We start from the raw sequence: 40,646 nt of genomic DNA on the forward strand, positions 1-40,646 counted from the left end.
TACATCGCCAGCCCGATCGCCCACGGCACGATCACCGTCGCCGACGGCGCCGCGACCAACCCCGACGGCAGCTTCCGGTTCGCGCCGCCGGAGGGCAGCTACGACGCGGCCGACGCGCGCGAGCGGGAAGGCGCGGGCGTTCAGCCCCGGCAGCACGCGGGCGGTGTCGAGCACCGAGCCGAAGCCGCCGTCCTCGTGCTGGGCGGCGGTCAGGTAGTCGCGGGGGCTGGCGCCGAAGGTGGTGAAGGTCGACGGCGGGACGCCGGTCGCGCGCAGCGCCTGCATCGCCCAGGCCGTCGCGACCGGGTCGGACCCGCGGCCGCCGTCGCGGTAGCCGCCGTCCTCGCGCGTGGCGCCGCGCAGGAACAGCTGGCCGTTGTAGGCGTCGCCGTCGCTCGGGTCGCCGGCCGCCAGCGCCTGCATCGCCAGCGCGGTCTCCGCCGGGCGCGGGGCGCTGCCGGCGGTCGTGCCCCAGCCGCGACCCTGCCGGGCCTGGTGGGCGGCGGCCCGGAGCCAGGCCGTGGCGCGCTCGCGGGCGTCGGCGGCGGCGGGGTCGTCGGCCAGGGCGAGCAGCGCGAAGGCGGTCGCGTCGACCCGCGGGGCGCCGCCGGCGCGGGCGCCGAAGCCGCCGTCGGCGGCCTGCCGCTCCCGCAGCAGCCGGCGGGCGCGCTCGGCGACCGGCGCGTCGCCGCGGCCGGCGGGAGCGAGCACCAGCAGCAGCCGCGCCAGGTCGCCGCTGTCGTCGAGCCTGCCGCCGGCGGCCAGCAGGTAGTCGAGCGTGGTCCGTCCGCGACGCGGCTGGTCGGCGGGGTGGATCCCGACGGCGGCCAGGGCCAGGCCGACCCAGGCGCTGAGGGCCGGGTCGCTCTTCCCGCCGGGCCGGGCGGCGAAGCCGCCGTCGCGCTGCTGGGCGTCCTGCAGCCGCCGGACGGCGCGGTCGATCGGTCCCGGCCGGGCGGCCTGCGCGGCGCTCGGAGCGAGCGGTAGGCCGCTCGCCGGGCCGACCACGGCGGCCACCGGAACCAGGCCGCAGGCCAGGGCGACGGCGACCGCCAGGCGGCGAGGTTCGGCTGGCCTAATCACGGGCCCGGCGACGGTAGCACAGCATCCCGACCACGGACGTCGGAGATGCGCGCGTGGGCGTCGCGCCGTCGTGGCGCCGGACCCGGTCGGGCCGGGCGCGGGTCAAGCGGCCACGGTCGCGGACGCCTCGTCGTCGGTCGCCGGCGCGTGCTCCTCGGTGACGGCCGAGCGGGGGAGGACGACCAGCGGGCAGTGGGCCTGGCGGACCAGCCGCGAGCTGACGCTGCCGAGCATCACCCGCTGCAGCGGACCGCGGTTGCGCGAGCCGATCACCAGCAGGTCGAGGTGCTCGGCGACGCGGCCCAGCTCGGTCGCGGGATCGCCCTCCAGCAGCAGCGTCTCGACCTCGGCGACGCCCTCGATCGCGGCGGCGGTCCGCTCCAGGTCCTCGCGGACGGCCGCGCGCATCTCCGCCAGCACCGTCGCGCCGCCGTAGCCGGCGTACCAGATGACCTCCTTCGGCAGCACGTGGATCACGCGCAGCCGGGCGCCGGTCCGGTGGGCCAGCGCGACCGCCTGGGCGAGCGCCGCCCGCGACTCGGGTCCGCCGTCGTCGGCGACGCCGATCGTGGACGGCGGCGCGGGGCTGGCCGCGTAGCCGGCGGGGGCGACGACCACCGCACAGGGGGCGCCGTGGAGGGTCTGCTCGGTGACGCTGCCGACCGCGATCCGCCCGAGCGGGCCGAGGTGGTTCTCGCCGACGACGATCGCCCGTGCGTCGAGCTCCTCGGCCAGCTGCTGGAGCCCGTCGGCCGGCGACGTTCCGCGGCTGACGACGAAGGTCGTGTCGGGACGGTCGCCGCAGATCTCGCGGGCGCCGGCGAGCCGGTCGGCGGCGTCGTCGCGGATCAGCTTGTGCCAGGCGTCCGGCGCGTCGTGGCCGGTCGGGCGGTAGGCGTAGGCGGTGGTGACGGCGAGCGCCGTACCGGGGACGGCGTCGGCCAGGACGGTCGCCAGGGCGAGGGCGTCGCGGCCGCCGTCGTTCCCGTCATAGGCGGCGATGATGGTGTCGGTCATTGCGGTTCCTCGGTCGCTTCTGATGATGCATCGATCATCAACCGCGAGCGTCCACGCGCCATCGGCTCGCCGCCACATCGTCGCTCCGTAGTCCTCCGGTCCGGCGGCGGCACTCCACGGACTGCCGGGGTGGGAACCCGCGGGTCGCGACCCGCTCCGTAGAAGCTACGGAGCGCGACGCGCGGTCCGCGCGGATGGTGCGGCGGAGCGGCGGGCGTAGCGTCGCCGGCATGTCCCGTTCCGCTCTCGCCTCGCGCCCGCTGGCGGCCCGCCCGATCGCCGCGCGGACCGACGTGGCCATCGTCGGCGGCGGCACGGCGGCGGTCGAGGTGCTGCTCGCGCTCCGCGCCCGCGCGGCCGACGACCTCCGCGTGACGCTGGTGGCCCCGGACGCGCACTACCGCTACCGCCCGCTGGCCGCCTACGCGGGCCTGGTGCCCGACATGGCCCAGACCGTCGCCCTCGACCAGCTGGTCGTCGAGCAGGGCGCCGGGATGGTCGTCGACCGGCTCGCGTCGGTCGACCCCGAGCGCCACGAGCTGACGACGGCCGAGGGCGGCCGGATCGGCTACCGCGCGCTGGTGCTCGCCACCGGCGCGGTGCCGCACGCGGCCGTGGCCGGCGCGGTGACCCTCGGCGACCGCGGCGACGAGCCGGCGTTCGCGCGGCTGGTCGAGCGGGTGCGGGCGGGCCGGGTCCGGCGGCTGGCGGTCGTCGTGCCCGCCGGCGTCGGCTGGTCGCTGCCCGCCTACGAGTGCGCGCTGCTGCTCGCCCACGAGGCCCCGACCTCGATCGAGATCGTCGTGATCACCGCCGAGCCGTCGCCGCTGGCCGCCTTCGGCGACGCCGTCGGCCGCGCGATCGCGGCGCTGCTGGCGCGCCGCGGCGTCGAGCTGCGGACCGGCAGCCAGCCCGACCGCTTCGCCGACGGGATCGTCTGGATGCCGGACGAGGGCGCCTTCGCGGCCGACGCGGTGATCGCGCTGGCCCAGCCGCGCGGCCCCTTCCTCCCCGGCCTGCCGCACGACCGCCGCGGCTTCCTGCCGGTCGACGCGGCCGGCCGCGTGCTCGGCGTCGCCGACGTCTGGGCGGTCGGCGACGGCGCCGCCCACGACGTCAAGCAGGGCGGCCTGGCGCTCCAGCAGGCGGAGGTGGCGGCGGCCGACCTCGTGCGGGCGCTGGCGATCGACGACCCGCTGCCGCTGCCGTCGCGGATGGAGACGCTGCGCGCCGCGATGCTCGACGGCCGCGGAACGCTCTACCTGCGGGCCGAGCGCGACGGCGACGACGCGCGCTGGCGGACGATCACCTCGCGCGAGCCGCTCTGGTGGCCCCCGGCCAAGATCGCCGGCGGCCACCTGTCCGACTACCTGGCCGAGCACGAGCCGCAGCCGTAGCGGCGGCCCCGGCCGCGCTCAGCCGCCGAGCGGGAGCCGCGCCTCGAGCACGGTGCCGCCGGCCTCGCCGGGCCGCAGCGCCAGGCTGCCGCCGACCAGCTGGACCCGCTCGCGCATGCCGGTGACGCCGAAGCCGCTGCGGCCGTCGAGACGGGCGGGGTCGATCCCGACGCCGTCGTCGCGGACGGCCACGCGCAGCTCGCCGTCGCCGGCCAGGACCTCGATCGCGGCCCGGTCGGCGCCGGCGTGCTTGACGACGTTGGTCAGCGCCTCCTGAACGATCCGGTAGACCGTGGTCTCGAGGTCGGAGGGCAGCCGCTGGCCCGGCTCGACCGCGTCCTCGAGGTCGATCGCGACGTCGATCGAGAGCCCGCTGGTCGCCCCGACGTCGCGGGCCAGGCTCTCGATCGCCGGCGCCAGGCCGAGCTCGTCGAGCGCCGCCGGCCGCAGCTCGGTGATCAGCGTCCGCAGCTTCTGGATCTCGAGCGAGATCTGGTCGACGACGTCGCGGACCGTCTCGCCGAGCGCGCCCTCGTCGCTCCGTCGCAGCGCCGAGGAGAGCTGCAGCTGGAGCCCGCCGAGACCCTGCAGCGTCTCGTCGTGCAGCTCGCGCGCCCAGCGGCGACGCTCGCGCTCGGAGCTCTCCAGCGCCTCGCGCAGCCGCTCCTCGCCGACGGTCTGGGCGGTCGCGATCGCGTAGGCGGCGGTGGCGGCGACGGCGGCCAGCGTCTCCTCGTCCTCGCTGGTGAAGGCGTTGCCGTCGGGATCGGCGAAGCGGTCCAGCGCGACCAGCACGCCGAGCCCGCGGCTGCGGAAGGTCATCGGCACCAGCAGCGCGTTCGACGCGCCGCGGACGCCGAAGCGGTCGGCGGGGATCCGCAGCTCGGAGGCCGGCATCCGCCGAGGCCGACCGGCCGCCAGGACCTCGCCGGCCGTCGTCAGGTCGCGATCGACCCGCGCCTGGCGGATGCTGCGGTCGATCTCGCCGGCGACGGCGGCGGGCACGAACTGGTCGCCCTCGCTCAGCAGGACCACCATCGCGCGGGCGTCGAGCAGCGAGCGGGCGCGCTTGGCCACCAGCTCGAGGACCCGGTCGAGGGCGGTCTCGGTCCCGATCGCGCGGCCGATCGCGACCGCGGTCGAGAGCCGCTGGTGGGTCCGCTGGAGCTCGTCGTGGCGGCGGCGGACGCTCTCGTAGAGATGCGCGTTCTCGACCGCGACCGCCGCCCAGTCGGCGAGGATCACGAGCGTCTCCTCGTCGCCGGCGGTGAACTCGCCGCTCGCCTTCTCGGTCAGGTAGAGGTTGCCCCAGGCCTCGCCGCGGACGACGATCGGCGCGCCGAGGAAGGTCGTCATCGGCGGGTGGCGGTCGGGGAAGCCGTACGAGCGCGGGTGGTGCTGCAGGTTCGGCAGCCGCAGCGGCCGCGGCTCGCGGATCAGCACGCCGAGGATGCCGCGGCCGTGGGGGAGGTTGCCGATCGCCTGGCGGGCCGGTTCGTCGACGCCCTGGGTCAGGAAGCGGGCCAGGTGCTCGCGCTCGCCGTCGAGGATCCCGAGCGCCGCGTAGCGGGCTCCGGTCAGCTCCTGGGCGGCGCTCAGGATCTGGTCGAGCAGCGTCTCGCGATCGAGCTCTTCGACCAGCGAGCGGCCGACCGCGATCAGGCGGCGCAGGCACGCTTCGTCGAGCGGGGTGTCGTCCATCGTTCCTCGTCCGGCGGGGGGTCCGGGGGTCGTGGATTGTGGCGGGTCGCCGGGGGCCGCGCGGTCCGGGCTCGGTCAGCCGTCCAGCGGCGGGACGACCGCGACCGGGCACGGAGCGCGGCGGATCGTGGCCGCGGCGTCGCCCCGCAGCACGGCCGCGGCGACCCCGTCGCGGCGACTCGCGCCGACCACGATCAGGTCGCAGCGGTAGCCGTCCGCGACCCGGTGGAGGCCGTCCGCCACCCGCTCGGCGACCGGCGTCAGGTACTCGACGCCGGCCCGGTCGCCGAGCAGCTCCCGGGCGCGCTCGAGGACGGCGGTGGTGCGCTCGCGCAGCCGCAGCCGCGGCCGGTGGCCGATCGTGGTGGGCCCACCGGCGCGCAGCACGTGGACGACGACGATCGTCGCCTCCGGCGCGGCCAGCCGGGCGGCCAGCCGCAGCGCACCGTCGGACGACGACACGCCGTCGACGCCGACGAGGATCCGGTGGAACATCGTCCACCACCGTACGAACGGCCGATCGCCGTGCCATCGGCGCTCCGCCGCAGGGCTGATCCGTAGCCCGTACGGACGAGGACCCGGGTCCGCTACCGTCACCCCGATGCCCGGTCCGGACGACCACGCCACGCCCGAGTCGCCGCGCGTGCGGATCGCCCTCGCCGACGACCACGCGATCGTCCGCAGCGGCCTGCGGCTGGTGCTCGAGGCGGAGCCGGACTTCGAGGTCGTGGCCGAGGCGGGCGACGTGGCGGGGGCGCTGCGCGCGCTCCTGGCCTACGCGCCGGACGTGCTGGTGCTCGACCTGAACATGCCGGGTGAGTCGAGCCTGTCGGCGATCCCGCGGATGCGGGAGCAGGCGCCGGGGACGGCGATCGTGGTGCTGACGATGCAGCAGGACCCGGCGTTCGCGCGTGAGGCGCTGCGGTCGGGGGCGCTCGGCTACGTGCTGAAGGAGGCGGCCGACGAGGAGCTGGTCCAGGCGGTCCGGATGGCGACCCGCGGCCAGACCTACCTGCATCCGTCGCTGGGCGCCCGGATCGCCGCCGAGCCGCCGCCGAGCGGTCCGCCCGACGACCTCAGCCCGCGCGAGCTGGAGGTGCTGCGGCTGATCGCCCTCGGCCACACCAACGGCGAGATCGGCGAGCAGCTGTTCCTCTCGGTGCGGACGGTGGAGTCGCACCGGGCCCACATCCAGCAGAAGATCCGTCGCTCCTCGCGCGCCGAGCTGGTCCGCTACGCGCTCGACCACGGCCTGCTGGAGGGCGAGGGGGCCTAGCAGCAGTCGTCCTGGCGCCCGAGCGGGGTCAGGTCGAGCAGCTGCGCGAAGGGGACGATCTGCTCGAGGGTGCTGGCGTAGGCCGAGTAGCTGTGGAAGACCTGCTCGCCCTCGCGCAGGAAGACGCTCAGACCGGGCTGCTCGCCGGACGCGAACCACGGCATCCCCGCCTCGCGCAGCTCGTCGGCGCTGCGGTAGTCGTAGACCGCCGGCGCCACCCGCGGGTCGAGCGTGACGTGGAAGTCGTAGTTGAACTCGCTGCCGAACGACGAGTACCACGGCAGCCGCCAGCCGCGCCGGCGGCGGTACGGCTCGAGCTTCCGCTGCGGCGCGCGCGAGACCAGCACCAGCGTCGTCTCGCGGGCGTGCAGGTCGGGCAGGTGGCAGAGGTTGTCGACGAACGCGGTGCAGCCGGTGCAGCCGGCGTCCCAGGTCGGGTCGAACATGAAGTGGTAGACGATCAGCTGCCGCCGGCCCTCGAACAGGTCGAGCAGCCCGGCCGGTCCGTCGAGGCCGTCGAAGCGGTAGGCCTTGTCGATCGCGACCATCGGCAGCTGGCGGCGACGGGCGGCCAGCGCCTCGGCCAGCCGCGCCGCCTCGCGCTCGCGCTCCAGCAGGTCGCGCCGCGCCGCCAGCCAGGTGGCGCGGTCGACCACGGGCGGCAGCGCCATCGTCCGGCGGGCCTGGTCGTCTGCCTCACTGCACATCGCTCGCTCCGGTCTCGGGCTCGGCGGGCGGCGGAGTGCGCCCGTCGGCAACAAGGACCGACGGTGGCCGCGAAACTCATCGCGGCCGGACGACGCGGCGCTACGGCAGCTCGGCGGGCAGGCCGAAGCGGGGGAAGACCTCCGGCGAGACGAAGCCGGTGATCTCGACGATCCGCTCGCCGCGCAGGGTCAGCACCTGGAGCACCGTCGGCCGGTGGCTGCCGTGCTCGGGATCCCAGCTGTAGGTGCCGAAGGCGGGCTGGCCGTTGGCGGTCGTCGGCACCACCTTCACCCGCCGCCGCCCGAGCGCGTCGTAGACGCGGCCGTTGAACGCCCACTCGCGGAGGAAGACCAGCAGCTGCTCGCCGCGGAACCAGGTCGCCATCGGCGGCATCGTGATCGCCGCGTCCTCGACCAGCATCGCGGCGATCGCGTCGACGTCGCCGCGCTCCCAGGCCTCGGCGTAGCGGGCCACGACCGCCGTCACCTGCTCGTCGCCGAGCGCCCGCAGCGTCTGCTGCTGGCTCTGCTCGGGGTGCTTCTCGGCGACCGTCTTGCGGGCTCGCTGGAGCGCGCTGTTGACCGACGCGACGCTGGTGTCGAGCGCCTCGGCGACCTCGCGCGCGGAGTAGCCGAGGACCTCGAAGAGGATCAGCGCCGCCCGCTGCCGGGCGGGCAGGTGCTGGAGCGCGGCGATGAAGGCCAGCTCGACGCCCTCGCGCTGCTCGTAGCGGGCGGCCGGCGCGGCGTAGCCGTCCTCGACCCCCAGCTGCTCGTCGGGGTAGGGGTCGATCCAGACCGACTCGGTCAGCGGCGCGCCCGGTCCGCCGTGGGCGTCGGTCGGCGGGCCGTAGTCCATCGGCAGCACCCGCTTCGGGCGCCGCGCGATCTGGTCGAGGCAGCTGTTGGTGGCGATCTTGTAGAGCCACGAGCGGGTCGAGCTGCGGCCCTCGAACCGGGCCAGGCCCTTCCAGGCCCGCAGCAGCGCGTCCTGGAGCGCGTCCTCGGCGTCGTGCAGCGAGCCGAGCATCCGGTAGCAGTGGGCCTGCAGCTCGCGCCGGTGCGGCTCGACCAGCCGGTCGTAGGCGCCGGGGTCGCCGCGGCGGGCGGCGCTCAGCAGCTCGCGCTGCTCGGTCGGGGTCGGGACGGCCACCATCGCCCGGCCAGCCTAGCCGGGCTCGCCCGGGCGGCGCGCGTCGAGCGCGGCGACGATCGCCAGCGCCGCCTCCAGCTCGCGCGGACGGGCTTCCAGCGGCCGCCCCAGCCGCTCCTCGGCCCGCCGCAGCCGGCGGGCGACGGTGTTGCGGTGGACGCCGAGCGCGCGGGCCGCCCGCGAGCGGTCGTGGCCGGCGGCGTGGAGGGCGGTGAGCGCGGCCCGCAGCCGCGCGCTGGCCGGGTCGTCGCCGGCCAGCGGGCCCAGCTCGTCGCGGGCGAAGGCGCGGGCGGCCGGCTCGTCGGCCAGCAGCAGCGTCAGCAGCGCGACGTCGCGGTGGCGGACGACCGTCGGCCCCGGGTCGCGGCGGGCGTGGGCGGCGGCGCGGTCGGCCTGCTGGCGCGAGCGGACGAAGCCGGCCGGTCCCGGGCGCGGATCGCCGAGCGCCACCCGCAGCCCGGCGGGGGCGAGCGCCGCGGCCAGCGCCGCCGCCTCGCGCGGGTCGGGCTCGTCGGCCCGCGTCACCCAGGCGACGGCCGCCGCCGGTCCGTCGGCGAGCACCAGCGGGCGGCCGGCGGTCAGCGGCCGGACCGCCTCGGTCAGCCGCTCGACCGGCGCCGCCGGCTCGCCCTCCTCGCTCGCCGCGCTCCAGCAGACGAGGGCCAGGTGCGGCCCGTCGAGCCGGTAGCGGAGCGTCCGCTCGGCCCGCTCGCGGGCGACCGGCTCGCCGGCCAGCAGCCGGGCGACGATCGCCGCCCCGCGGGCCTGGTCGCGGCGCAGGACCCGGTCGCGCTCGCCCTGGTAGCTGTGGGTGATGTCGCCGACGACGCCGTCGACGAACCGGAACGAGCGACCGATCAGGTCGCTGAGGGCGGCCCGTGGATCGGGGTCGTCGGCGCGGCCGGCGAGTTCGGTCGCGACCCCGATCACCGCCTCCTGGCCGAGCCGGTAGGAGCGCAGGACGTCGGTCAGCGGGACCCCGGCGGCGGCCAGCCGGATCGCGTAGGCGGTGGTCGCCGGCGGCGCGTGGTGGTCGGCGGCCAGGCCGACCCGCAGCGCCTCGGCGAACTGCCGCAGCAGCGCGATCGTGCCGCTGTGGGCCAGCCGCCGCAGCTCGCCGTCGGCGACGATCGGCGGCAGCTCGCGGGCGATCTGGGCCAGCACCCGCTCGCCGTAGCGGTCGACGTCGCCGGTCAGGTCCTCGGCGACCAGCTCCAGCAGTCCCGGCATCGGGTGCAGTCTGCACCATCGCGGGCGCGGTTTGGGGCGGATCGGCCCTTCCGGTGGAGCGCGGCGCCCGCCAGAGTCGGGCCATGAGGAGGAACGGCATCGCCCTTTCCGCGCCCCCGCGGCGCGCCGGCCCGTCGCTCGTCGCCGCCGCCGGGCTGTCGGCGGCCGGGGTCGCGATCGCGCTCGCCGCCGGGCTGGTGGCGGCGGCGATCACCCAGGCGCTGCTGGCGCTGGCCGGCGCGGCCCAGATCGTCGGCCCGCCGGTCGGGCTGCTGGCCGCGCCGCTGCTGCTGGCGGCGCTGCTGCGGCCCGGGCTGCGGCGGCAGCTGGTCTCGGGACCGGGTCTGCTGCTGGTCGGGGCGGCCTGGACGCTGGCGCCGATCGTCGACCACCACCTGACCGCGATGGTGCTGGTCGACGGCGGCCTGCCCGACGCTGTCCACCACGGCGCCGGCTGGCTGGCGCTCGCCGCCGGCTGGGTCCGGATCGAGCGCGGGAGCGACCGGTGAGCGCGCCGACCGTCGCCCCGCCCGCGGCCGACTATCTGCGGCCGGAGCAGGCGCTGGCGCCGCCGCCGATCGGCGCGCTGCCGGGCCGCGAGCGCCCCGACGGCCCGGTCACCACCGCCCGCCTGCGACGGACCGCGGGCGCCTACGCCGCCACCGTCGCCGCCGGCGGGCTGCTGGCCCGGGCCGCGGGCCGGCGACCGGCGGGCAACGCCGCCGTCGGCCTGATCGCGCCCGGCGCGGGCTACCTGAGCGGCGGCCGGCCGCTGGCCTGGGCGGCGACCCAGGCCGGCTTCGCGACCTCGCTGGTGGCCTGGCTGGGCAGCGGCAACCTGGTCGCGCCGGTCGCGGTCTGGCTCGGCACCGCCGCCGACGCCGGCCGCCGCGAGGTCCGCTGGCCGGGGGCCGGCCGGGCGCTGCCGTTGGCCGCCGGCGCCTCGCTGGCCGGCGCCTGGGCGCTGCGCGAGCGCGGCCACCGGCGGGCGCTGGAGCGCCGCGCGCGCCGCAGCGCGCTGCTCGACCGCCGCCGCGCCGACGAGGCCGCCACCGCCACCGCCACGGCCGCCACCGCCACCGTCACCGTCGGCGCCCGCCGTGGCGCGCCGCCCGCCGCCGAGCCCCGGGTCGGTCCCGAGCTGCGCCCCGACGAGCTGGCCTTCTCGCGGTTCCTGCTCGACCGCGCGCTGCAGCCGCTCGACGAGTTCGCGGGCTTCGACCGGATCGAGCAGTTCCAGACCAGCTCGATCCGCTACCAGCTGACGACGCTCTCGCACGCGCTGTCGGCGATGCAGTACGCCCGCACCCCGGCCTTCCACGGCTACCTGAGCCAGGCCCAGCGGAACCTGATCGACAAGTGGCAGGCCCGGATCAACTGGTCGTACTGGGCCAAGGAGTCGCTCTGGGGCCACCTCCGCCACGCGCCCGACCCGGTCCCGCGCGACAACATCATGCTGACCGGCTGGCTGGCCTACCAGATCGCCAGCTACGTCTCCAACACCGGCGACGACCACTACTCGCGGCCGGGCTCGATCAGCTTCCGGCACCCGAGCGGGCAGGTCTACGCCTACGACTTCCACGGCCTGGTCGACGCGCTGGTGGAGAACTTCTCGCGCTCGGCCTACACGCTCTATCCGTGCGAGCCGAACTGGATCTACGCGCTCTGCAACGGCTACGGGGTGCTGCCGCTGCCGGTCCACGACCGGCTCCACGGCAGCGACCACGCGGCCCGGATCCTGCCGTCGTTCCGGCGCCGGTTCGAGGACGAGTTCCTCTCGGTCGACGGCCGCACGGTCGGGATCCGCTCGTCGCTGACCGGGCTCTCGATCCCGGCGATGACCTCGATCCTCTCCGACGCGGCGGTGATCTGGCAGCTCTCGCCGGTCTTCCCCGACCTCTCGCGGGCGCTCTACGAGATCGTCCGCGAGGAGTGGATCCGGATCCCGCCGGCGACGGCCGACGGTCCGCCGCCGGCGGTCGAGATCGACCTCAAGGGCTGGGACCGGATCGACACCGGCAACTACCGGGCGGTGCCGGCGACGGCGGTGGCCGCGATCGGCTGGGCGGCGCTCGAGATGGGCGACGAGGAGCTGGCCGGGCGGCTGCGGGCCGACGCCGACGCGACCCTCGACCCGGTGCTCGACCGCGGGGTCCGGCACTACGCGCGGGCCAGCACGCTCAGCAACGGCGCGCTCTTCGGGGCCCAGATCGCCGGCGTCGCCACCCACCGCCACCGGATCGCCCACGGCCTGCCGCGGGCGTGGGCGGCCGGCCCGCTGCTGGCGGGGTGCGCCTATCCCGAGGTGCTGGTCGCGCGGGCGGTCAGCGACGGCGAGGACCTGCGGCTGGTGCTGCGGCCGGGCGCCGGGCTGGGCCGCCGGTCGCTCGAGCTGGCGCGGCTGCGGCCCGGCGCCCGCTACCGGGTCACCGGCGCGGTCGAGGAGGCGCTGACGGCGGCGGCCGACGGCCGGGCCACGATCCACGTCGACCTCGACGACCGCCGCGCCGTCCACGTCGTCCCGGAGGACTGAGTCATGTGCCCCGCCTGCTTCGCCGTCGCCGGCCTCGTCGCCGCCTTCCTGCGGCCGTGGCGGCGGTCGCGCCGCGCCGCCCGCGAGGCCTCCGCCGCCGCCTGGCGATCGTCCCCCTGAGCCGCCGGCTTGCCACGAACATCGTTGTTCGTGGATGCTGTGGGCATGAGGGAGCGCTTCGGGCGGGGAGAGCGGTGGCGACGGATCGTCGCGGCCACGGTGGTCGCGGTCGGCCTGGGGGCGGCCGCGCCGGCGATCGCGGCGGCCGCCGACGGCGGCGCGGCGACCGCGGCGACGACGCTCCGCGACGGCCACGGGATCCGCGTCGTCGAGCGGAGCGCCGTCGACGACCGCCAGCTGCGGCTGAAGGTGGCGACCGCCGCGCTGCGGCAGCCGGTCGAGGTGCGGGTGCTGCTGCCCGACGGCTACGCCCGCCACCCCGACCGCCGCTACCCGGTGCTCTACCTGTTCCACGGCACCGGCGGCAGCGCCGCCGACTGGGTGCAGGCGGGCGACGTCGAGAAGACGACCGCCGGCCGCGACCTGATCGTGGTGATGCCGGACGCCGGCTACGGCGACGGCGGCGGCTGGTTCGCCGACTGGATGAACCCCGAGCCGGACGGGACCCCGAAGTGGGAGACGTTCCACGTCGGCCAGCTGGTGCCGTGGATCGACGGCGGCCTGCGGACCCGCGCCCGCCGCGAGGGGCGGGCGATCGCCGGGCTCTCGCAGGGCGGCTTCGGCGCGATGACCTACGCCGCCCGCCACCCGGACATGTTCAGCTCGGTGGCGTCGTTCTCGGGCGCCCCCGAGATCACCCGCGATCCGCTGGTCAGCGTCGGCGCGCTGGCGATCGTCGAGGCGATCACCGTCGGCCTCAACGGCAAGCCCTACGGCTCGGTCTTCGGCGACCGGGTGGCGAACGCGATCAACTGGCAGGGCCACGATCCCGGGATGCTGGTCGAGAACCTGCGCGGGATGTGGATCGGGCTCTGGACGGCGTCCGGCCTGCCCGGCGACCTCGACGCCCCGCTGGCGCTGCTGACCGGCCTGCCCTCGGTCCTGATCGAGCAGCTGACGCACGTCTCGACCCAGGCCTTCAAGCGCCACCTCGACGAGGCCGGGATCCCCAGCTTCTACGACGACTACGTCTTCGGCACCCACGTCTGGCCGTACTGGGCGCGCGACCTGCGGGCCTACGTCGGGCCGCTGATGCGGACCTTCGACTCGCCGCCGCCCGCGCCCGAGCGGGTCTCGTACCACTCGATCGACCGGGTCTGGGCGCAGTGGGGCTGGCGGGTCGAGCTGACCCGCGCCGCCGCTCAGGAGTTCAGCGCCCTGGCCGCGGCCGACCGGCACGGCTTCGCGCTCACCGGCACCGGCACCGCCGTCGTCACGACGCCGCCGGTCTACGCGCCGGGCGCGGTCGCGCGGGTGCGGGTGGGGGACGACCCCGAGCAGCGGCTGCGGGTCGACGACCGCGGCCGGCTGCGGATGACGCTGGCGCTCGGCGGCGCGGGGGCGCCGGCGACGACGCGGGTGACGATCGCCGCGCCGCCGAAGCCGGCCGCCCCGGCCGCGACGGCCCCGGCGGCGGCCGCGGCGGTCTGCCGTCCGGGCCGCCGGCTGACGGTCCGGGTCGGCGCTCGCGGCGTCCGCCTGCGGACCGTGCGGGCGACGGTCGGTGGCCGGCGGGTGCGGGCGCGGCGGGCCGGCGGCAACCGGGTCCGGGTCGACGTCGGCGGCCGCCCCGCGGGCCGGCGGACGGTCCGCGTCACCGCCCGCACCAGCGACGGCCGGACCCTGCGCGCGACCCGCCGGATGCGGACCTGCTGAGGACCCGGCCCGCGCGGCCGGGTACCGGCGGGCCCGTGGGGCGGGTGTCCGTCCCCACCCCACGGGCCCGACCGGAGGTCACCGCCCCGGACGGGTGCGGCGCGTGACGGTCGTCGTCAGCCGCGACGGAGAGCGGCCGGTGACGCGCACGATCAGTTCGGCGCGGCCGGCACCGGCCCGCGCCAGGGCCCGCCGCGCGCGGGCCGAGAGGGGCACCTCCAGCGTCCGCACGCGACCGCCGCGGACGCTGCCGCGAGCGCGGCCGAGCGTCACCTGGGTGGCGCTGGCCGACGGTCGCAGGCCGAGCCGCTGGGCGAGCGCGCGGCCGACGGCCACGGTCACGTCGCAGCGGCCGTCGGCGTCGAGCGCGCAGCGCACCTGCAGCCGGCCGCGGCGGGCGACCTGGACCAGCGACTGCTTCGGGACCCGCGCCGCCAGCGTGACGTTCGACCGCGAGAGGTCGACCGTGCGGGTGGTGGGGGCGAAGGTGGTGCCGGCGCTGGCCGTCACCGCGGTCGCTCCCTGGGCGCTCGGGTCGAGCGTGATCCGGGCCACGCCGCGGTCGTCGGTGCGGGCGCTCTGGCGGCCGACGCGGACGGTCGCGCGGGTCATCGGCCGCTCGTCGCCGAAGCCGCCCTCGGCCCGCTGGGTCGGCGCCGGGTCGGCGCGGACGGTCGCGGTCAGGACCCGCTGGCGGCCCTCGCGGCCGACGGTCGTCTCGAGGTCGAGCGGCCGCCGCCGCGGCAGGGCCTGCGGGCAGGGGCCGAGCGGCTGGACCGGACCGGAGGTGCGGTGGCCGTCGATCTCGCCGCTGACGGTGCCCGAGGCGTTCGGCTGGCCGAGCAGGCGGCCGATCGCGAAGTCGGCCCGGAAGTAGCCGTTGCGCTCGCCGCTGATCCGGATGTCGGCCCGGTTGCGCGCGGGCATCCCGGTGAAGAGCGTCACGTCGACCGACTCGGTGCCGTCGATGAAGCTGCGGCCGTCGTCGGAGTAGCGCTGGTACGTGACCGCGTGGTGGCCAGCGAAGAGCCCGCCGTAGGAGCTGATCGTGGCCGTGCCCGAGTGCAGCCCGCGGACGGTGACCGTGCGGTTGTTGGCCGAGGTGCCGTGGTAGCGGTCGGGGGTGACGGCCCACGAGCCGACTTGCGAGGACGCGATCGGGGTCGGGGTCGTCGGTGCGCGGTCGAGCTCGGAGATCAGCAGCTGGTTGGTGCCCATCGCGGTCGAGTACGACATCTCGGTCAGGGCGACCTTGGTGCTGTCGCGGTTCCAGGCGCCGCGGCCGGGCACGTTGTTCTGGGCGTGCAGGTCGCCGCCGGTGTAGACGGTCAGCGGCTGGCCGAGCAGCCGGCCGGCGTCGTCGCCGGAGGCGGGCAGCAGCCACGGCTGCAGATCACACTGGAAGCCGAGCGGCGTGCCGACGTAGTAGATCGCCGCGTTGATCGAGATCGGGTAGTCGATGAACGAGCGCCGCGGGACCATGCCGGCGGTCTCGACCCGGTGCATGCCGCGGTCGCTGTACATCGAGAGCAGCTGGCCGTCGGGCGACTCGCCGCCGTCCTCGTCCCAGTCGGCGTTGCCGGTCAGGCGGGTGCGGCGGCCGGTCGCCAGGTCGACCTCGTACATGTCGGGGTTGCCCTCGAACTGGCTGGTCACGTAGGTGACGGCCCGGCCGCCCTTCGAGAAGCTCTTCAGCTCGTAGAGCGCGCCGCCGTTGGTCCAGCCGCGCGGATCGCTGTCGTCGGGGCCGTTGGGGCCGGGCGGGTTGAGCACCCGCACGTCGGTGACGGTGTACTGGTTCGCCTCGCGCACGAGCCGGCCGATCAGCATCAGCCGGGTGTCGTCGCGGGTGGTGGTCCAGCCCAGGTACTGGCCGTCGGGGGAGAGGTGCCAGACGCCGGCCCCGAGCCCGCCGCCGGTGGCGTCGCCGAGCCCGAGCTCGATCGGGACGATCGTCCGCCGGTCGCAGGCGAGCACGCTCGGCGCGCACTCGATCACGGTCGCCTTCGTGAAGTCGCCGTAGAGGATCCGCTTGCCGTCGGGGAAGACGTCCTTGAACGCCTCCTGGACGGCCGGCTCGATCTTGGGCGCGTTCGGCACGCCGCAGGTCAGGCAGCGGAGGCCGCGGCCGTTCTCGCCGACCAGGTGCAGCTGGCCGCCGGACGAGAACAGCAGGCTGCGGCCGTCGGCGGTCCAGATCGGGGTGCTGGCCTCGTAGCCCGCGGGCAGCGGGATCCGCCGCTCGGTGATCGGCATGAACGGCGGATCGGCGGCGTTCGCCGTCCCCGGACCCGCGCCCAGCAGGCACGCGACGCCGGCCGCGAACGCGGCGATCACCGCCGCCCGCCGGCGGCGCGCCGGACCTGACCGTTCGTGGTGGCCGACGCGTTCGTGCTCCCTCATGCCTCTTCTCCTCCGGACGACGGTCGAGAGATATAACTGACGGAGAGTTAGATGTCCAGCTGGCTGCGCTCCCCGTCCAGATTCAAACATCAAAAACTCAACTCGACAACACCGCCGATCGTCAGTCGTGCTGGGCGATTGCGGCTTGAGACGGGGAAAAGCGCGAAAGATTCGGCTTGACAGCGCCGCAGCTCTCGATGTTTGATCGCACACCGAAGCCGGCGATTCGCTCAAAGAGACGCCCGGCACCGACGGCTCCTGGAGGAGAGGGAATGCGGAGATTGCGACACGTGGCCGGTCTGGCCGCGATCACGGCGCTGGCGTTGGCCGGCTGCGGTGGTGGAGGGGACTCGAAGGCCGACGGGCCGCAGACGATCACGCTGTGGCACAACAGCGCCGATCCACCCGCGCTGCTCCAGCTCTACAAGGACTACGAGAAGCAGTCCGGCAACACGATCGAGCTGGTCAAGATCCCCTCGGCCGGGTTCGAGGACACCACGCTCACCAAGTGGGCCAGCGGCGCCCGCCCCGACGTGCTCGAGTACCACCCGACCGTCACCAACCTGCTGGCGCTGAACCCGAAGGCGACCCTCCGCGACCTCTCCGACGAGGCCTGGGTCGGCAAGTCGGGCGGGCTCTACGAGACCGCGGCGACCGTCGACGGCAAGACCTACGGCGCGATCCTCGGCTTCCCGCAGATCTTCGGCGTCTTCTACAACAAGCAGGCGCTGAAGAAGGCCGGCGTCGCCGTCCCGACCAGCTTCGAGCAGCTGCAGGCCGCCTGCGGCCGGATCAAGGCCGCGGCCCCGGGCGTGACCCCGATCGCCGAGTCCGGCGGCTCGATCTGGCCGCCCCAGATCCTGCCGTCGATCTACATGGGCGACGCCAACGAGGGCAACCGCTACGGCACCGCGCTGCGAACCAACAAGGCCAAGCTCGACGACGCCGGCTCGCCGTTCGTGGCCGCGATGTCGGCCTACGCCGGGCTGAAGGACGCCGGCTGCTTCAACAAGGACCTCGCGACCGCGACCGTCGAGCGCTCGGTCACCCAGCTGGCCAAGGGCAAGGCCGCGATGACCGCGCTCCACTCCGACATGCTGCCGGCGCTGCTGGCGGCCGTCGGCGGCGACCCGGCCAAGCTCGACGCGACGATCGGCTTCTTCCCGCTCGCCGCCAAGACGCCGGCCGTCACCTACATCCCGAGCCCGATCGGCAGCTACTACCTGCCGAAGACCGGCAACTCCGGGCGTGAGCAGGCCGCGCTCGACTTCCTCCGCTACGCGACCGGCAAGGGCTACGGCCGCTACGTCGCCGCGGCCAAGTCGTTCCCGGTGATCGAGGGCACCCCCGACCCGAAGGGCGTGACCGCGCTCCAGCAGTCGTTCAAGACCGCCTACGACAAGGGCCCGTCGAACATCGCCTACGCCGCGGACGTGCCCGGCGTCGGCGGGGTCGCGAAGCTGATGGCGAAGCTGATGATCGGCGAGATCACGCCCAAGCAGATCGGCGAGCAGACCCAGAAGCAGGTCGCGCAGGCCGCCAAGGCCGCGAAGCTGCCGGGCTGGTGATGGCGGCGACCACGGACACGAGCGCCCCGGTGGCCGCCCGTCCCCAGCCCGGCGCGGAGCCCGCGCCGCGGTCGGGGCGCGGGCCGGCCGCCGGCGGCGGCGCGCCCCCGGCCCGCGGGCGCCGGCGGGCGCGCGCGGGCCGCCGCGACCCGTGGCCGTGGTTCGCGCTGCCGGCGATCGCGTTCGTCCTGATCTTCTTCGCGGCGCCGTTCGTCCTCAACGCCGGCTTCGCGTTCTCCGACTGGTCGGGCTTCTCGGACGAGATCTCGTTCAACGGGCTCGACAACTTCCGGGCGCTGATCGACCAGGACCTGTTCGTCAACGCGGTGAAGGTCACGGTGCTCTACGCGCTGGTGACGCTGGTGCTGCAGACCGCGATCAGCCTGCCGCTGGCGCTGATGCTGGTCGAGAACAGCCGCATCAACACGGTCTTCCGGTCGCTGTTCTTCGTGCCGGTGCTGATCTCGCCGCTGGCCGCCGGCTACGTCTGGAAGGGCCTGCTGGCCCCCGACGGGCCGATCAACGGCGCGATCGCCTTCGTGCTGCCCGGCGGCTTCGACTGGAACTGGCTCGGCGAGCCCTCGACCGCGCTGCCGGCCGTCGCCCTGATCGACGCCTGGAAGTGGAGCGGCCTGATCACGCTGGTCTACATCGCTGGCCTGAAGGCGATCCCGAAGGAGATGATCGAGGCCGCGATGCTCGACGGCGCGGGAGCGTTCCAGCGGTTCTGGCGGATCCGGCTGCGGCTGCTGGCCCCGGCGATGACCTTCAACGTCGCCGTCACCCTGGTCGGCGCGCTGAGCGCCTACGACGTCGTCGCCGCCACCACCGGCGGCGGCCCCGGCGACCACACCACGACCCTCAACGTCGCGATGCGCGGCCAGTGGGGGCAGAGCTTCTTCGGCCCGGCGAGCGCGCTGAGCCTGACCGTCACCGCGCTGGTGATCGTGACCGCGGTCCCGCTGGTGGCGTGGCTGCGGCGGAGGGAGGTCGCATGAGCACCGTCGCCGGAGCGCGGCCGGTCGGCGCCCGCCGCTGGCCGTCGCGGCTGAAGTACCTGGCCCTGTCGCTGTTCGCGATCCCCTGGGTCGTGCTGCCGCTGTGGCTGGTCGTGGTCAACGCGATGAAGAGCGAGGGCGAGGCCCAGGAGCTGAGCCTCGGCCTGCCCCGCAAGTGGGCGATCGGCGACAACCTCTCGACGATCGTCGACGAGGGCCACTACCTGTCGGGGCTGCTGAACAGCGTCCTGATCACGGTCCCGGTGCTGCTGGTCGTGCTGCTGCTCGGCTCGGCCGCCTCGTGGGCCTTCGCCCGCAGCGGGGCGCGCTGGATGAAGGTCGCCTTCTACGTGACCTCGCTCTCGATCCTGCTGCCGCCGGCGATCATCCCCTCGATCTACCTGCTGCGCCAGCTCGGCGTCGACGGCACGCTGCTCGGCTACGCGCTGGTCCTGATCGGCACCCGGATGGGGGTGGTGGTCTTCCTGACCACCGGCTTCGTGCGCGCGCTGCCGACCGACCTCGAGGACGCGGCGTCGGTCGACGGCGCCTCGTTCCTCGCGACCTACCGCCGGATCGTGCTGCCGCTGCTGCGACCGGTGCTGCTGGTCGGGGCCGTGATGCTGGTGATCACGGTCTGGAACGACTTCTTCTTCGCCCTCTTCCTGATCCAGGGGGAGGACAGCGCCACGCTGCCGCTGGCGCTCTACCAGTTCGCCTCGGGCACGGTCGACACGCTGCGCTGGAACCTCGTCTTCGCCCACGTGCTGCTGACGAGCCTGCCGCTGATCGTGGTCTACCTGTTCGTCCAACGCCGCGTGATCAGCGGCCTCACCGAAGGAGCGATGAAGGGATGACCGTCCCCAGCTTCGACCTCGTCCACGACGTGATCGCCGACCACGTGCGCGAGCACCGGCTGCCGTGCGCGGTCTTCGGGGTCGCGACCTCGGCCGGGATCCAGAGCCTCGAGGCGTTCGGCGGCGTCGACGGCCGGGCGGTGACGGCGGAGGACGTCTTCCTGCTCTTCTCGGCCGGCAAGCCGCTGGTCGGCCTGACGGCGATGCGGCAGGTCGAGCGCGGACGGCTGTCGCTGCGGACGCCGCTCTCCGATGCGGTCCCGACCTTCGGGATGGCGCGCGAGGACGAGGTCACCCTCTGGCACCTGCTGACCCACACCGGCGGGATCGTCGAGTCGACCGTCACCCCCGACACCAGCCTCCGCGACCAGCTGGTCTACGCGCCGCAGATGTACGAGGCCGGCCGCTACGCGCTCTACTCGAACGTCGGCTTCACCGGGATCGGCGAGCTGATCGCGTCGGCCAGCGGCCGCTCGTTCGAGGACACGCTGACCGAGGAGCTGAACGGGCTGCCCGGCGTCGAGCACCTGAGCTTCGACCCGGCGGTGCCGTGCGTGCCGCTCTCCGGGCTCGACCGGGTGGTCTTCGACGTCGACCGCTTCCGGGCGCTGCGGCACCCGGCTGGCGCCGCCAGCGCCACCGCCCGCGACCTGCTGTCGCTGACGACGATGCTGCTGGCCGGCGACCGGCAGCTGATCCACCCCGGCACGCTGCAGGCGATGACCCGGCCCCAGACGACCGGGATCGAGCGGCTGATGCCCGACCCGCTGCACCTCGGTCCCGGCACCGGCCAGGAGTGGGGGCTGGTCTGGAACATGCGCACCAGCCCGACGCTGCTCGACCACCGGCTCTACGGCCACGGCGGGCTCTCCGGCTGCCAGTGGTGGATGTACCCCGAGCACGACGCCGGCTTCGTCTTCCTGACCAACGTCATGAACCCGCACGACGTCGGCGCCGACCTCGACGGGATCCACAACGCCTTCACCACCTGCCTCGACCCGGTCGACGACCCGACCGTCGCCGCCTACCCGATCGGAGCGGCGGCATGACCAGCGGCGTCTACCGGCGCTGGGCGCCGGCCGAGCGGCAGCGGCGGATGGTGGCGCTGCTGCGCAAGCGCCGCAGCGTCACGATCGCCGAGCTGGAGGAGCAGTTCGGCGTCTCGGCGATGACCGCCCGCCGCGACCTGGCGCTGCTCGAGGCGCGCGGGCTGGTCTCGCGCACCTGGGGCGGGGCGACGATGCCGAGCCCCGTCTCCAGCGAGCTGCCGTTCGCCGAGCGGCGCGAGCGCGACGCCGACGTCAAGCGCCGGATCGCCGAGCTGGCGCTGCCGCTGATCGAGCCCCACGAGACCGTCCTGATCGACGGCTCGACGACCGCCTGCCACCTGGTCGAGCAGCTGGTCGCGGCCCCGCTGCCGTGCACGATCATCACCAACTCGCTGGCCGTGATGGAGCTGGCCGCCGACGCCGGCCCGCAGATCCAGCTGGTGGCGATCGGCGGGCTGCTGCGGGCCAGCAGCCGCTCGTTCGTCGGCCCGGCCACGATCCGCGGCCTCGGCGAGCTCTACGCCGACCGCGCCTTCCTGTCGGTCCACGGCGTCGGCCCCGACGGCGCGATGACCGACCCCGACCCGCTCGAGGCCGAGGTCAAGCAGGCCTTCCTCGGCCAGTCGAAGGAGGCGGTGCTGCTGGTCCAGCAGTCGAAGTTCGGCGCGATCGCCCAGAACCGGATCGCCGCCCTCGCCGACGTCAGCCACGCGGTCGGGATCGACCTCGAGGAGGACGCCGTCGCGCTGCTGGCCGACGCCGGCGTCCAGCTGCACCGGGACCCGGCCTCGTGAGCGACGGGGCCCTGCACGCCGAGCGGTTGCGCTGCGAGCGGCTGGACGGGCCGCTGGCGGTCGCCGTGCGGGCCCCGTCGCTGAGCTGGATCGTCCGCGGCGAGGGCCGGGGCCAGCGCCAGAGCGGCTACCGGATCACCGTCGCCGCCGATCCCGCCGACCTCGCCGCCGAGCGCGACCTGGTCTGGGACTCGGGACGGGTCGCCAGCGACGAGGCGCTGGCCGTGGCCTACGGCGGTCCGCCGCCGGCCGCCGGCGACCGCCGCTGGTGGCGGGTCCAGCTATGGGACCGCGACGGCCGCCCCGGCCCGCCGAGCGCCGCCGCCGTCTGGGGCGCCGCGCTGCCGGCCTGCGCCTGGCACGCCTGCTGGATCGGCCACGGCCATCCGTGGCGACCGGCGCTGCCGCCGGCCGGCGACGAGCTCGACCCGCTGACCAACGCCGAGCTGACGGCGGCGCTGCTGCGGACCGGCTTCGCCGTCGAGCGGCCGGTCGCGCGGGCGACCCTCTACGCGACCGCCCGCGGCGTGCTGCGGCTGCGGCTGAACGGCGAGCCGGTCGGCGACGAGCAGCTGGCGCCCGGCTGGAGCGACTACCGGCAACGGATCCACTACCGCGCCCACGACGTCACCGCGCTGGTGCGCGAGGGCGAGAACGCGCTCGGGGTGGTGCTCGGCGAGGGCTGGTACGCCGGCTTCGTCGGCTTCTCGACCAAGCAGCGCGGGGCCCACTACGGCAACCGCCCGAGCGCGCTCGTCCACCTGCGGATCGAGCACCTCGACGGCAGCCGCACGACCGTCTCCTCGGACGGCCGCTGGCGGGCCACCGACGGCCCGCTGGTGGCCTCCGACCTGCAGCTCGGCGAGCGCTACGACGCGCGGCTGGAGCAGCCCGGCTGGGACCGGCCCGGCTTCGACGACCGCGACTGGGCGCCGGTCGTCCGCCACGAGCCGACCGCGGCCCGGCTGCTGCCCGACCCGGCCGAGCCGATCCGGGTCGTCGCCGAGCTGCGGCCGGTCGCGCTGCACGAGCCGCGGCCGGGGGAGTGGGTCTTCGACCTCGGCCAGAACATGGTCGGCCGGACCCGGCTGCGGATCCCCGCCGGCCCGCCCGGGACCGTCGTCCGGATGCGCTTCGCCGAGGCGCTGCACCCCGACGGCACGCTCTACACCGACAACCTCCGCGGCGCCCAGGCCTGCGACGTCGCGGTCCCGCGCCCGGGCGAGCCGCTCGACTTCGAGCCGACGTTCACCTTCCACGGCTTCCGCTACGTCGCCGTCAGCGGGCTGCCGCGGCCGCCGGCGCTCGACGACCTGGTCGGCCGCGTGCTCCAGAGCGACGTCCGCCCGGCCGCCAGCTTCGCCTGCTCGCACGAGCTGCTGGAGCGGATCGACCACAACGCGAGCTGGAGCCTGCGCGGCAACCTCGTCGCGCTGCCGACCGACTGCAACCAGCGCGACGAGCGGCTCGGCTGGCTGGCCGACGCGCAGGTGATCGCGACCACCGCCTGCCGCGCCTTCGACCTCTCGGCGTTCCTGCCGCGGTGGCTGGAGGACGTCCGCGACGCCCAGACCGCCGACGGCGTCTTCCCCGACGTCGCGCCGGTGCCGCCGCGCCAGCAGTCGCTCTCGCACGGGGCGCCGGGCTGGGGCGACGGCGGCGTGCTGGTGCCGTGGGCGGTCTGGTCGGCCTATGGCGACCGGCGGCTGCTGGAGCGCTCGTGGGAGTCGCTGGAGCGCTGGATGGCGCACCTCGACCGGGTCAACCCCGGCCGGCTGCGGACCGCGGCCCGCTACAACGACTACGGCGACTGGCTGGCCGTCGGCGCCGACACCCCGCGCGACCTGCTGGCGACCGCCTACTGGGCGATCGACGCGGCGACGATGGTCCGGATCGCCGAGGTCCTGGAGCGGCCCGACGCCGCCGCCCGCTACCGCCGCCTCCACCGCGAGATCGCCGACGCCTTCGTGGCCGCGTTCGTGGCCGAGGACGGCCGCCTGCACGCGCCGACCCAGACCGGCTACCTGCTGGCGCTGGCGGCCGAGGTCCTGCCCGAGCGGCTGCGTCCCGGCGCGGTCGCGGCGCTGGTCGCCGACGTCGTCGCCCACGGCGGGCTGACGACCGGCTTCCTCGGCTCGGGGCTGCTCTGCCCGCTGCTCAGCGCCCACGGCCACGACGGGCTCGCCTACGACCTGGCGCTGCGCGAGGAGTACCCGTCCTGGGGCCACTCGATCCGCCACGGCGCGACCACGATGTGGGAGCGCTGGGACGGCTGGACCCCGGAGGGCGGCTTCCAGTCGCCGAACATGAACTCCTTCAACCACTACGCGTTCGGGGCGATCGCCAGCTGGCTGCACCGGCGGGTCGCCGGGCTCGACGCCGACCCGGCCACGCCCGGCGAGGGCCGGCTGCTGATCCGGCCGGCGATCGACGAGCGGCTCGACTGGGCCCACGCGACCAGCGACGGCGTCCGCGGCCCGGCCGCCGCCGGCTGGGCCCGCGACGGCGAGCGGCTGGCGGTGACCGTCGAGGTGCCGCCGAACTGCCGCGCGACCGTCCTGATCCCCGGCGACGACCCGGCCGCGCTGCGCGAGGGCGACGGCCCCGCCGCGACCGCCGAGGGCGTCGCCGTGACCGGCCTCGACGGCGACCGGATCGTGGTCGAGGTCGGCGCCGGCGCCTACCGCTTCACCGTCCCGTGGCCGGCCGCTCCGCCAGCGGCCGGCTCCCGTCCGACGATCGGCGTGGCGGCGCCAGCGACCCCGGAGGAGGGGCACCGTGGCCACGATTGAGCTGCAGGACGTCACCAAGCGCTACGACGACGGGACCGAGGCGGTCAGCGGGCTCGACCTGGCCGTCGAGGACGGCGAGTTCCTGATCCTGGTCGGCCCCTCGGGCTGTGGCAAGTCGACGGTGCTGCGGATGATCGCCGGGCTCGAGGCGATCTCCGAGGGCGAGCTGCGGATCGACGGCGACCGCGTCAACGACCGGGCGCCGAAGGACCGCGACATCGCGATGGTCTTCCAGAGCTACGCGCTCTACCCGCACATGACGGTGCGCCAGAACATGGCCTTCGCGCTCCAGCAGGCGAAGGTCCCCAAGCGCGAGATCGCGACCCGGGTCGAGGACGCCGCCCGGGCGCTGGACCTGGACGCCCACCTCGACCGCAAGCCGGCCCAGCTCTCCGGCGGCCAGCGCCAGCGGGTCGCGATGGGGCGGGCGATCGTGCGCTCGCCGAAGGCGTTCCTGATGGACGAGCCGCTCTCGAACCTGGACGCCAAGCTGCGGGTCCAGATGCGGGCCGAGGTCGCCCGGATTCAGAGCCGGGTCGGCACCACCACGGTCTACGTCACCCACGACCAGACCGAGGCGATGACCCTCGGCGACCGGGTGGCGGTGATGCGCGGCGGCGTGATCCAGCAGCTCGACACGCCGACCGCCCTCTACGAGCGGCCGGTCAACCTGTTCGTGGCCGGCTTCATCGGCTCGCCGGCGATGAACCTGCTGGCGGGCCGCTGGGAGGGCGAGCGGGTGCGGCTGCCGTTCGGCGACGTGCCGCTGCCGGCCGCGATCCGCGAGCGCCACGGCGGGGCCGCCGGCGCCCGCGACGTGATCGTCGGGATCCGCCCCGAGCACGTCGAGGACGCGGCGCTGGCCCGCGACGGCGGCGGGCTGCGGTTCAGCGCCCGGCCGGACGTCGTCGAGTCGCTCGGCGCCGAGCTGCACGTCCACGTCCCGGTGCCCGGACCGGCGGTCGAGACCGAGGAGCTGCGCGAGCTGGCGGCCGACGCCGGCGGCGACGCGACGACCGCCGGCGGGCGGACGCTGGTGGCGCGGGTCGACCCGGCCAGCCGGGCCCGCGTCGGCGAGCCGCTGGAGCTGCTGCTCGACCCGCGGCGGATCCTGCTCTTCGACCCCCGCGACGGGAGCAACCTTGCCCTCGCCTGAGTCAGCCGGCGGGCAGCAGCGCCTTGATCGCGCCGGTCGTGAGCGCGACGAACTGCGCCACGACCCGCTCCTGGGGGACGTCCGGGCGGACGGCCCACCAGCGGCCGACCTGCTCGCCGGCGCCGACGATCGCGTGGGCGACGATCGCCAGCGCCTCGTCGTCGAGGTCGTCGCGGCCGTCCGCCAGCAGTCCCGCGATCATCTCCGCGTTGCGGTCGCGCATCGCGTTGACCGCGGCGCTGCCGGCCTGGCCGTAGAGCAGCCACCAGTGGCCGCGGTTGGCGGCGACGTAGTCGAAGTAGCCGCGGACGACGGCCAGCAGCCGGGCGCCGCCGGTCGGCTCGCCCTCGACGGCGGCGGCGAGGGCGGCGAAGAGCTGGGCGCGCCCGCGCTCGACGGTCGCCTCGTAGAGCCCCTCCTTGGAGCCGAAGTACTGGTAGAGCAGAGCCTTCGTGATCCCGCTGCGGCGCGCGATCTCCTCCATCGACGCGGCCTGGAAGCTGTGCGCGGCGAAGACCTCCTCGGCGGCGTCGAGCATCCGCGCCTCGCGCTCCGGGCGCGAGATCCGCTTGCGGGTCGGGGGCTGGTCGGTCGAGCGGGAGCGCGGCATCGGCGTGGTCGCCGCTTATCCCGGCCCGGCCGGGAGCGGCGCGGCGAACTATGCCATAACTAACCGTCGGTTAGAAACAGCGATCGGGGATCGACGCGCCGGGATCCCCCAAGAGGAGAGAGAGCCCATGGACCCCACCCCTGGTCGCGGCGTGCCCCGCCGCGTCCGCCGGCGTGCGCGCACGGCCGCCGTCACGGCGCTCGCGCTGGCCGGCCTCGCGCTGGCCCCCGCGGTCGCCAGCGCCGACGTCTGCCCGACGCGCGTCGATCCGACCGACTTCACCACCGAGGCGCAGCTGAAGGCGCTCAACCAGATCGAGCAGGACTTCGGCCCGCGGCCGACGGCCAGCCCCAGCCAGCACCAGTTCGTCGACTGGCTCGAGCAGCAGATGGGCGCGATCCCCGGGGTCCAGACCTCGTCGCTGCCCTACGTCACCGACCGCTGGGACGCCGGGGCCGGGACCCTGACCGTCGGCGGCCAGCAGGTCCGCCTGGCCGGCCCGATCCCGTTCACGGCCAGCACCGGCAGCGGCGGCGTGACCGGCCCGGTGGTCCACCTGGCCAGCGGCCAGTCGATCACCCCGGCCAACGCGGCCGGCAAGATCGTCGTCCGCGACCTGCCGATCACCAGCCTCCCCAACCTGCTGTTCTACCCGCCGTTCTTCGGGTTCTCGATGTACGACCCGGACAACTCGACCAACCTGCTGGGGGCCTTCGAGTCCGAGCAGCTGGCGCAGTCGGCGGTCGACGCGGCGGCGGCCAAGGCGGCCGGCGCGAAGGCGCTGCTGATGGTCAGCCGGCTGCCGCAGGAGCAGTTCGCCGGCAGCTACGCGCCCTACGAGGGCCAGCCGCTGGAGATCCCCGGCGCCTACCTCTCCTCGGACGAGGGCAAGCAGGTGAAGGACGCGGCCGCGGCGACGCCCGGCGTCCAGGCGACGCTGACCCAGGAGGCGTCGTTCACCCCCTCGACCACCCGCACCCTGCTGGCGACCCTGCCCGGCGGGAGCGCCAAGAAGGTCGTCGTCGAGAGCCACACCGACGGCATGAACGGCGAGTGGGACAATGGCCCTATCGCGATGATCGCGATGGCGCGCTACTTCGCCTCGCTGCCGGTCTCCTGCCGGCCGGAGACGATCCAGTTCGCCTTCGTCACCGGTCACCTGCACCAGCACCTGGTCTCGGACGACGTCCGCAACGGCGGCGCCGGGCAGCTGGCGATCACGCTCGACCAGGAGTACGACCAGGGCAAGGTCAAGGGCGTGGTCGTGATCGAGCACCTCGGCGCGCGCCGCTACGAGGCGGTCGACCGGCCCGGCCATCCCGGCAAGCAGATGCAGCTGGTCGACCAGAACGAGATGTACTGGCTGCCGGTCAGCGAGAGCCTGAAGCTGCGGCAGCTGGTGGTGGACGAGGTCCAGCGCCGCGACCTGCGGCGGACGGCGGTCCTCAAGGGCCTCGACGTGGCCGACCTGACGCGGGTGCCCCAGATCTGCAGCTTCGGCGGCGAGGGGACTCCGTACAACCAGCACCTGCTGCCGACGGTGGCCGGCGTGGCGCTGCCGGGCGGGCTGTTCTCGCCCCAGTTCGGGCTCGAGGCGATCGACTTCGACCTGATGCGGCGGCAGTCGATCGCCTTCACGGACATCGTCAGCGGGATGAGCCGGATGTCGCAGGCCGACGTGGCCGGCGACGTGACGTTCATGCGCCAGCAGCGCGCGGGGGGAGCGAAGACCTGTGCCTACTGATCCGCGTGACGCCGTTCGGGTGGGCCGGCGGCTGCTGGCGCTGCTGCTGACGCTGGTCGCCGTGGCCCTGGCCGCGGCCCCGGCGGGGGCGGTGGCGGCGCCGATCGAGGCGGCCTACGCGGCGCCCGGCCCGTCGGCCGTGGCGACCCAGGACGTGACCGACGGCAGCGGGGCGGTGACGTACCGGATCTTCTACCCGGCCGACATCGCCAGCGGGCCGCGGCGGCCGATCGTCACCTGGGGCAACGGCAGCTGGGCGACCCCGGCCAACTACCCGGGGCTCCTGAACCACCTGGCCTCGTGGGGCTACGTGGTGGTGGCGTCGACCTCGCAGACGACCGGCAAGGGCAACGAGATGCTGGCCGGCGCGCAGTACCTGGTGGCCCAGGACACGACCCCGGGCAGCCCCTTCGAGGGCCGGCTCGACACCGCGGCGATCGCGGCGGTCGGGCACTCGCAGGGCGCGGGCGGGGCGGTCAACGCGACCACCCACTCCGGCGGCCTGATCAAGACCACGGTCACCTACGCGCTGCCGGCGCCGCTGTGGGTGGCGGCCCCGGACGCCTTCTCGGTCGCCCAGCTGACCGGGCCGGCGTTCTTCGTCGGCGGGCAGTGGGACGTCCTGATCGCCTCCGCCACGGAGCTGCGCAAGTACTACGACGCGGCCGGCGGCCCGGCGGCGATCGGCATCATCAACGGCGCCGACCACAACACGATCCAGAACGCCGGCACGCCGGTGCTCGGGTACGTGACGGCGTGGCTGCAGTACCAGCTGCGGGGCGACGCGACGGCCCGCGGGGCGTTCGCCGGACCGACGCCCGAGCTGCTGACCAACTCGGGCTGGCGGGCCCGGGCGACCCGCGGGCTGCCGTAGGTCGGCGCGGGAGCCGGGCCTCAGCCCTCGCGCAGCCGGGCCTCGACGCTGGCGACCTTGTCGTCCAGCGTCTGGTCCGGCTTGTCGGTCCGCTCGTCGAGCTTCAGGACCGTGTAGGCGCGGGGGAGGCCCAGCTCCAGCGGCACCCGGTGCAGCTCGCCGACGACGGCCAGGATCGCGTCGGTCGGTCCCTCGAGCGAGGTGCCCATCGCGTGCATCCGGTAGCGCACCCGCTGCTGCCCCGCCAGCCGTCGCTGGATCTCGGCGATGTAGCCCGAGGCGCTGGCCTCGGCCCGCCCGAGGCCGAGGATCGTCAGATCGGCGGTGGCCATCGGCCGGACGCTACCGAGGGCGGTCAGCCGCGGACGACGACCGTCACGGCCGGCGCGTCGCTGCGGTCCTGGCCGTGGTGGAGGGTGTCGCCGGCGAAGAAGAAGAACCAGACCGCCGCGGCCAGCAGGGCCAGGCTGACCGAGATCACCATCACGACGTCGAGGATCGTGGTGACGCGGCCGGTGGTGCGGCCGTCGCGCATCGACTGGGTCCACGGCATCCGGATCACGACCTCGTCGTCGCCGCCGGTCACGCGCGTGTAGACGCTGTTCAGCCAGGCGAGGATCTTGACCATCACGAAGCCGGTGACGCCGATCGCGACCAGGATGAACAGCACCTGGCCCATCGAGAGGTTCTGGCTGTCGGCGTTGGCCGCGGTCACCCGCAGCCACAGGTAGGGGCTGCCGGCCCACATGAAGAGGCCGCCGAGCAGCATCAGCACGAAGATCAGGCCGGCCGCGATCCGGCGGCTGCCGCCCAGCGGCTGGGCCTCCTTCGCGGGCGTGCCGCCCGCGCGGGCCGTGCCCGGTCGCTGGCCCGTGGTGGCCTTCCTCGTCCCCGTCATCCGGCCCGGATCCTAGCGCCGCGAGCGGGGAGACGCCAGCGAGAAGCGAACAAACGAGACCCTGGGTAGGAAGCGCGCCGGCGGCGGCCGCACCGTCGCCGCGGGGGAGGGCACCGCCGTCGCCGCCGATCCTCGGCATACTGGAGCCATGTCGCGGACGCTCCGTCTGACCTTCGCGATCGCCGCCGCCGTCGTGCTCGCCGGCGTCCTGCTGTACACCAGCTTCGCGGGATCGGCCGAGGCCCGCCAGCCGAGCGAGCTGCGCGACGCCAAGGTCGGCACCGACTACCGCCTGACCGGCGTCGTGGTCGAGGGCACCGTCAAGCGCAAGGGCGAGACGCTGATCTTCCGGATCCGCGACCGCAAGGGCCACGCCTCGGTGCCGGTCACCTACACCGGCCAGGTCCCGGACCCGTTCCGCGAGGGCCGCGAGGTGATCGTCACCGTGCGCAAGGACGCCTCCGCGCGCACCTTCACCGGCAAGCCCGACTCGCTGGTGACGAAGTGCCCCTCGAAGTTCGACGACGGCAAGAGCGAGAAGACCGCGCCCGCCGCCGCGAACGCCTCCTGAGGGCCTGATGGCCCTGCTCGGCCGCGGGCTGCTCGCCCTGGCGCTGGCGATCGCCGTCTACGGCGTCGTCGCCAGCATCGCGGGCGCCCGGGCCGGCGGCACCCGCGGCGAGGCCTGGACCGCCTCCGGCCGCCGCGCGGTCTACCTGGTGGCGGTGCTGGCGACCGCCGCCTTCCTGCTGCTCGAGGTGGCCTTCGTCCGCACCGACCTGCGGTTCGAGGTCGTCGCCGACCACTCCAGCTCGACGACCCCGCTGCTCTACCGGATCGCCGCGCCGTGGAGCTCGCAGGAGGGCTCGCTGCTGCTGTGGGTCTGGCTGCTCTCGCTCTGGAGCTCGCTGGTGCTCTGGCGGACCGGCCGCCGGATGGCCGACGTCGTCCCCTGGGCCCAGGCGGTGCTGCTGGCGCTGGCGGCGTTCTTCCTGCTGCTGCTGACGGTCTTCACGTCGCCGTTCGCGACCCTGGCGCAGATCCCGTTCGAGGGGGTGGGCCTGAGCCCGCTCCTGCAGTACCCGAGCATGATGATCCACCCGCCGATGCTCTACAGCGGGTACACGCTGTTCGCGATCCCGTTCGCGTTCGCGGTCGGCGCGCTGATCGCCGGGCACGTCGGCGCCGACTGGATCCGCTCGACCCGCCGCTACGCGCTCGGCGCCTGGCTGCTGCTGGGGATCGGCCTGGTGCTCGGCGCCCGCTGGAGCTACGCCGAGCTGGGCTGGGGCGGCTACTGGGGCTGGGACGCGGTCGAGAACGCCGGCCTGATGCCGTGGGTCCTCGGCACCGCCTTCCTCCACTCGGTGATGATCCAGGAGAAGCGCGGGATGCTGCGCACCTGGAACGCGTCGCTGATCCTCGGCGTCGGGATCCTCTGCATCCTCGGCACCTTCATCGTCCGCTCGGGCGTGCTGTCGTCGATCCACGCCTTCGGGTCGAGCACGCTCGGGATCCCGTTCCTGGTCCTGCTGGCGACGATGATCGCCGGCTCGATCGGCCTCGTCACCTGGCGCCGCGACCTGCTGCGGTCGGAGCACCGGATCGACTCGCTGCTCTCGCGCGAGGCGTTCTTCCTGGCCGGCAACGTGGTCCTCGTCGGGCTGGTGCTGGTGATCCTGTGGGGCACCTTCTTCCCGCTGATCGGCGAGGCGCTGACCGGCCAGCAGCGGCCGCTGGAGACGGTCTGGTGGGGACGCTTCGTCGGCCCGCTGGCCCTGATCCTGACCCTGCTGATGGGCTTCGGCCCGCTGGCCGCCTGGCGCCGCACGACCGCCGCGCACGCCTGGCGGCAGCTGCGCGGCCCGCTGGCCTTCGCGCTGGTGGCGCTGGCGATCGGGCTGCTGCTCGGGGCCGGCGGCCACGTCGAGGTGGCGATCGCCGTCCTGCTCGGCGGCTTCGTGATCGGCGCGGTCGGCCAGGAGCTGCAGCGCGGCACCCGGGTCCGGCGGACCGCCACCGGCGAGGCGCTGCCGCTGGCGCTGGTCCGCCAGGTCGGCCGCAACCGCCGTCGCTACGGCGGCTACCTGGTGCACGCCGGGATCGCCGTGGTGGTGATCGCGGTCGCCGCCAGCTCGTCGTTCAAGGACCAGCACCGGGTCCACGCCGACGTCGGCGAGCGGTTCCGGGCCGGTGGCTACGAGATGCGCTACGAGAAGGCGATCGGCGACTGGAAGGTCCAGCGCGACGGCGACTTCGTGAAGGTCCAGAAGCTGATCCTCGGGGCCCAGGTCGGCGTCTACCGCGACGGCAAGCGGATCGAGACGCTGCGGCCGACGCGCGAGTACTTCCCCTCGACCGACCTCTCGCTGGGGCCGGTCAGCCGCTTCTTCCTCGGCGAGTCGGCGACCGAGGTCGCGCTCGACCCGGGCGTCCGCCGCGATCTCTGGCTGGCGATGCAGCCCGACGGCGACGCGCTGGCCGAGGTCCTGCAGGCGGTCGACGACCGATTGAAGAAGAACGCGGCGCCGTTCGCCGACGGGGTCCCGGCCGCGATCAAGCTCGTCGACCTGTACCGCCAGCGGCCCTCGTCGGTGACCTTCAACGTGATGGTCTCGCCGATGGTCACCTGGCTCTGGATCGGCGCGCTGCTGGCCGGCCTCGGGGGGCTGCTGGCGGCCTGGCCGGCGGCCGACCTGGAGAGCCGCCGGGTGCGGGCCCGCCACGCCGCCCGGATCGCCCGCGACCTCGGCCGCGCGCCGGCCGGCGACTGATGGACGCCGTCGCCGCCCTGATCGTGCTGGCGCTGCTGGCGGGGGCGCTGCTGGTGCTCGGCCAACCGCTCTGGCCCGGCCGCGAGCAGCGGACGGCCGACCGCCACGACCTCCGCCGGGCCGACCTCGAGGCGGCCAAGCTGGCCAAGTACCGCGAGATCCGCGACGCCGAGCTCGACCACGCCACCGGCAAGCTCTCCGAGGCGGACTGGCGGGCGATCGACCAGCGGCTGCGGGCCGACGCGGTGGCGATCCTGCACGGGCTCGACGAGCTGGGGGAGCCGGCCGGGGACGGCGACGTCTCCACCGCCGAGGGCGCCGCGCGGCCCGACGGCGCGGCCGGTAGGCTGTAGCGACGATGGAGGTCATCCTCTCGGTCCTGCAGGTCTTCGTGTCGATCATCCTGATCGCGCTGATCCTGATGCACTCCGGCAAGGACGCCGGCCTGTCGGGCGCGTTCGGCGTCGGCACCGGCCAGGGACCGCTCGGCGGCGGCTCCTACGTGGAGCGCAACCTGAACCGCTGGACCGTCTTCTTCTGCGTCGTGTTCGTCGTGAACACGATCGTCCTCATCAAGATCTAGCCTGGATCTGCCGGTCCTCGGGTCGCCTCGCCGCCGATGACCGGCGACGGTGACCACGCCGCAGGATCTGATGGTCACCGACCGTCATCACCTGCGGCCCGGCCACCGTCTTGGTCCTCGACGCCGACGCTCAACCGATCACCGACAGAACCAGGCTTCGCCTGCTGCTCGCAGGGAACGTCGCCCGCGGCACCCGGCTCGCGGGCCGGGTGGTCTGTGCTTGCGTACCGGTGATGGACGCGCGTCGCTCGTCTCGCCTAGCCACCGTCGTGCTCGCCGCGCTCGCCCTTGGCGGGACGGCGACCGCGAGCGCGTCGGCGGCCGCGGCGCCGGAGGCCGGGTTCCTGCGCCACCCGACCGACCAGCTCGGGGTGCCGGGCGCGGTCGAGGCGGCCGAGCTGACCCCGACCGGGTCGCTCTACACCGGTCGGCTGGAGCTGACGTTGCGGGTCGGCCAGCGGCTGCGCGCCTGGGACCAGCCGACGCGCACGCTCGAGGGCGACCTGCCCGTCTACCGCGCGCTGCGGCGGGTCGACGGCCTCGTCCACCGGGTGCGGGCGTTCGCGGTCGACGCCGCCGGCGTCCCGGTCGTCCACCTGCGGGTCGAGGTCCGCAACGGCAGCCGCCGCCCGCGGCCGCTGCGGCTGGGCCTCGACGTCGGCTGGGTCGGCCCCGGCGTCCGCGAGGCCCGGCCCGCGCCCGACCAGCCGCTGCAGCCCCGTTACCGCTTCCTGCGCGGCGTCGTCCCGGTGATCGCCGGCGGGCTGGAGCAGCCGGGCGACGGCTTCGACCGCGGCTGGCGCTACCGCTGGCAGGACGGCGTGCTCGACCGCTCGGGCAGCCCGCTGCTGGCCGTCGGCCGGCTCAGCGGCCGCCGCGCCGCCGGCGACGCCGTCTCCCGCCGCACCGCCGTCGCCCTCCGCCGCGACGCCACCGGCGCCCGCCAGCGGCTGCGGGCGACCGTCGCCCCCGGCGAGACCCGCACGCTCGACGTGGTCGTCCCCCTGCGACCGGTGCCGGCCGGCAGCGCCGTGCTCCAGGACTCCTTCGACGCCGGCCTCGCGCGGCTGGCCGCCGCCTGGCGCCCCGTCCTCGACCGGGCGATGCGGCTGGAGACCCCCGAGCCGGCCGTCGACCGGGCCTGGCGGGCCGGGCTCCAGGCGCTGCTCGTGCCCCGCCATCAGCTGCCCGACGGGCGCTGGATCCAGGGCGTCAACAAGTTCCAGTACCAGGCGTCGTGGCTGCGCGACACGGCGATGATCGCCCACACCCTCGACCTCGTCGGGCTGCACGACGTCGCCGGCCAGGACGTCGCCTTCATGCCCTCGTGGCAGAACGCCGACGGCCTGCTGCAGTCGCGCCTCGGCCAGCAGGACGGGATGGGCCAGGCGCTGTGGTCGTTCGGCGACCACGCCCTCCGCTCGCGCGACGCCGCCCAGGCCCGCGAGCTGCTGCCGGTCGTCGACCGGGCGATCGGCTGGGTCGAGCGGCGGCTGGCCGAGGACCCGCGCTGGATCCTGCCGCCCTCCGACCCGCGCGACAACGAGGAGCTCGCCGGGCACGCGACCGGCGACCTGGCCTGGCTGGCGGGCGGCGTCCGGCGGGTCGTCGGCGTGGCGCAGGTGGCCGGCGACGCGCGCCGCGCCGCCGCCTGGTCGACGCTCGCCGACCGGGTCGCCGCGGTCGCCCGCGCGCGGGTCGCCGAGGCGGCCGTCGACGGCGTCGTCCCGCCGGTCCTCGACGCGACCGGCGGCGAGCGCTGGGGTCAGATGTGGCTGGCCTGGCCGACCGAGCTGCTGCCGCCCGACGACCCGCTGGTGCGGGCGACGATGGCCGCCGGCGCCCGCGACGAGCGGGAGGGGCTGGCGATCTGGGACAAGCGGCTGCACCTGTACCTGGGGCTCCGCCGCCGCCACACCGCGCTCCGCGACGGCCGTCCCGACGTGGCCGTCGCCGGCGTCTACTCGGTGCTCGCCCACCTGACCTCCAGCAGCGGCACCTGGGAGCAGGCCTCGAAGCCCTACGGCCGCCGCGAGGTGCTGTGGGCGCTCGGCCCCCACGGCTGGGCCGCCGCCGACCTGATGTCGCTGCTGCACGACATGCTCGTCCGCGAGCAGGGCAGCGAAGTGCTGCTGCTCGACGCGCTGCCGCCGGCCTGGCTGCGGCCCGGCGCGCGGACGCGGATCCGGCGCGCGGCGACGATCCACGGACCGGTCGACCTGGAGCTGGACGCGGCCGCCGACGGCGCCGTCCTCCGCTGGTCGGCCGACGTGCCCGAGGGAACCCCGCTGCGGCTGCGGATCCCGGCCGCCGTCGAGCGGGTCCAGGCACCCGGGCTGGAGCCGGACGGACGCTCGCTGCTGCTGCCCGCGCGGAGCGGCGAGCTGCGGCTGAGCTGGCGTCCGCGCCGGGTCGTCCGGCGCGGTCCCGACGCCGCGTCGGTCCGCCAGGCGCTGCGGCGCGCCTACGCCCGCCGCGGCAAGCCCTGGTGAGGGCCGGGGCGGCCCGCGTCGCCGCCGCCCGCTCTGCGACGCTTGGGGCTCGATGGTGCCCGCTCCCCGCCCCGTGACCCGGCGCACGGCCATCGCGTGGCTGGCGGCGGTCGTGGCGGCGGTCGGGGCGATCGCGCTGCGGGCGTCGGAGCCGGATCCGCCGCTGCTCTCACCGCCGCGGATGCCGTCGGTCGCGGCCCAGCCGCTGGCCCCGGGGTCGATCGCGCTGCCGCCGGTGGCGGAGCGTCCCCGGACCCCGCCGAGCGTCCTGACCCCGGTGCCGGGCGACCGCGAGCTGCTCTGGAGCGACCGCGGGACCGGCCGGGTGCGGCGCGCGACCGTCGCCGACGGCGGGGTTCGGGGCGACGGGATCGTCGCCCAGCTGGCCGTCCGGCCCGGGGCCGCCGCCGGCGTCCGCGGCCTGGCCGCCGCGGCCGACGGCCGGGTCTACGCGGCCTACGTGCGGGCCGCCGACGGCCGGCTGGTGGTGGCCCAGATCGGGATCCCGCGCGAGCGGGTCGTCTGGGTCGGGCCGCGGGCCGGCCGGCGGCGGGTCGGCGGCGGGCTGGTGGCGTTGCCCGGCGGACGGCTGGTGGTCGCGGTCGGCGACCAGGGCCGGGCCTACCGGGCGCGGATCTCCGGCGGCGTCGCCGGCCGGGTCCTGACCCTCGACCCCGACGCCGGCCCGCGCCAGGCGCCGCACCGCCGCTCGCGCGGCTGGCACGACCCGACGGCGATCGCCCGCGGCCGCGGCGGCCGGCTGTGGATCGCCGACCGCAGCGGCGGCCCCGACCGCGAGCGGACCGGACGCGGCGACCGCCCGCGCCGCAGCGCCGTCTCGAGCCCCTTCCGGCGGGCGCCGGTGGCGCTGGCCGTCAGCCACGACGGCGGGCTGCTGGTGGCCTGCGGCTACCTCTCCGGCCGGCTCGACCGCGCCGAGCGTCGCGGCGAGCTGCCGGCGACCGTGCCCCAGGTACTGCCGACCCGCTGCCGCTACGGCGTCGCGATCGTCGGCGAGCGGGTGCTGGTCTCAGGCGACGACGGCCGGATCGCCGACGTGGGCAGCGTCGCGGAGCTGCGGCGCGAGGAGCCGCTGAACCGCGACGACGGCGGCTGAGCCGGGCCCTGGGTCACCCAATGGGGGGAGGGCCGGATCGCCCTCCCGCTCCTCCGGTCGGGCCATGTCGGCCGATCGGAGCCGGAAGTAGCTTCGAACGGCGCGCGGCGCACCAGCCCCCCGGTGCGTCGTGCGCGCCGCGCTGCTCGCTCCGAGGTCGTCGCCGTGCCCCCGTTCCGCCTGCTCGCGCCAGCCCTCGTGCTGGCCGCCGTCGCCTTCCCCGCCGCCGCCGTCGGCCACGGGATCGAGGATCCTCGCGACCACGCCGAGGCCGACCTGGCCAACCGCTCGGTCGCCTCGCTCGAGCGCAGCGCCGACGCCGAGGCCCGTCGCCTCGGCCACCGGCCCGGCACCCGCAAGGGTCGCGACGCGACCGGCAGCGACGCCCGCGAGGACTACGCCGCGCGGGCCGCCGACGTCGCGCAGGAGCCGCACGCGACCAGCGCCGACCGGGCCGAGGCCGCGGCGGCCGCCGCCGGCACGCCCGACCAGCTGGGCCGCTTCGGGTCGGTGACGGCGATGCCGGTCGTGCCCGTCTTCACCGCCCTGCTGCCGAACGGCAAGGTCCTGATGTGGGACTCGGTCGGCGACCGCGCGGCCGAGACCTACCCGACCCACACGACCACACGCGCCGCCGTCTACGACCCGGCCACCGGCACTTCGAAGCGGGTCGACGTCCAGGGCTACAACATCTTCTGCGCCGGCTTCGTGCAGCTCGCCGACGGCCGCGTGTTCGTGGTCGGCGGCAACAAGAACCAGGCCCTCGACGGGATCCGCCAGACCCACCTCTTCGACTGGCGGACCGAGACCTGGAGCCGCGGCCCCGACATGGCCGGCGAGCGCTGGTACCCGACCGTCGCCGCGCTCGCCAACGGCGAGTCGCTGGTCACCGGCGGCGGACCGACGTTGCCCGAGGTCTTCACCGGCGGCAGCACGATCCGCGGCCTCAGCGGCTTCGCGACCGCCGACAGCCGGCTCTACTCGTTCCTCCAGACCGGCGTCGACGGGCGCGCGCTCGACGTCGGCACCCAGCCGACGATGTACCGCTACGCGACCGGCGGGATCGGCAGCTCGACCGCGGTCGGCCAGCGCGACCCGCTGATCCGCGACTACGGCAGCTACGCCCGCTACGACGTCGGCCGGACGCTGGTCGCCGGCGGCGGCAAGACCAACGAGGACGGCCTGACCGGGGTCCCGACCCGCACCGCCCGGATCGTCCGCGAGACGCCGGGCGCGGTCGCCGCGTCCGCCACCGGCTCGATGTCGCTGCGCCGCTACCAGCACAACCTGACCGTGCTCGCCGACGGCTCGGTGCTGGCCAGCGGCGGGCTGCGGACCTCGGAGCTGGTCAACCTGAGCACGGCCACCTACGCCGCCGAGCGCTGGGATCCCGGGACCGGGGCCTGGACGCCGCTGGCCTCGGCGGCGGTCGCCCGCGAGTACCACTCGGTCGCGATGCTGCTGCCCGACGGGCGGGTCTACACCGGCGGCGGCGGGATCTGCGGCGCCTGCGACACCGCCGGCTACCTGCGCAAGGACGCCGAGATCTACAGCCCGCCGTACCTCTTCGCCAAGGACGGCAGCGGCGCGCTCGCCCCGCGGCCGACGATCGCCGACGCGCCGGCCGCGGTCGGCTACGCGGAGGGTCTGCGGATCGCGACCCCGGACGCCAGCCGGATCGCGAAGGTCGCCCTGATCCGGCTCGGTGCCGCCACCCACAGCATCGACCAGGGCCAGCGCTACGTGCCGCTCGACTTCGCGGTCGCCGGCGCCGGGCTCGACGCCTCCAGCCCGCTCAACCCGAGCGAGGCGCCTCCCGGCTTCTACATGCTCTTCGTGGTCGACCGCGACGGCGTGCCGTCGGTGGCGAAGATGGTCCATCTGCGGCAGCCGGCGCCGCCGGCGCCGAACCTGGCGCTCGACCGTCCCGCGACCGGCTCGGCCGCCTGCGCCGCGGGCGAGACGGCGGACAAGGCGGTCAACGGCAGCGTCGGCGGCGGCACGGCCGACAAGTGGTGCTCGTCGGCCGCGACCCGCCAGCTGACGGTCGACCTCGGCCAGGCCCGCTCGCTCGGCAGCGTCGTGCTCCGCCACGCCCAGGCCGGGGGCGAGGCGGCCACGCTCAACACCCGCGACTTCCGGGTCCAGTACAGCGACGACGGCAGCGCCTGGGAGACGGTCGCGACGGTCACCGGCAACAGCGCGGCGGTCACGACCACGGTGCCACGGCGGCGCAGCGCCCGCTACGTGCGGATCGTCGTCGACCGGCCGGAGCAGGGCAGCGGCACGCTGGCCCGGATCTACGAGCTGGAGGTCTACGAGAGCGCGTCGCCGTTCCCGCAGCCGGCGCCGGTCAGCGCCAGCTCCGGCCCCGGCGGCAGCGGCCGCAGCCAGCCGTTCGAGCTGGGGGTCCACCGCGCCAGCCGCGGCAACCTCGACGTCGTCGGCGACGACGCGATCCGCTCGCTGACCGTGGCCAAGGGCTACCGCGTGCGGGCCTGCGCCGACGAGGCCGCCGGCGGCGCCTGCCGGACCTTCGGCGAGGGGACGGTGGCGAGCCTGCCGGCCGACCTCGACCAGCGGATCAGCGAGCTGCGCGTGACTCAGGCCCCGGACGCCGACCGCGACCTGGTGCTGGCGCTCGACTTCGACGATCCGCCGGGCACCACCGCCGGCGACCGCTCGGGCCAGCGCAACGACGCGACGCTGTCGGCGGCCGGGGCGACGCTGACCGCCGGCGGCCACGCCCGCGGCGGGCTCGACCTCGACGGCAGCCAGGGCTGGGCGACGGTCGCCGACGCGACCACGCTCGACCTCGACCGCGACATGACCTTCGAGGCCTGGGTCCGCCCGCGCCGCCGCGACGGCTGGCGGACGCTGCTGATGAAGGAGCTGCCGAACTGGCAGTCCTACGCGCTCTACGCCGCGGCCGAGCCGTTCGGCGGCGCCGGCAGCGGCGGCGAGCCGGTCGGCTTCGTGGCCGGCGATGGCGTCCGCGGCCCCGGGCCGCTGCCGCTGGACGCCTGGAGCCACCTGGCGACGACCTACGACGGCAGCACCCAGCGGCTCTACGTCGACGGGCGGCTGGTGGCCTCGGTCCCGCTGACGATCGCCGCCCCGGTCGGCGACGGCCCGCTGCGGATCGGCGGCAACGCCAGCTGGGGCGAGCGCTTCGACGGCACGATCGACGACGTCCGCGTCTACCGGCGGGCGCTGAGCGCGAGCGAGATCGTCCGCGACCGCGACACCGCCGTCGGTCGCGACGCCCCCGAGCCGCCGCCCACGGTGCCGCCGCCCGCCGCCGCCTGGTCGTTCGACGAGCCGAGCGGGACGACCGCGACCGACGCCGGCGCCGGCCACGCCGACGGCACGATCGACGGCGCGACCCGGATCGCCGACGGCCGCCGCGGGGGCGCCCTCGACTTCGACGGCGCCAACGATCGCGTGACCGTGCCCGACCGCCTGTCGCTGCGGTTCGGGCCGGCGATGACGCTCTCCGCCTGGGTCCGGCCGCGGAGCGTGTCGGGCTGGCGGACGGTGCTGATGAAGGAGCGCGCCGGCTGGCAGTCCTACGCCCTCTACGGCGCGGCCGAGCCCTACGACGGGTCGGGCAGCGGCGGCGAGCCGGTCGGCTTCGTCGACGGGATCGGCACCCGCGGCCCGGCGCCGCTGGCCGCCGGCGCCTGGAGCCACCTGGCGCTGACCGTCGACGGCACGCTCCAGCGGCTCTACGTCGACGGGGTCCAGGTCGCCACCCGCACGGTCGCCGCGACCGCCGGCTACGACGGCCAGCCGCTCAGCATCGGCGGCAACGGCGTCTGGGGCGAGTGGTTCGACGGCGCGATCGACGAGGTGCGGCTGTTCGACGTCGCGCTGACCGCCGAGCAGCTGCGGGCCGACGCCCACGGCACCGCCGTCCACCTGGGCGAGCGCGAGTGCAGCCTCCAGCGGCGGCACCAGAAGGTCGTCGAGGAGAGCCCGTCGCCGACCGTCTCCCCGGCGCT

32 protein-coding genes are annotated in these 40,646 nt (G+C 75.6%); 22 read left to right on the forward strand and 10 right to left on the reverse strand.

Features of this window, described 5'->3' with window-relative positions; translation table 11 throughout:
- Window positions 1-30 precede the first annotated feature (30 nt).
- Window positions 31-987 (forward strand): hypothetical protein, encoded by a 957-nt coding sequence (locus tag SH587_RS24710; protein WP_445974776.1) that lies wholly within the window; start codon window positions 31-33, stop codon window positions 985-987.
- A 198-nt stretch (window positions 988-1,185) separates the two neighbouring features.
- Here the strand turns inward: SH587_RS24710 and SH587_RS22990 are convergent, their stop codons facing one another.
- Window positions 1,186-2,100, reverse strand: a complete 915-nt coding sequence (locus tag SH587_RS22990; protein WP_320673000.1) for a universal stress protein — start codon at window positions 2,098-2,100, stop codon at window positions 1,186-1,188.
- A gap of 230 nt (window positions 2,101-2,330) precedes the next feature.
- Here SH587_RS22990 and SH587_RS22995 point away from each other — a divergent pair, with 230 nt between their 5' ends.
- Window positions 2,331-3,497: an NAD(P)/FAD-dependent oxidoreductase gene (locus SH587_RS22995; RefSeq protein WP_320673001.1), complete on the forward strand. Its 1,167-nt coding sequence runs from the start codon at window positions 2,331-2,333 to the stop codon at window positions 3,495-3,497.
- A gap of 18 nt (window positions 3,498-3,515) precedes the next feature.
- On the opposite strand, the gene SH587_RS23000 is transcribed toward SH587_RS22995, so the two are convergent.
- Together SH587_RS23000 and SH587_RS23005 are read right to left on the reverse strand one after the other, a co-directional pair.
- Window positions 3,516-5,198, reverse strand: a complete 1,683-nt coding sequence (locus SH587_RS23000; protein ID WP_320673002.1) for a sensor histidine kinase — start codon at window positions 5,196-5,198, stop codon at window positions 3,516-3,518.
- Window positions 5,199-5,273: 75 nt separating this feature from the next.
- A complete protein-coding gene (locus SH587_RS23005) occupies window positions 5,274-5,693 on the reverse strand; it encodes a universal stress protein (protein WP_320673003.1) in 420 nt (139 codons plus the stop codon).
- Between the two features lie 106 nt (window positions 5,694-5,799).
- Between SH587_RS23005 and SH587_RS23010 the strand changes: the two genes are divergently transcribed.
- Window positions 5,800-6,474 carry a response regulator gene (locus SH587_RS23010; RefSeq protein ID WP_320673004.1) on the forward strand — a complete coding sequence of 225 codons (675 nt, stop codon included), beginning with the start codon at window positions 5,800-5,802 and terminating at the stop codon, window positions 6,472-6,474.
- Here the strand turns inward: SH587_RS23010 and SH587_RS23015 are convergent.
- The 3 genes from SH587_RS23015 to SH587_RS23025 form a co-directional block, all read right to left on the reverse strand.
- Window positions 6,471-7,181, reverse strand: a complete 711-nt coding sequence (locus SH587_RS23015; protein ID WP_320673005.1) for a DUF899 domain-containing protein — start codon at window positions 7,179-7,181, stop codon at window positions 6,471-6,473. The genes SH587_RS23010 and SH587_RS23015 overlap by 4 nt on opposite strands.
- A gap of 100 nt (window positions 7,182-7,281) precedes the next feature.
- Window positions 7,282-8,337, reverse strand: a complete 1,056-nt coding sequence (locus SH587_RS23020; protein ID WP_320673006.1) for a sigma-70 family RNA polymerase sigma factor — start codon at window positions 8,335-8,337, stop codon at window positions 7,282-7,284.
- A gap of 12 nt (window positions 8,338-8,349) precedes the next feature.
- A complete protein-coding gene (locus SH587_RS23025) occupies window positions 8,350-9,564 on the reverse strand; it encodes a PucR family transcriptional regulator (RefSeq protein WP_320673007.1) in 1,215 nt (404 codons plus the stop codon).
- A gap of 83 nt (window positions 9,565-9,647) precedes the next feature.
- Here SH587_RS23025 and SH587_RS23030 point away from each other — a divergent pair, with 83 nt between their 5' ends.
- The 3 genes from SH587_RS23030 (at window position 9,648) to SH587_RS23040 (ending at window position 13,933) form a co-directional block, all read left to right on the forward strand.
- Window positions 9,648-10,073: a hypothetical protein gene (locus SH587_RS23030; protein ID WP_320673008.1), complete on the forward strand. Its 426-nt coding sequence runs from the start codon at window positions 9,648-9,650 to the stop codon at window positions 10,071-10,073.
- Window positions 10,070-12,097: a linalool dehydratase/isomerase domain-containing protein gene (locus SH587_RS23035; RefSeq protein WP_320673009.1), complete on the forward strand. Its 2,028-nt coding sequence runs from the start codon at window positions 10,070-10,072 to the stop codon at window positions 12,095-12,097. The genes SH587_RS23030 and SH587_RS23035 overlap by 4 nt, the downstream gene beginning before the upstream one ends.
- Before the next feature lie 165 nt (window positions 12,098-12,262).
- The gene (locus SH587_RS23040) at window positions 12,263-13,933 is read left to right on the forward strand and encodes an alpha/beta hydrolase (protein WP_320673010.1); all 1,671 of its coding nucleotides are present in this window, start codon (window positions 12,263-12,265) and stop codon (window positions 13,931-13,933) included.
- Between the two features lie 78 nt (window positions 13,934-14,011).
- On the opposite strand, the gene SH587_RS23045 is transcribed toward SH587_RS23040, so the two are convergent.
- Window positions 14,012-16,336, reverse strand: a complete 2,325-nt coding sequence (locus SH587_RS23045; protein ID WP_320673011.1) for a hypothetical protein — start codon at window positions 16,334-16,336, stop codon at window positions 14,012-14,014.
- Window positions 16,337-16,608: 272 nt separating this feature from the next.
- On the opposite strand from SH587_RS23045, the gene SH587_RS23050 reads away from it, so the two are divergent.
- From SH587_RS23050 to SH587_RS23080, 7 genes are read left to right on the forward strand one after another with little or no spacing between them, the layout of a single operon-like run.
- A complete protein-coding gene (locus SH587_RS23050; protein ID WP_320673012.1) occupies window positions 16,609-17,904 on the forward strand; it encodes an ABC transporter substrate-binding protein in 1,296 nt (431 codons plus the stop codon).
- A 29-nt stretch (window positions 17,905-17,933) separates the two neighbouring features.
- Window positions 17,934-18,902 carry a carbohydrate ABC transporter permease gene (locus tag SH587_RS23055; RefSeq protein WP_320673013.1) on the forward strand — a complete coding sequence of 323 codons (969 nt, stop codon included), beginning with the start codon at window positions 17,934-17,936 and terminating at the stop codon, window positions 18,900-18,902.
- Window positions 18,899-19,759, forward strand: a complete 861-nt coding sequence (locus SH587_RS23060) for a carbohydrate ABC transporter permease (protein ID WP_320673014.1) — start codon at window positions 18,899-18,901, stop codon at window positions 19,757-19,759. The genes SH587_RS23055 and SH587_RS23060 overlap by 4 nt, the downstream gene beginning before the upstream one ends.
- Window positions 19,756-20,808 carry a serine hydrolase domain-containing protein gene (locus SH587_RS23065; protein ID WP_320673015.1) on the forward strand — a complete coding sequence of 351 codons (1,053 nt, stop codon included), beginning with the start codon at window positions 19,756-19,758 and terminating at the stop codon, window positions 20,806-20,808. The genes SH587_RS23060 and SH587_RS23065 overlap by 4 nt, the downstream gene beginning before the upstream one ends.
- Window positions 20,805-21,602 carry a DeoR/GlpR family DNA-binding transcription regulator gene (locus SH587_RS23070; RefSeq protein WP_320673016.1) on the forward strand — a complete coding sequence of 266 codons (798 nt, stop codon included), beginning with the start codon at window positions 20,805-20,807 and terminating at the stop codon, window positions 21,600-21,602. Before SH587_RS23065 ends, SH587_RS23070 begins: the two co-directional genes overlap by 4 nt.
- Window positions 21,599-24,394, forward strand: coding sequence for a family 78 glycoside hydrolase catalytic domain (locus SH587_RS23075; RefSeq protein ID WP_320673017.1), 2,796 nt, complete (start codon window positions 21,599-21,601; stop codon window positions 24,392-24,394). Before SH587_RS23070 ends, SH587_RS23075 begins: the two co-directional genes overlap by 4 nt.
- Window positions 24,381-25,550, forward strand: a complete 1,170-nt coding sequence (locus SH587_RS23080; protein WP_320673018.1) for an ABC transporter ATP-binding protein — start codon at window positions 24,381-24,383, stop codon at window positions 25,548-25,550. Before SH587_RS23075 ends, SH587_RS23080 begins: the two co-directional genes overlap by 14 nt.
- Window position 25,551: 1 nt before the next feature.
- On the opposite strand, the gene SH587_RS23085 is transcribed toward SH587_RS23080, so the two are convergent.
- Window positions 25,552-26,160 (reverse strand): TetR/AcrR family transcriptional regulator, encoded by a 609-nt coding sequence (locus SH587_RS23085; protein ID WP_320673019.1) that lies wholly within the window; start codon window positions 26,158-26,160, stop codon window positions 25,552-25,554.
- A gap of 127 nt (window positions 26,161-26,287) precedes the next feature.
- On the opposite strand from SH587_RS23085, the gene SH587_RS23090 reads away from it, so the two are divergent.
- Both SH587_RS23090 and SH587_RS23095 read left to right on the forward strand, forming a co-directional pair.
- Window positions 26,288-27,904 (forward strand): zinc-binding metallopeptidase family protein, encoded by a 1,617-nt coding sequence (locus SH587_RS23090; RefSeq protein ID WP_320673020.1) that lies wholly within the window; start codon window positions 26,288-26,290, stop codon window positions 27,902-27,904.
- 19 nt (window positions 27,905-27,923) lie between these two features.
- Window positions 27,924-28,778 (forward strand): poly(ethylene terephthalate) hydrolase family protein, encoded by an 855-nt coding sequence (locus SH587_RS23095; RefSeq protein ID WP_320673021.1) that lies wholly within the window; start codon window positions 27,924-27,926, stop codon window positions 28,776-28,778.
- Window positions 28,779-28,798: 20 nt separating this feature from the next.
- On the opposite strand, the gene SH587_RS23100 is transcribed toward SH587_RS23095, so the two are convergent.
- On the reverse strand, window positions 28,799-29,110 hold the full coding sequence (locus SH587_RS23100) for an MTH1187 family thiamine-binding protein (protein ID WP_320673022.1): 312 nt from the start codon (window positions 29,108-29,110) through the stop codon (window positions 28,799-28,801).
- 23 nt (window positions 29,111-29,133) lie between these two features.
- The gene (locus SH587_RS23105) at window positions 29,134-29,676 is read right to left on the reverse strand and encodes a hypothetical protein (RefSeq protein WP_320673023.1); all 543 of its coding nucleotides are present in this window, start codon (window positions 29,674-29,676) and stop codon (window positions 29,134-29,136) included.
- A 148-nt stretch (window positions 29,677-29,824) separates the two neighbouring features.
- On the opposite strand from SH587_RS23105, the gene SH587_RS23110 reads away from it, so the two are divergent.
- The 7 genes from SH587_RS23110 to SH587_RS23140 all read left to right on the forward strand — a co-directional run.
- Window positions 29,825-30,247 (forward strand): cytochrome c maturation protein CcmE domain-containing protein, encoded by a 423-nt coding sequence (locus SH587_RS23110; protein WP_320673024.1) that lies wholly within the window; start codon window positions 29,825-29,827, stop codon window positions 30,245-30,247.
- Window positions 30,248-30,254: 7 nt separating this feature from the next.
- On the forward strand, window positions 30,255-32,450 hold the full coding sequence (locus SH587_RS23115) for a heme lyase CcmF/NrfE family subunit (protein ID WP_320673025.1): 2,196 nt from the start codon (window positions 30,255-30,257) through the stop codon (window positions 32,448-32,450).
- Window positions 32,450-32,803: a hypothetical protein gene (locus SH587_RS23120; protein WP_320673026.1), complete on the forward strand. Its 354-nt coding sequence runs from the start codon at window positions 32,450-32,452 to the stop codon at window positions 32,801-32,803. The genes SH587_RS23115 and SH587_RS23120 overlap by 1 nt, the downstream gene beginning before the upstream one ends.
- A gap of 5 nt (window positions 32,804-32,808) precedes the next feature.
- Window positions 32,809-33,033: a preprotein translocase subunit SecG gene (gene secG, locus SH587_RS23125; RefSeq protein WP_320673027.1), complete on the forward strand. Its 225-nt coding sequence runs from the start codon at window positions 32,809-32,811 to the stop codon at window positions 33,031-33,033.
- A gap of 269 nt (window positions 33,034-33,302) precedes the next feature.
- Window positions 33,303-35,525, forward strand: a complete 2,223-nt coding sequence (locus SH587_RS23130) for a hypothetical protein (protein ID WP_320673028.1) — start codon at window positions 33,303-33,305, stop codon at window positions 35,523-35,525.
- A gap of 73 nt (window positions 35,526-35,598) precedes the next feature.
- Window positions 35,599-36,642, forward strand: a complete 1,044-nt coding sequence (locus tag SH587_RS23135; protein ID WP_320673029.1) for a PQQ-dependent sugar dehydrogenase family protein — start codon at window positions 35,599-35,601, stop codon at window positions 36,640-36,642.
- Between the two features lie 165 nt (window positions 36,643-36,807).
- Window positions 36,808-40,646 (forward strand): LamG-like jellyroll fold domain-containing protein (locus tag SH587_RS23140; protein ID WP_320673030.1); only part of this gene is annotated, 3,839 nt, incomplete at its 3' end.

It is taken from the genome of Patulibacter defluvii (assembly GCF_034096925.1).
GTDB lineage: Bacteria > Actinomycetota > Thermoleophilia > Solirubrobacterales > Solirubrobacteraceae > Patulibacter > Patulibacter defluvii.

Excerpts from the sequence above, each read along its gene's own strand:
- SH587_RS22995 (WP_320673001.1), top strand. The coding sequence starts at position 2,331 with ATGTCCCGTTCCGCTCTCGCCTCGCGCCCGCTGGCGGCCCGCCCGATC.
- SH587_RS23015 (WP_320673005.1), bottom strand. The coding sequence starts at position 7,181 with ATGTGCAGTGAGGCAGACGACCAGGCCCGCCGGACGATGGCGCTGCCG.
- SH587_RS23065 (WP_320673015.1), top strand. The coding sequence starts at position 19,756 with ATGACCGTCCCCAGCTTCGACCTCGTCCACGACGTGATCGCCGACCAC.
- SH587_RS23010 (WP_320673004.1), top strand. The coding sequence starts at position 5,800 with ATGCCCGGTCCGGACGACCACGCCACGCCCGAGTCGCCGCGCGTGCGG.
- SH587_RS23115 (WP_320673025.1), top strand. The coding sequence starts at position 30,255 with ATGGCCCTGCTCGGCCGCGGGCTGCTCGCCCTGGCGCTGGCGATCGCC.
- SH587_RS23025 (WP_320673007.1), bottom strand. The coding sequence starts at position 9,564 with ATGCCGGGACTGCTGGAGCTGGTCGCCGAGGACCTGACCGGCGACGTC.
- SH587_RS23120 (WP_320673026.1), top strand. The coding sequence starts at position 32,450 with ATGGACGCCGTCGCCGCCCTGATCGTGCTGGCGCTGCTGGCGGGGGCG.
- SH587_RS23100 (WP_320673022.1), bottom strand. The coding sequence starts at position 29,110 with ATGGCCACCGCCGATCTGACGATCCTCGGCCTCGGGCGGGCCGAGGCC.
- SH587_RS23060 (WP_320673014.1), top strand. The coding sequence starts at position 18,899 with ATGAGCACCGTCGCCGGAGCGCGGCCGGTCGGCGCCCGCCGCTGGCCG.
- SH587_RS23105 (WP_320673023.1), bottom strand. The coding sequence starts at position 29,676 with ATGACGGGGACGAGGAAGGCCACCACGGGCCAGCGACCGGGCACGGCC.
- SH587_RS23090 (WP_320673020.1), top strand. The coding sequence starts at position 26,288 with ATGGACCCCACCCCTGGTCGCGGCGTGCCCCGCCGCGTCCGCCGGCGT.
- SH587_RS23040 (WP_320673010.1), top strand. The coding sequence starts at position 12,263 with ATGAGGGAGCGCTTCGGGCGGGGAGAGCGGTGGCGACGGATCGTCGCG.
- SH587_RS23030 (WP_320673008.1), top strand. The coding sequence starts at position 9,648 with ATGAGGAGGAACGGCATCGCCCTTTCCGCGCCCCCGCGGCGCGCCGGC.
- SH587_RS23110 (WP_320673024.1), top strand. The coding sequence starts at position 29,825 with ATGTCGCGGACGCTCCGTCTGACCTTCGCGATCGCCGCCGCCGTCGTG.
- SH587_RS23070 (WP_320673016.1), top strand. The coding sequence starts at position 20,805 with ATGACCAGCGGCGTCTACCGGCGCTGGGCGCCGGCCGAGCGGCAGCGG.
- SH587_RS23000 (WP_320673002.1), bottom strand. The coding sequence starts at position 5,198 with ATGGACGACACCCCGCTCGACGAAGCGTGCCTGCGCCGCCTGATCGCG.
- SH587_RS23045 (WP_320673011.1), bottom strand. The coding sequence starts at position 16,336 with ATGAGGGAGCACGAACGCGTCGGCCACCACGAACGGTCAGGTCCGGCG.
- secG (WP_320673027.1), top strand. The coding sequence starts at position 32,809 with ATGGAGGTCATCCTCTCGGTCCTGCAGGTCTTCGTGTCGATCATCCTG.
- SH587_RS23085 (WP_320673019.1), bottom strand. The coding sequence starts at position 26,160 with ATGCCGCGCTCCCGCTCGACCGACCAGCCCCCGACCCGCAAGCGGATC.
- SH587_RS23050 (WP_320673012.1), top strand. The coding sequence starts at position 16,609 with ATGCGGAGATTGCGACACGTGGCCGGTCTGGCCGCGATCACGGCGCTG.
- SH587_RS23020 (WP_320673006.1), bottom strand. The coding sequence starts at position 8,337 with ATGGTGGCCGTCCCGACCCCGACCGAGCAGCGCGAGCTGCTGAGCGCC.
- SH587_RS22990 (WP_320673000.1), bottom strand. The coding sequence starts at position 2,100 with ATGACCGACACCATCATCGCCGCCTATGACGGGAACGACGGCGGCCGC.
- SH587_RS23005 (WP_320673003.1), bottom strand. The coding sequence starts at position 5,693 with ATGTTCCACCGGATCCTCGTCGGCGTCGACGGCGTGTCGTCGTCCGAC.